This window comes from Streptomyces pinistramenti (assembly GCF_020564935.1).
In the GTDB taxonomy this organism is placed as follows: Bacteria; Actinomycetota; Actinomycetes; order Streptomycetales; family Streptomycetaceae; genus Streptomyces; species Streptomyces pinistramenti.
Genome location: NZ_JAJCXB010000002.1, coordinates 1 through 56723 on the forward strand (window position 1 = coordinate 1; position 56723 = coordinate 56723).

The window sequence follows — 56723 nt, forward strand, 5'->3', positions numbered from 1 at the left end:
AGACACACGCCCGGCATCGCCAACACGACCTCTCAAACACCCCGACAGCCCCGGCGGAAATCCCACTCCTACCTGTCACACCCCAGGTCAGCAGCCTGCCTTCTGCAAGATCTAATGAGAAGGGACAATTTCCACCGCAGGGCGCTGCGGGGTGTAGGGAGCCCAGCCAGGGTTCCCGGTGTTGGCGAACGCGACCCAGGCGCCGTGTACCTGGGCGGCGAGCCCTGCTGGTGCGGGGTCGGGGCCGAGTAGGCAGGTGTCCCCGTGCAGCCAGGGTTTGTCGGCGATGTCGAACACGAAGGGCAGTTCGACGGTGTGGGCAGCGCCGAGTCGCCCGTCCAGGGCCGTCGAGCGGTACCCGAAGGAGTAGACGTGCGTGCGGCCGCCCGAGATCCGCGCGTGGGCCTGCGCCATGCGCGTCGTACCGGCCTCGAACAGGGCTTGCCCGAGCACGGCGGAGCGCAGCTCGCCCGGTGTTTCGTTCGGCCGTGCCGCGCGGTACGCGGCGAGGGTGGTCTCCGGGTCTGCATGTACCCGGGTGGCGACGGCGAGTACGTCAGCTTCCGTGGTGGACTCCAGGGCGCCCTGCGGTGCGAGGTAGAGGTGCCCCTCTTCGGTGTTGGTGCCGATGAGCAGGTCGACGTCGCCGGCCGGGCCGTCGACGAGACCGTCGGCGGGCTGGACCGGCAGGACCAGGCTGAACGGGCTGAGCCCGGCCAGCGGGTCCGTGGCGGTGCTGGTGCGGAGGTCGAGGCCGGTCAGTGCGGGCAGGATCGTCAGGAAGCGCTCGTCCGGGATCAGGGCGAACGCCTCGGCGGTCGGCGCGACGCCCAGTGCGGCGGCCGCCGTGGCGGTGACCCGTTGTGCTTGTTCTGGGGTGAACGCCCCGGTGCCGTTGCCGCTCTGGACGATCGCTCGCCGGAACAGACCGCCTGCCTCCGGTGTCGCGAGCAGCGCGCCGGTGAGCGTGGCGCCCGCGGACTGGCCGAAGACCGTGACGTTCTCGGGGTCGCCGCCGAATGTTGCGACGGTGTCGTGTACCCAGCTGAGCGCGGCGAGCACGTCCAGCAGTCCGCGGTTGGCCGGAGCACCCGCCAGATCGAGGAACCCGGGGATGCCGAGGCGGTAGTTCACCGTCACGAGGACGACGTCGTCCCGGGCGAACGCGCTGCCGTCGTAGAGCGCGGCACGGTTCGAGCCGGTGACGAACCCGCCACCGTGCACGAAGACCATGACGGGACGCCTGCCGCTGTCGGCGGCAGGCGTGTGGACATCGACGGTCAGGTACTCCTCGCCGGGCACCCAGCCAGGCCCGAAGTAGGGGACCATGTCGAGTCGGCCGAAGTCGCGGGCCGGCTGGGGAGCCGTGGGCGAGGGGCGCGTGCCGTCGCGGACGCCGGACCAGCCCGGGTGCGGTGCGGGTGGGGCGAAACGGCCGGCGCCGGTCGGGGCCGCCGCGTAGGGGAGGGCGCGGTAGCGCTCGCCGGATCCGTCGCGGAGGCCGCGCACGGCGCCCGCCGGGGTTTCGACGACCGGATCTGCCTGTCGGGGCACGGGACACGCATCCTTTCCGGAGGGGGACATCAGGAGATACGGGAGAAGCCCGCCCACTCCTTGATCGCGAACTTCGAGCCGCTGCGCGCGACCTCCGCGGCGCCGTGGCCGCCGAAGTGCGCCGGGAAGACGAGCGCATTGTTCTCGGCGGCGCGGCCGAGCAGCTTGTGCCGGGTGGCGCGGGACTCCGCCGGGTCCTCGCAGAAGCAGGAATTGGTGTCCGGCTCCGCGATCTGCAGCGCGGTGTGCACCAGGTCCCCGACGAACAATGCCTGATCGCCGCCGGATTCCAGGGTGAGTACGGACGACCCGGGAGTGTGCCCAGGAGCGAGATCGAGACGCAGGTTCTTGTCGATCCGGTACGTCCCCTCCCACAGATGGGTGAGTCCCGCCTGGTGGACCGGCCTGACGCTGTCCTCGAAGACGTTCTGGTTCCCGCGGCCCAGCACGGTCTTGTTCTCGTTGGCCGGATCCCAGAAGTCGAAGTCCCGACGGGTCATCAGGTACGTGGCGTTCGGGAAGGTCGGTACCCAGGTCCGGCCGTCGAGGCGGGTGTTCCAGCCGACGTGATCGATGTGCAGGTGGGTGTTGACCACGATGTCGACGTCCTCGGGCCGCACCCCGGCGGCGGCGAGGTGGTCGAGGTAGTTCGTGTCCAGGCGGCTCCACACCGGCGCGTAGGGCCGGTCCTTGTGGTTGCCCACGCCGGTGTCGACGAGGATCGTGCGCCCCTCGCTGCGCAGCAGCCAGGACTGGATCGCCGTACGGCACTCGTCCGTCTGCGGGTTCCAGAAGTCGGGTGCCAGCCAGTCGCGGTGCTCGTCCCACGAGCCGTCGGGGCTGTCCGGGAAGAACTGGCCCGGAGACATCTCCGACGAGCCGGAGAACTCTTTGACACGGCTGACGGTGATGTCGCCAAGAATGATCTGCTCCGCGCTCTGATCCATGTGTCCGTCCTCGGGTCTGGGGTACGCCGCCGAATGAGACCGAGCCTGGACACGCGGGCGGGCACGCACCACTCCCGGGTTGTCCCACCCCCACAGGGTGTGGCTGGGATCGGCCGCGCACCGAATACTGGGGCGATGAACGGACCCGGCCCGCTCGGCGCCTTCCTCCAAGCCCGACGCGCGCGTTTGCGACCCGAGGACGTCGGCCTGCGCGACCTCGGGCCCCGCAGGCGGGTGGCCGGGCTCCGGCGCGAGGAACTGGCCGAGCTGGCAGGCGTCAGCGTTTCGTACTACGCACGGCTCGAACAGGGCCAGTCCCGCGGGGCCTCGGCCGAGGTGCTCGACGCGATCGGCCGCGCACTCCTGCTCGACGACCACGAGCGCGAGCACCTCGACCGGCTCGCCGGCGCCGCCCGCCACGCGCCCCGGCTGCGCCGCCCTCGGCCCGAGAAGCTCGCCGACGAAACACGCGACCTCCTCCGCGCCGTCGACGCCGTCCCGGCGATAGTGCTCGGCCGCCGTACGGACGTGCTGGCCTGGAACACCCTCGGGCACGCCCTGCTGGCCGGTCACCTGGACTTCCTTGGCCCGGACGCCCCGGCACGACGCCCGAACATGAGCCGGATGCTGTTCCTGGACCCGCACTGCCAGGAGCTGTACGCGGACTGGAAGCGCAAGGCGCGCGCGGTGGTCGGCAACCTGCGCATCGCCGTCGGCAGGCACCCGGAGGACCCGCTGCTCGCGGAGCTGATCGGCGAGCTGACGATGAAGAGCCCGGAGTTCGTCGCACTGTGGGGGGACCACCGTGTGGCGCCGTGCGACGCCGCGGCCTACGAGCTGCACCATCCCGTCGTCGGCACGGTGACGGTGACACAGCAGACCCTGTCGATCGCCCGTTCACCGGAGCAGGCGCTCATCGTGTGCACAACCCCCGCCGGCTCCTCGTCCGATGAGGCCCTCGCGCTCCTCCGGCAGGCGAGCGGCAGCAGGGCGCGGCACGCGGACAGCGTCGGCGTCCCCGAGAAGCCGCACCGACACGTGCAGGCAGCCCGGAAGGTCCCGGGCGAGGAAATGACACGACGGTGAGACGGAACACCTCGGTCAAGCCGTGAGACAACCAGCAATTCCCACGTCATCGGGCCGGGGCAGGAAGCGGATCGCGAGACACAGCAGAATCACCCCGGCCGGAGAACCACGAAGGTCACCTACTTCGCTGGGAAGCATCCGGGCGCTACCCTGCATCCCGCTGCGCGACGGTGAACTCGATACTTCGACGGCCCGACAGTCCTTCCCCATCGACTGCCCGTCGACCGGCCCCGCACGCCGATTCAGAGCGACGAGGCGGCACGCCGGTACACGCCGCCGCGAGCCGCACACCCGGCGGCAACAGGGAACTGGTGCGCGGGGCGACCTGAACACCCTCACGCACGGCCGCAGCGACACCGCCCGCCTCCGGCCACCCCTCTCCGGCCCAGCACCCGGCAGCAGCAGCCGCTGACGTGTGCGGCGTCCCCACCCACGCATGGGGCATGGGGCAAGGTGTACGACGAAGCGCTGCTGCGATGAACTCGCCCAGCACCACGGCAAACCCATCGAGATCCCCGGCGACGTCGCCGAGATGGTGGACACCGTCTACGCCGACCTGTACGAACTCTCCGGCCTGGCCCTCGACGACGACCGCGAACGGGCCCACCGGGAAGCCACCGGCCAAGCCGTAGCCGACGCCGTCGCCATCCCGGCGCCGCACAACCTCGCCGACCTGTACCACCTCACCGACCGCGACATCGACCCGGCACAGATCACCACACGCCTGGGCGCCGAACTCGGGCTCGTCCGCGAACCGGACAGCAAGGGCAGCTGAGCGCCTCGCCATCCGCACCATCGGCAGCCACCCGGCGGGCGCCCCAGGCACCCGGCGCGTGGATCAGCCCCTACAGCAATGGATCCCCGGTCAGCGAAACCGGGGATCCACCGGACCCTTAGGCCCTGTGCGGAGTTCGGATCACTGGATCGGTTGTTCCCGTCCGAGGAGGGCGTCGGCTCCGGTGTCAGGTCTGCCGGCAGGGTTGCGGAACAATTCGCCGAATCGGTGCGCGAGCGCGGCGGTCAACCGGTCTCGTGCCCGAGTCAATCGCTCGATGCGCTGGTTGAGCTCGGCCACCCGCTGGGTGGTGACATCAGCGACCGGGCAGTAGCCCGGCCCGTCTTCGCCGGCCGTCCCGGCATTCTCGTCATCGGACGGAGACCTCGTATCGAGGACATGGGCGAAGGCCCGTACGTCACCTATCGTCAGGCCCGCATCGAGCAACTCACGAATGGCACGCAACCGCTCAATGTCATGCTGCCCGTAGTCGCGATGGCCGGACGGCGTGCGCCGCGCCGTGATCAGCCCCCGCTGCTCGTAGTAGCGCAGTGCCCTCGGGGTGAGGCCCGAGGCCGCCGCCGCATCACCGATACGCATCGTTGACTCCTCCTCGGGGCCAGGGGTTCAGAGCTCTACCAGCACCGCTCCGACATGGCGTCCTTCAAGCAGCTCACACAACGCCCGCGGTGCTTGATCGATTCCCGACAGCCGGGTGTGGGGGAAGGTGAGGGTGCCGTCGTGCAGCCCACGGCTGAACTCATGAAACCACTGGGGGATCGCGTCCAGGTGATCGCTGCCGGACATGCCGCGCAACGTGATGCCCCGCAAGATAAGGGAGCCCGTGTCGATCTCGACCGGTGCGGTGAAGCCGCCCGATATCTGGCCGGACAGCGTGCCGACAAGACCGACGCGGGCACCGCGGCGGGCGAGGGCCAGCGCAGCCAGCAGCTGTTCCCCGCCGACGTTGTCGAAGACAGCGTCGATGCCGGCGGGGGCCACCTCGCGCAGTTGGTCTTCGATCGGGCCCGCATCTCGGGTGACGACGGCGTCGTAGCCGAGTTCCTCGACCAAGTACTTGCCCTTGCGCCGGGAGCTGGTACTGCCGATCACCCGCGTCGCTCCACGCAGGCGGGCAAACTGCCCGGCCAGGGAGCCGACGCCACCCGCCGCAGCGGTGACCAATACCGTGTCCCCGGGCCGCACCTCGGCTCCCCGCGCGATGCCCAACCACGCAGTCAGCCCCTGTGACAGGTGGGCAGCCACATCCGGCAGTGCCCCGGGGTCGAGACGCTGCGCGTCGGTTTCGTCGATGAGCGCGTACTCGCGCCAGCCACCGTTGTGGGCAATGAGATCGCCGGGTTTCAGGCCAGTGCCCGGCGCGGCGATCACCACGCCGATTGCCGGTCCGCCCAGGACCTCTCCCGGCTCATAGGGCGGCATGGGCAGATCGGCATTGCCCCGCACAAGGGTGTCCATCACCGCAGCGACACTCATCAGCCGGTTGCGCACTAGCACCTGGCCGGAGCCCGCCTCGGGCACCGGGGCCTCGACAGTGCGGAAATGGCCGGTGCCGAGGGGGCCTTGCGGGCGTGCGGCCAGACGCACCTCCCGATGGGTGGCAGGGACGGCAGTGGTCATCAAGACTCCTCGGCAAGAAGGCGGGCGGAACCCGCAGGGCGCGGCCGCCCCTTACAGGGCTGCCGCACGAATTCTGGCGACGTTAGAACTTGACGCCTACGTCAAGTGCAAGTTCCCACCCGGGGCGTCGGGCCGGGTTTCGGCGCACAGGCCGTATCACCAGTGGAGTCCCGTTGCCAGGTGCATCACGGCACACTGACGTGCTCCACGTCGCGGGCCTTAAGAGGAGCTAACAGAAAGAGCTGGGGAGGCCATGTCTGGTACCTGGGTGGGTCGTTGGGCCGGGTATGGGGAAGGGCAATGGTCCGCCGTGGGTGGTGTCGGACGATCTTTGGGCGCGTATTGAGCCGCTGTTGCCGGTCAGGCGGCGCCGGTCGTGCAACCCGGGGCGGTTGCCTCTGGACGACCGCGGCTGTCTGCAGGGCATCCTGTTCGTGTTGCATACCGGGATCCAATGGCAATGGCTGCCGCAGGAACTCGGGTTCGGCTCCGGCATGACGTGCTGGCGTCGGCTTCGGGACTGGCATGAGGCCGGTGTCTGGGACCGGCTTCACCAGGTGCTGCTGACCGAGCTGCACCGCGCGGGGAAGCTGGACTGGTCCCGGGCGGTGATCGACGGCTCGCACCGGCAGGCCCGTCGGGGTGGCCCAAAACCGGGCCGAGCCCGGTCGACCGTGCCCGGCCCGGCTCGAAGCACCACATCGTCACCGACGCCGACGGCACCCCACCAGCCATCACTCTGACCGGCGGGAACCGCCACGACGTCACCCAATTGCTGCCCCTGCTCGACGCGATCCCCCGAATCCGAGGAGCCACCGGCCGACCGCGCCACCGCCCCCGGCAGCTGTTCGCTGACCGCGGCTACGACTACGACAAGTACCGCCGCCTGCTGCGGAAACGCGGCATCAAGCCGGTCATCGCCCGCCGGGGAGTGCCCCACGGATCCGGCCTGGGCGCCGTCCGGTGGGTCGTCGAACGCACGAACGCCTGGATCCACGGCTTCAGACGACTACGGATCCGCTGGGACATCCGAGACGACATCCACGAGGCATTCCTCAAACTCGCCTGCTGCGTCATCACCTACAGACGAGCCCAAGCATTGTGTTAGCTCCTCTAAGCCGCCGGACGCCTGTCCGCACCACTGAAGGGCACCGCCCACTGCGTCCGGAACCTCGCGCGGCTCGTGCGCGCCCTCTACACGCGGCTGGACCGCCTCACAAAAGCACTCCCGCCGCCACATAACAGCGAGCCCGCAGCCGTACTGCGACGTCATCTCGGTGTCGGCCTCAGCAGCGCACTCCGCGCTCTTGAGCACAGCGGAGTGGCAGCCGCCCCCTGAGAAAAGGGGTGTACATCCCTTCCGTGGGATCGTGTTCCGCGGGCCCGGATATGGTTTTGCGGGGTGGGGCCGTCTCCGGACGGCGCAGCCAGCGAGGAGTAGGAAATGGGAGAAGGACACCGCGGCGCGCAGTCCGCTGCCCAGCGCGCGTATGTGGAGATCGCCGAACGTATGGCCGCCGGCGACCTGGAGCCGGGCGCCTGGCTGCGGGAGGAGTCCTTGGCCGCTTCGATCGGGATCAGCCGGACTCCGGTGCGGGAGGCGTTGCGCAGGCTTGCCTCAGAAGGTCTGGTCCGTTTCGAGGCGAACCGCGGTGCCCAGGTGGTGGCGTGGGACCGCAGCAAGATCGCCGAGATCTACGGTCTTCGCGCAGCGGTCGAAGGGTACGTGGCCGCGGTGGCCGCACAGAACATCAGCGACGAGGCCCTGGGGAGGCTTGAGGCCAACCTCGACGAGTACATCCGTGTCATCGCCGATGCACGGCCGGACGCCAGGCAGCACGCGGCCGAGCTGAACAACGAGTTCCACGCATTGGTACTGGCCTCGACCGCGAACGAGAGCCTCGTCTCTCTGCTCCATGGCGTGCTCGGGCTGCCGCTCGTGCGCCGTACCTTCCTGCGGTACTCCGAACGTGATCTCGCGCGCAGCGTCGAACATCACCGTGAACTCATCGAGGCCCTGCGCCGCCGGGACGCCCCCCTCGCGGAAATGATGATGAAGGTGCACATCCGGGCCGCCGAGCACTCCGTGCTGGAGGCGCAGGACCTCGACAGGGTCAACGACGACGGGTGAGCAGCCAGACGAACAGAGCGCCCGCCGCGAACGCTCCGGCCACGGGCGCGCCCCGCCGGACCACGGGTGTCACCAGAGCCAGCGCATTCAGCTCGGGCTCCACCTGCGGGGCGGGGGGCCGGGCGTCGGCCGCACCGCTCGCGGACGGGGCCGCAGCGTCCGGGGAGGCGCCCACCACAGCCTCCAGGTTGGCGGCGAACTGACCGATCAGACGGGCGCCGACGTCCGCCATGGCGCTGCGGCCGAACTGGGCGATCTTGCCGGTGATCTGCAGTTCGGTGCCCACCACCACGCGTGTCTTGTCGGGGCCCTCACCGGCCAGTTGCACGGTGATCAGTGCCTTGGCGGAGCCTTTGCCGCTGCGCTCCTGACCGCCGGCGTCCAGCACCATGCGGTGAGCCGGCGCGTCGAGTTCGGTGAAGGTCGCCGTTCCCGAGTAACTGACCTTGATGGGGCCGACCTTGACCGTGACCGCACCTTCGTAGGTGCCGTCTCCCGCGGGAGTGACCGACGCACCCGGCAGGCACGGTGCGATACGCGGCACATCCGTCAGCAGCTTCCAGGCGTCGTCCGGTGCCGTTGGCACGAGGAACTCGTGGGTGAACTCCATGTCTCATCTCCTCCGTTGAGTCTGCACTGTCACCGCTACGACGCGGAACCCGCCCACCGCAGTCCCGTGTGCGGATGACATCACGGGCCTTCAGCGCAGATCCGTGCGTCGACGGTCTTCTCGATGGCGCGGACGATGCCGTTGTAGCCGGTGCAGCGGCAGATGTTTCCGGCCATCGCCTCCTGTATCTCCTCGCGGGCCAGCGGCTCACGCCGCCGGACGAGGTCGCAGGCGGTGATCAGCATTCCCGGCGTGCAGAAGCCACACTGCAAAGCGCCTTCGCGGGAGAAATCGGCGCGGAGGGCTTCCACATCCGGCCCCTCCAGCGCCTCCACAGTGACGACCTCCGCACCCTCGCAGGCGGCGGCCAGGGTGAGGCAGGCGCGCACCGGCAGGTCGTCGACGAACACCGTGCAGGCTCCGCAGACGCCCTGCTCGCAGCCGAGATGAGTCCCGGTGAGGCCGAGCCGGTCCCGCAACAGATCGGCGAGAGTGGTCCGAGCGGGGAACGTGGCTTCGGTCTTCCGGCCGTTGACACGCAATGCGATGGTCAGGTCATGCGGCATGTGGTGCCTTCCCCACTGCCATCAGCGCGCGGTGCACCGTGACGGCGTGCAGTTGCAGAGCGTGGCGGTCGTGCGGTGAAGCGGTGGCCGTGTCCGCCCCGATGTCAGCCGCGAGCGGCCCGCTCAGGTCGGCCGGGAGCAGGCTGCGGTCCGGCCGATCGGCGAGGGCCTTCTCGACATGCTTCAGGCGCAGCGGGACGTCCTTGGCGGCCCCCAGCCACACGGAGACCGCGGGCGTCGAGGCGCCGGTGTCGCGCACCTGGACGACGGCGAGGGAATCGGCGAACTCCCCCGGCTTGCGGGCCATCTTGTACATGCCCCACTGTGTGCCGGGGGCGATCCGGGGCACCGACACCGCGGTGATCAGCTCGTCGTCCGCCAGCGCCGTGCTGAAGAAACCGAGCAGGAACTCCGTTACGGGGATGCGCCGTTCGCCCCGAACCGACAAGGCATGGACTGTGGCACCGAGCGCCGACATCACGGTGGGCCATTCCGCCGACGAGTCGCTGTGCGCGAGGCTTCCGCCGACCGTGCCGCGGTTGCGGATGGCACGGTAGCCGATGCCGCGGGCCGCGTGGCTCAGCAGCCCGTCCGCCACATCGGGCACCAGCTGGTGCTCGAACATCATGTGCGTGGTCGCCGCCCCGTACGTCGCGCCTTCGGCGGTCAGGTCCGTGCGCCGCAGTTCCGGTACGGCGGAGACGTCGACGAGGTGCGCGGGCTCGGCGAGACGCATGTTCATGAGGGGCAACAGGCTCTGGCCGCCGGCGATCACCTTGACGTCGTCGCGCAGCCGGTACAGCAGATCGGCTGCCTCGGTACACGTCCCCGGCCTGTGGTACGCGAAGTTCGCCGGCTTCACCGGTCCGTTCCCGTCATGGCGGCGCCGCGCACCGGAGATGCCTGGGCGTCCTGCAGTGCCGTCCAGATCCGGACCGGCGTCATCGGGGTTTCGTTCGCCTCGGCGCCGAAAGCCCGCAGGGCGTCGGTGACCGCGTTGGCGATGGCCGCCGGAGGGGCGATGGCGCCGCCTTCGCCCGCGCCCTTCACCCCGAACACCGTGTGCGGGGACGGGGTCTGCATATGGCCGATCTTGATCATCGGCACCTCGGTCGCTCCGGGGAGCAGATAGTCCAGGAAGGACGTCGACTTGGGCTGTCCATCGGGGTCGTACACGAGTTCCTCCAGCAGCGCGGTGCCGATGCCCTGGGCGATACCGCCGGTGATCTGCCCGTCGACGATCAGCGGGTTCACCACCGTCCCGCAGTCCTCCACGACTGCGTAGTCGAGAAGCGACACCGCTCCGGTGTCCAGGTCGACACTGACCACCGCGGCGTGGCTGGCGTAGGTGAAGGCGCCGGTCTGGGTGTCGGGCCGGTAGTAGAAGGAGACCTCAAGGCCGGCCTCGACCCCGGGCACGTGGTCCGGGGTGAACAGGAACTCCTTGGCCAGCTCGCGGTAGGTGACAGAGCCTGTGCGCCCCACGACGGCCCCGTCCTTGAACCGGAGCTTCTTCGGGTCCTCACCGAGCAGCACGCCGCCGATCCGCAGCACCTTCCCGGCGAGTTGCTGTGCCGCGCCATACGTGGCCCCGCCGGCCATCACCATGGAGCGGGAGGCAAAAGTGCCGTCACCACGAGGGGTGAGGGCCGTGTCGCCGTGCACGACCGTGACCAGCGCAGGGTCAACGTCGAAGACCTCGCTGACCACTTGGGCCAGTGTGGTTTCCGCACCCTGGCCGTGACTTTTGATCCCGACACTCAGGGTGAGGCCCCCGGAGGAGTCCATCTCCAGGCGTGCCCCTTCGGTGCCGATGGTGATGGCGAGTCCGCGAGAGGCCCATTCGATGCATCCGTGCGCAGTCTGCTCGGTGAACGAGCCGTACCCGATGCCGATGCGGTGCCGGGCGCCGTCGGAAACGTCCTGCTGCTGCTTGCGCCAGGCGTCGTGTCCGATGAGTGCCGACACGCGACGCACGGCTTCGGGGTAATCACCGCTGTCGTAGACCTTCTTGGCGACAGAGGTGTACGGCATGTCCTCCGGCCGCACCATGTTGCGGATACGCATCTCATTCGGCTCGATGCCCAGTGCGTGGGCGAGCTCGTCGAGGGTGCGCTCGATCGCCAGGCAGGCGCCCGGCCGCGCCACACCGCGATACGGCCCCAGCGGTGTCTTGTTGGTGGCCACGCTACGGGTGCGGAAGCGGTAGTTGCTGAGCCGGTAGGGGCCGGGGATCATCGCCGCCGACATGGTGGCGTCCATCGTGGCCGTCCACGGGTGTACCGAGTAGGCCCCTGCGTTGACCAGGATGTCGGCCTCGACCCCCAACAGGGTGCCGTCCGCGGCTGCGTGCGCGGTGATCCGGTAGTGGTGATCGCGAGCCTGGGTGGAGGAGACCATCGCCTCCCAGCGGTCCTCGACCCAGCGGATCGGGTAGGGAAGCCGCATGGCGACCGCGGCGAGGGCGATCTCCTCCGGGTAGACGGAGCACTTGGTCCCGAATCCACCGCCCATGTCGGGCGCGATCACCCGCACTTGACGCGCCTCGACGCCCAGCAGGATCGCGATCATGTCGCGGATCATGTGCGGTGTCTGGGTGGAGGAGTGGACAACGAGCTGTCCACTGGTCTGGTCGTGCTGGGCCATGACGCCACGGGTCTCCAGCGGAACGACCGCCTGGCGGTTCATGGTGTACTCACGGGTCACGGTCACAGCGGCGTCGTGCGCGACGGCGTCCACGTCCCCGATGTCGCCCGAGGTGGTGGCGTACACGTTGTCCGGCCAGTCGTCGTGGACCAGTGGCGCGTCCTGAGCCAGGGCCCCGGTGAAGTCCACGGCTGCGGGCAACGGCTCGATGTCCACGATGATCCGAGCTGCCAGGTCCTCCGCCTCCGCGCGCGCGGAGGCGATCACCATGGCGATGGGCTCGCCGACGTATCGCACCTTCTCCACGGCGAGATGGGGTAACGGGGCCGCGCGGAAACCCTCCAGCGTCGAGGTCGCGGTCAGCGGCTCAGCGATCGGAGCGAGATCCGTACCGGTCCAGACCGACCCGGGTTCGGCGTCCGCGGGTACCGTGATGCCGCGGATACGCCCGTGCGGCACCTGACTGCGCACGAAGGCGACCTCCCGAAGGCCCGGAAGCTTCATGTCCGCCACGAATCGCCCCCGGCCGGACAAGTGCCGGGCGTCCTCGCGGCGCGGTGTCCGTGCTCCGATCCCGTTACGCCGTGCGGGATTGCTGCCTGCAGCGTTCATGCATCGCCTCCTTGGTGGGCACGGTGCCTTCCGAAACCGGAGAGCGTGCGCCTCGGCGGGGCCGGTGACACCGGTACAGCGATCGGATCACCAGGACCGTAATTGTATGCAACTTACGTCGAGGGTTGCGCTTGCACACTCCGCGCGGACATCAGCGTGCGGCCGCGACCGCTGATCAATTCTTCCGCTCGGGTCAATCTGCACCAACCGGTAGACCCACCGCAACACCATGTCAGGGCAATATCACGCCAGAAGGCGTTCACACAGAGAATCCTGTCACTCTTCGGTGACGCTGAGTATCCGGTTGAGCGTCAGCAGCAAACCGGTCAGCGCCCATCTACCGAGCGTCGCGCTTCAAGGATGGTTGTATACAATTTTCGACGTCGGTGCGGAAGCCCCCGAGGAACCTCCGCACCGACGATGCGGACTGCACCAGCGGCTGCCTTCCGCTGCCCTGACCGACCGTCACCAGCAGCTGACGCCACCCATCCGCGAAGCGGGCCGGGCGCACCGGCGCCGCACCGCTCAAGCTGCGGGGTCCGATGCCCGGCGTCCGGGCGTGGACTGCCGTCCGGGGAACCGGCTCGGCGACCGCCTGCGCCGCGTCGCCGACCAGAGAGTCGCGGCCTTCGCGGGCCAGGAGCAGAGACCATCCGCCCGACAGGGCCGAAGCCGACGACGGCCACGTCGTACGTGCGCTGTGTGACTTGTTCCATCGGGTTGCCGTCCCGCACGGTGACTGTCGGCCATGAGGGCAGCGAGGCCCTCGGAGTGCAGGAAGGAAGGGGCGACGGCCCCCGGTTGAAGAGCGCCTTGGCGCCCTCCAGGACCTCCGGCGTCCACAGTTGGTCGCCGACGGCGCAGTCCATGTCGCCGTAGCGCTCGGAGAAGTTGCCGACCGGGTCCTTGAGGTACAGCGCGCCCCGACACACGGCTGGGCATCAACCGCTGCGACGCGCCTCCGTGCCGGCCGCAGTGCCGAACTCCTCCGGTCCACTCCGAGATCCGGACCATGCGCGGACCAACTCGACGCCCCTCGGCGCACTTTCCCCCGTCTCGACTGGTCAGCGAGGCCGTGAGCCGTGTAGCACCAGCAGACGAAGAACCTGCTGGTGTCGCACTCGGCGAAGAGGCCGGGGTTCTTCCAGACACCGGAAACGGGCGCCTGGCCACAATGGACTCCGCCCGCCCGTACCTGATGCCCCGGTGGCGGGCGCGGCCGAAGGCGGCCCGCTACGCGGCATACCCTCAGCAAATTTCGAATTGCGGAAATTTACTCTCGCATTACGGGTGCTTGATGTTAACTTGGCCGCAGGACTTCATGACGGGCGCCGCCCGGAGGGGCGATCACGTCGCTCCGTTTTCTGAGGAGGAAACAGTGTCGGGTCGTCGGGCGGCTGCCCAGGAGCTCCGTGGTGCCATACCTGAGATCACCGAGGCCTACCGGGATGCGCTGGAAGACATCGGAAGCCCGCTGGCGTACCGCGACGACATCTGGGAACAGTGCCGCCATCAGGCGCAGAGCATCGTGGACGAGTGTGCACAGGCGCTGGAGGGCGGCAAGCGCCCCGAGTCGCCGGGAGCCGGCGAGTACACACGGCTGCTCGGGGCGCTCCGCGTCGTCCAGCAGGTCCCCGTGTCCGAGTCGGTGCGGGCGGCGGACGTGCTCTGGCAGGCCATGCAGACCGTGATGATGACAGTGCTCGACCGGGTGGAGGTCGAGCAACGGGCCGCAGCGGTGCAGACCGTGAGCACCGCTTTCCGAGTCGCCGCCGGGTACCGCCTGTACCAAGGGATCCGGGCGTACGAGGAGGCCCAGCGGTCGGGCACCTCCGCGGAGCCGGAGAGAGGGCCCGCACCGTCATCGGACGGCGCGAACGCGCAGGCCCTCGGCCTGCTGACGCTGCGGGAGCGGGAGATCCTCGAAGCGGTACGCGCGGGACTGACGAACCGGCTGATCAGCCGCCGGTTCGACATCAGCGAGGCGACGGTCAAACGGCATCTGCACAACGTGTACCGCAAGCTGGGGGTCGGCTCCCGGGTGCAGGCCCTCAACACCGCTTTCCCCTCAAGCAAAGCGGGCGTCGAACCCCTCCGGTACGCGCGGCCCGTCCGCGCCCTGGATCACAGGGCGCCGAGGGCGATCAGCACGAGCAGGTTCGAGGCGTACTGCGTGACCATGAACGCCCGGTAGGCGCCGCGCCGTTGGCCGCGTACGGCATGTTCCCGCCGGGCGTCCCGCACCACTTGGGCAATGACCCACAGTGCCCCGATCGCCATCGGCAGCGTTCCCGCCAGCGCGATCGGGGCCCACCGGGCGGCCACCGCCGTCCCGGCCAGGCCGACCAGCGCGGCGCACGTCACAGCCAGGGCCCGCGCCGCCGCCAGGCCGTGGACGACCGCGATGGTGCGCCGTCCGCCGACCGCGTCCCCGTCGGCATCTCCCAGGTCCTTGACCACGGAGCCGACCAGGGCCATCCAGGCCGCCATCACGCAGCCGAACACCACGCCCGTAGCGGTCCATCCGTGGCCCGCCGTCGAGATTCCGGCCGCGTACGAGGTCGCGCCCAGGCCGAACACCACCACCGCGCAGCGCACGCTCGACCGCTTCGCCTGCACCGGGCGGGCGGAGTAGGCCCAGCCGAACAGCAGGAAGGCGGCCACCCACCCGAACGTCCCGACGCCCGCCGTCGCGCCGAGCGCCAGCGCGGCGCCGGCCAGCAGGGCCGTGACGGCCGCGGCGGTGCGAACCGGGAGGGCTCCCCGGGCGATCGGGCGCCGGGATCCGTTCGCCCGGTCCTCCCGGATGTCCGTCACGCCGTTGAGCAGGTAGGCGCACGCCACGGCGCACCACCAGGAGGCGAGGCCCAGCACGGTCCGCCCCGGAGCCTGCGGCAGCTGCCCGGCGGACGCCGCGCCCACCGCGAACCGCAGGAGGAACACCAGCTGTACTGACGGTCGCGCCTCTGACCAGCAGAGATGCGCTGTCTTCAGCGCGGTACGCCATCGGGGATCCGCCGTGCCGACCAGGCCGGCGACATTCAGAGAAGAAGCGGCAGGAGCAGCGGAATTGGTCACGGCCGCAGTCTAGGAACGGCCCCGGCGCCCTTGCCATACAACCATCGGCGTAAAAGGCGTACATCCCCACTGGACCCTTGGTTGCACTTCCTTGTCATGCCCGACATGCGCGAGGAAGGGTGAGTGGAGCGCGGCCCGGTCGACCTGAATCCGGACGCCGTGGCGAGGGCGTGCACGGCACCCGTACCGGAAACTCTGCAACTGCGGTGAACCGGGTGCGTGGAAAATCCTGGGAAGTTTCAGGCAAGGAGAGACGACCTCCTCGCGCCCGTACAGGAAGAGCACAACGAGTAAGGAACAGCAGAAAAGGATGCCCAGTTGGAAAGGTCTCAGCAGACCGCAACGCTGATCTCCCAGGCGCAGGTTCTCGAAGGCGCGAAAGGGTGGCAGCGAGCAGCCTTCGAGGAGCTCGCAGCGCCCCTCGCCCATTCGGATTTCCCCTGCGTCTTCTCCCGGAACGCCTTCCGCAAGCAGTTGTTGAAGTTCGCCTTCGTCGAGAGTGCAGGGAGCGACGGCATCAGGCACCTGGCAACGGCCCTCACCGAGTACGTTGAGCTGTCCAGCGCCTGGGACGGCCGCCTGGACACCGCCTATCCACTGGTCGTGCTGTTCTCGGCGGACGCCGTGAACGCGCGTACGGTCGCGGAATACCACTCCTTCGGCTGGCGCGTGCTGCAGGAACTGCACCACGTCGATCCCGAACCCTGGCCCAAGGACGTCGGAAAGGACCCGGATTCCGAGACCTGGTCCATGTGCTTCAACGGCATGCCGCTGTTCTGCAACATGAGCAGTCCCGCGCACCGAAACCGCCGCAGCCGTAACCTCGGCGCCCATTTCACGCTCGTCATCAATCCCCGCGAACGCTTCGACTTTTTCGCCGGAGAGACCCCGAGCGGCCGCAAGGTCCGCGCGAACATCCGCAAGCGCATACGCACTTACGACGGCATGCCGCATTCACTGCAGCTGGGCTCGTACGGTGTCGGCGCCCTCGAATGGCGCCAGTACGGGCTCACCGAAGAGAACGCCGAGCGGAGCGATATGTGCCCGTTCCATCCCCGAATATCCGTGGAAAAAGAGGAGTTGCCGACCGAATGATCGAACTCATCGTGTCCCAGGGCCGCGTGGCCGACCGGGAGCCCCGGATGATCGAGGGCGCCGCCCGCCTCGCACGGGCCCTGGAGAAGCGCTACGGACTCACCGGCCGCTTCATCGGGGAACCCGCGCCGCCCGCCGACGACGACTGGACCGTCAGCCTCCCGCAGGCCCGGGAGACGCTGAACGGACTGGGCCGGGCCGTCACCGAGAGCATCGCGAGCGGCAGCCGGACGGTCCTGATCTCCAACACCTGCTCGGCGAGCCTCGCCACCCTGCCGGTGGTGGCCCGCGAGCACCCGGACGCCGTGGTCCTCTACATCGACGGGCACGGCGACTTCAACACACCGGAGACGACCGGCACCGGCTACCTGGGCGGGATGGTCCTCGCCGGCGCATGCGGACTCTGGGACAGCGGCCACGGCGCCGGGCTCCGCCCCGCACAGGCCGTCCTGGTCGGGGCGCGCGACATCGACAACGCCGAGGGCGAGCTGATCGCGCACCACGGTGTCCGGCTCATCCCCCCGGCGCAGACGACGGCCGAGAACATCCTGGACGCCGTCGGCGACTCCCCGGTGTGGGTGCACATCGACTGGGACGTCCTCGAACCCGGACACGTACCGGCCGACTACACCGTGCCGGATGGCCTGCTCCCCGAGCAGATCCGGGCGATCTTCGACGCCATCCCGGCGCAGCAGCTCCTAGGCGTCGAACTGGCGGAATTCAACGCCCCGTTGGACGACGACCTCGGCGAGAGCGCGATCGAGACGATCCTGGGCATGGTCGCGCCCGCCTTCGAGGGCATCCCGGTGGGCTAGGGCGGGTCTGACGTCAGCTCCCTCCGCCCGGGTCATGCCCGCGCGCCGCCACATCTTCGGCTCGCCGATCGGATGGCAGGAGCCGGCGGCAGAACCCCGGGGCAGCCGCCTTCCCTCCCGCACGCACCCGACAGACACGGCCGGCCGCCGGCCACTCCGGCCGTCGGCCCCTGTCGGCCTCTTTCCCGTGGCCGGCACCACGGGCCCCGCTCGCAAGGAGTACTTCCGATGCCTCTCCACGACAGCATCCTCGACACCATCGGCCGCACCCCGATCGTCAGGCTGCACCGCATGGCCCCCGCCCGCACCACGGTCTATGTGAAGGTCGAGTCGTTCAACCCCGGCGGCTCCGTCAAGGACCGCCTCGCGCTCTCCGTCGTCCTCGATGCCGAGGCGAAGGGGCTGCTCAAGCCCGGTGACACTATCGTCGAGTGCACTTCCGGGAACGTCGGGATCGCCCTGGCCATGGTGGCCGCGGCCCGGGGCTACCGGTTCGTGGCGGTGATGGGCGACACCTACTCGGCGGAACGCCGCAAGCTGATCCGGGCCTACGGCGGCAAGGTACTCCTCTTCCCCGGCCGCCTCGGCAGCAGCGGAGGCAACCGGATCGCGGACGAACTCGCCGAGAGGCACGGCTGGTTCCGGGCCCGCCAGTTCGAGAACCCGGCCAACCCCGCGTACCACCGCGAGACCACCGCCTCGGAGATCCTCGGCGACTTCGCGGGAAAGCGGCTCGACTACTTCGTCACCGGCTTCGGGACCAGCGGCACCCTCACCGGTGTGGGGCAGATGCTCAAGCGCGCCCGTCCCGACGTGCGGATCGTCGCCACCGAACCGGAGAACGCCGCCGTGCTCGCCGGACAGGAGTGGAACGTCCACCGGATCCAGGGCTGGGCCCCCGACTTCGTGCCGGGCGTGATGGACCGCAGCGTCATCGACGACCTGGTGACCGTCAACGAGGTGGAAGGGCGCGACACCGCACGCAGGCTGGCCGCCGAGGAAGGCATCTTCACCGGCATCTCGGCCGGAGCCACCCTGGCGACCGCGCTGCGCGTCGCCGAGACCGCGCCCGCGGGCTCGGTGCTCCTTGCCATGCTCCCGGACACCGGAGAACGCTACCTCTCCACCTTCCTCATGGAGGGGGTGTCCGAAGGCTCCGACGACGAGTGGCTGGCCTTGCTGGAGAGCGGTGACAGCACGGCCTGACCCCGGCACCCGACTCCACCGCCCCGCGGCGCATCCACATCCGTCAGGAGACAGACATGAGGGAATTCGTCCCGCCCGCGGCCCGCTTCGTCGGCCTCCCCGCAGGCTTCGCCATGCGGCGGGGCGGACGGCTGAACGGCGCGCGCATCGCGTACGAGACAGTGGGACGGCTGAGCCCTGGACGCGACAACGCCATCCTGGTCCTCACCGGTCTCTCGCCCGACGCCCACGCGGCCTCCCACCCGGCGGACACCGGACCCGGCTGGTGGGAGGCGATGGTGGGCCCCGGAAAACACGTCGACACCGATCGCTGGTACGTGATCTGCCTGAATTCGCTGGGCAGTTGCAAAGGGTCCACCGGGCCCGCCTCGGTCGACCCCGGCACCGGCGAGCCCTACGGTCCCGACTTCCCTGACCTGTCGATGGAGGACATCGCCGACGCCGCCGCCCACACGGTGCGCGCCCTGGGCGTGGACCGGCTCGCGTGTGTGATCGGCACCTCCATGGGGGGCATGAGCGCGCTGTCGCTGCTGGCCCGGCACCCCGGCCTGGCCCGCGGCCATATCAACATCTGCGGCGCGGCGCGCGCCCTGCCGTTCTCGATAGCGGTCCGCTCCCTGCAGCGCGAGGCGATCCGGTACGACCCGCACTGGAACCAGGGCCGCTACGACGACGCCGCCTATCCCGAGCGCGGCATGTTCACCGCGCGCAAGCTCGGCTTGATGACCTACCGGTCGGCCCGGGAGTGGGAAGGCCGCTTCGACCGGGCACGCATCGCACCTGAGGTCCGCGCCGGCGACGATCCCTTCGGCCACGAATTCCAGGTGGAGGGTTACCTGGAGGGGCACGCCCGACGCTTCGCGCGTCGTTTCGACCCCAACAGCTACCTCAGCCTCAGCCGCTGCATGGACCGGTTCGACCTCGGCGAATCGAGCGGCACCACAACCGACGAGGCGCTCTCCCGCATCCAGTTGGAGAAAGCCCTGGTCATCGGGGTCGAGAGCGACATCCTGTTCCCCCTGCGCCAACAGCGGCAAATCGCCGACGGCCTCACCGCGGGCGGCACGGACGTCACCTTCCTGGCACTGGATTCGCTGGAAGGGCACGACGCCTTCCTGATCGACACCGCACGCTTCGGCACCCCCGTGGCGAAATTCCTGACCGTGCTCTGAGCGCCCTTTCCCGCTTTCCCCACCTTGGAGAACCGCATGCCCAGACTCGCCCTCGTCACCGGAGCCAACCGGGGCATCGGCTTCGGGACCACGCGCCAGCTCGCCACCGCCGGCGTCCACGTACTGCTCGCCGGCCGCGACCGCGAAGCCGTCACCGAAGCCGCGAAGACGCTGCAGGACGACGGCCTCGCCGTCACCCCCCTCGTCCTCGACGTCACGGACCCGGCCGGCATCCACAGTGCCGCCGCGGAGGTCGAGGACAGCCATGGCCGCCTCGACATTCTGGTCAACAACGCCGGGATCCGCATCGAAGAGTACGGAAGGCGGCCGTCCGAGCAGCCGGTGGCGCAGTGGCGCGAGACCTTCGACACCAATCTGTTCGGGCTCGTCGAGGTGACCACGGCCTTCCTCCCGCTGCTCCGCAGGTCTCCGGCCGGTCGCATCGTCAACGTGTCCAGCCTGCTCGGCTCGCTCACCACACACACCGATCCGGAGTCGTACGCGTACAGCCCCATGTTCAAGTCGCTCCCGGCCTACAGCGCCTCCAAGAGCGCACTCAACTCCTGGACGGTGCACCTGGCCTACGAACTGCGCGAGACGCCGATCAAGGTGAACGCCGTGCACCCGGGCTACACCAGGACCGGCATGAACGACGGCGAGGGCGACCTCGACGTCACGGACGGAGCGCGGTCGAGCGTCGCGATGGCGCTGCTCGGCGACGACGGCCCGACCGGCACCTACACCCACAGGGCAGAGACCGTCCCCTGGTAGCCGTCCCGGAAGCCGCCGACCAGGAAAGGGCCACTCCGCTGCCGACCCGCCCTCCTCCCTTCCCACCGTCCCCACCCGTTTCCGCATTGGAGTTGCTCGATGGGCAACCATCTGGCTTTGGTCACCGATAGGGCCAGCCTTGAGATCGATTACGACATGCCCTTGCTGCTCGACGCCTGCAAGGCGGTCGGCATCAGGGCCGAGATACGTTCCTGGCAGGATCCCGGCATCGCATGGGACCGTTTCGACGCCGTCCTGCTGCGCTCCCCGTGGAGCTATGTGGAAAACCTTCCGCAGTTCCTGGAGTGGTGCGAACGCGTCAGCGACGTGACGTCCCTGTTCAACCCGCTGCCGGTGGTGCGGTGGAACCTCGACAAGCATTACCTCGCGGATCTGGCCGGTGCGGGCGTGCCGGTCGTGCCGAGCGGCTTCGTACCCCCGGGCGCGGACCCCGTAGCGGCTCTTCGGACGTTCCTCGCCGAACACGACGGAGCCGCGGAGATCGTGGTGAAGCCGGCCATCGGCGCGTACTCCCGGGACGTACAGCGCTTTTCCCGGTCAGCCGAAGACGGAGCGGCCGCGCACCTCCGCAAGCTGCTCGACCAGGGCCGACACGTCATCGTGCAGCCCTACCTGGACTCGATCGACCGCGACGGCGAGACCGACCTCATCTACTTCGACGGCGTCTACAGCCACGCCATCCGCAAGCGCGCACTGCTCCTGCCGGACGGCACCGTCGATGAGCCGACGCAGGAGGCCCGCGCGGCGCGGGCGGCCACCGAGGACGAGCGGGCCGTTGCCGCGGCCGCACTGGATGCCGCCGCCGCACACCTGAAGCTGCGGGAGCCGCTGCTCTACGGCCGCGTCGACCTCGTCCGCGGCGCGGACGGCAATCCTCTGGTCCTCGAACTCGAACTCGGCGAACCGTCGTTGAGCATTCCGTTCGCGGAATCCTCCGCCGCGCGGTTCGCGCGGGCCATCTCCGTACGGCTGGAAGAAACCTCTCGGAAGCGGAAGAGCCGATAACAGTGACATCGCAGCAGAATTCCCTCACACCCCTCGCCACCACCACGACGGCCCCGCCCACCGGCGGAACCCTGTACGCGGCGCTCGGCGTCATCAGCTTCTCCTTCAGCTTCCCCGGGACGGTGTGGGCGCTCGACGGGTTCGGGCCCTGGAGTGCCATCGGGGTCCGCGGTGTCCTCGCCGCCGTCATCGCGCTGGCCGCACTCCTTCTGACCCGGGCACCGCTGCCGGCGCGCGCGGACTGGCCCGCGCTCGCCGTCGTGGCGGGCGGCTGCGCGGTCGGATTCCCGCTGCTCACCACGCTTGCGCTGCAGACCTCGTCCACCGCGAACTCGGCGATCGTGATCGGCGCGCTGCCGATGGCCACGGCAGCGATCTCCGCGGTGCTGACGCGGCGCAGTCCGTCGAAAGTCTTCTGGGCCGCGGCCGGTATCGGTGCGGCCACCGTCGTCGTCTACACGCTGTCGCAGAACCACGGCCGGCCGACCGTCGCGGACCTCTACCTCTTCGGCGCCCTGCTGGTCTGCGCGGCGGGATACGCGCAGGGCGGGCGGCTCACCGCACGCATGCCGGGCTGGCGCGTCATCGCCTGGGGCGTGGTGCTGGCGGCCCCGGTCAACTTGGTCGTGTCCTTGTTCGCGCTCTCGAACGAAACCGTGCACCTCACCACCAAGGCGATGGTCGGCATGGCCTACATCGCGGCCGTCTCACAGTTCGGCGGGTTCGTCGTCTGGTACAAGGGCATGGGCCTCATCGGCGTGGCGAAGGCAAGTCAACTCCAGCTGGCCCAGCCACTGTTGACGCTGGTGTGGGCTGTTCTGCTGCTCGGCGAGAACTTCACCGCGGCGGTTCCGCTGACCGCGGCCATCGTGCTCACCTGCATCGTGGTCACGCAGAGGGCCAGAACGTCCTGAGACCGGAGCGGGAGGGGGTGGCGCACGCCTTTGGGCCTGCCGTCGGCCCCAAGATCCGGACCAATCACGAACCAACTCGACACTCTCCGGTGCGAGCTGGTCCTGTCCCGCTGCTCAGCGGGGTCGTGAGCCGTGTACCACCAGCAGACGAAGAACCTGCTCGTGTCCTACTCGGCGAAGAAGCTCGGGTTCTTCTAGAGGGTTGTGGAAAGGTGCCTGACCTGGGGTTTTGCTGGTCAGGCACCTTCCGGCCGACCCATTCAGAGCAGAGCCCGTTTTGCGCTTTACCCCCCAGTTTCCACCACCGCTGTCCCGCTCCTGACCAACGCTTCCGGACCAGTCACGGACCAAAACCCCAACTCACCCCGCAGGCGCTGGGCCCTGGCTGACGCGGTCCCGCTCCTGCATGGACCGCTCGATGAGGCGGTTGGCCTGTTCCCGGACGCCGTCCAGGAACTTGGCGTAGTGAAGGGGAGGGCGCGGGACGCTACAGGGGGCGGGAGGTCGCCAGAACGCGGGCGACGGCGGCGATCTCGGCCGGGGCCTCGGTGTCGAACGTGACGCTGCAGCCGGGGCCCAGCTTCCAGGAGTGCAGCCGCAGGGCCTCGAACGGTCGTGGAGAAGCCGGAGGTGGAAACCTCCACGTTCACCGGCATCACCTATCTGACCTGGTGTTTCATCAGAAGGAGCCTGCGCTGACCTGCCCCTGCAATCGTTCGTCAGTACCTTCGGGATCTTTCCCGTCTGCCCCCGGCCCACTGCTGCCCGTTGCCATCCAAGCCAGTCGCCATGTCATCGAACTGAGAATCCGTCCACGACAGTCCGGCGAGCGGTGCCGTCGTCCCCGGCCTCGACGGTGCCGCCGGCGAGCACGGTGGTGTCGAGGTACTGGATCGGCCGGGCCATGCCGCGGACGCCCCAGGACTTGCCGCAGGGTGGGGAGTTCCGATCAGGCTCCCGCACCAGGGGCCTATGCGTCGGCCCCGTAGGTCCCGAACTCCGGAAGCCCCGTCGATTCGAAGATGTGCACCGACAGGCCACCTGGTGTCGTCTGATGGCTGACGAGCCGCAGGCCGGCCGGTGCGCCGCCGTCCGGGAACAGGCGTCGGCCCTGACCCACCACGACCGGGGCGATCACGAGCCGCAGCGTGTCGATCAGCCCAGCGGCCAGTAGGGACTGGGCCAGTTGGGCGCTGCCGTGGATCTGCAGTTCCCGGCCGGGCTGCCGCTTCAGTTCGGCGACCTGGGCGGGGACGTCGCCGGACAGGATCGTGGTCGGGTTCCACTCGGCCTTGGTCAGGCTGTGGGAGGCCACGTACTTCGGCAGACCGTTCAAGATGCCGGCGGAGGGATGGTCGGTCATCTTCGGCCAGTCCCGCGCAAAGTTCTGGTAGGTACGGCGGCCGAACAGGAACGCGTCCGCCTCGCCGAGCCAGGTGCCGGCCAGCCGGTCGAACTCCTCGTCCAGGTGCGGCACGAACCAGCCACCCCGCTTGAATCCGTCACTGGTGTCCTCGTCCGGGGATCCCGGCCCCTGGGAGACACCGTCGAGCGTCAGGAACTCCTGCACAACCAGCTTCATCGCGCACCACTTCTCTTCGACCTCGATTGGCCGACTCAGCTTATTCGGGAGGGGACGCGACCGTACCCACTCCTTAACTGGGCGTTTCGTCCCCGGATTTGGGGGTCAGGTTCCGCGCCAGGTGGGGGGTGGCTTCGCGGGTCAGCTCTGTCCGGGTGGCCGTCAATACCGATGTCATGCTGCGTACCGGCGGCCACGCCGTCCGTATGCCCGGCCGCCGGCTTCCGTTCGTGCCCGGCATGGACGCCGCCGGTGTGATCGACCAACTCGGGCCCGGGACCGGCGACCGGCTTGCCATCGGCCAGCGGGTGGTCGCCATGGTGCTGTTCACCAGCCCGCGCGGCGGGGCGTATGCCGAGCAGGTCGTGGTGCCCGCCGCGTCGGTGGTGTCGGCCCGGGAGGGAGCCGACTTTCCCGCGGCGTCCACCCTGCTCATGAATGCTCTGACCGCACGCCTTGCCCTGGACGCGCTGACCGTGCCGCACGGCGGGACCGTCGCCGTGACCGGTGCGGCCGGTGCCGTTGGCGGGTACGCGGTCGAGCTGGCCAAGGCCGTCGGGCTGACCGTGATCCCAGACGCCGCCCAACGCGATACCGAGCTGGTCCGCGGCTTCGGCGCCGACCACGTCGTCGAGCGCGGCTCCGGTGTCGCCGCTCGCATTCGCGCGCTGGCACCCGACGGTGTCCCCGGCCTCGTGGACGGCTCGGTGCAGACCACCGGGATAGTGCCTGCCGTCGCCGACGGCGGGACGCCGGCCGAGCTGCGGGGCTGGTCCGGACCGGCCGAGCGCGGCATCCGGGTGTGCCCGGTGATGGCGCCGGACGGCATGACCGACACCAAGGGCCTGGACCGGCTCCGCCGCCAGGCCGAGGACGGCACGTTGACGCTGCGCGTCGCCGAGGTGCTGCCCGCCGACGAGGCGGCAAGGGCCCACCGCATGCTGGAGTCCGGCGGCCTGCACGGTCGGTTGGTGCTCGACTTCTCCTGAGGACGCCGCCGCGGCCGGCTGACCTCCCCCTCGTCCTGCTTCAACTCGCATGCAGCGCCGTCTGCTGAGCGCTCGGAACACGATCTTGTTGAGGTGTTCTGGTGGGGCGTGACCAGCAGGACGATCACCCCGTTCGGGGTGGTGTGGACGGGCGATGAACTGCGGTCATCGCCCGCGCGAACCCCTGCTGGGAGCACCACGCGCACCGGCGCAGGGTCGCCGTGACGGTGACCACCAAGTCGACAAGGTTCTGATGAGTAGTAGCCCTCGTCCAGGTCCTCGACGGAGGCACTGGTGCGTCGGATGGGCAGGTCGAGGGCCTCGCACAGGCCCCGGGTCCGCATCGACCGGCCGGTGTCGGCGAAGACTTGAGAGGTACCGGCAACGCATCCCGGTCGGCCCCCGCCGGGCCGGGCATCGTGCCTTTGCCCGTCGCGCAACACTGCTGACGCGGCAGCGGTGGAAAAGAAGGTGCTCCTGCCGCGCGACATCCTGCCGTCTCACGTAGTCAAGAGGGGTATGCACGGGGATCACGGAACAAGAGAACAGGCGGGGGCCGAGTGAAATCAGCACAGGAGGATCAGTACCTGGAGTTCGTGGCCGCGAGGGCGAAGGCGCTGTACCGCTCGGCGTACGTACTCGCCGCCGGCGACACACATCTTGCCGAGGACCTGGTCCAGGAAACCCTCAGCCGCGTGTACGTGCACTGGAAGCGGGTGGCCAGAGCGGACAGCCCGGCGGCCTACGCCCAGACGGTTCTGGTCCGCACCTCCCTCACCCAGCGGCGTCGGCGAAGCACCGGCGAGCGCCCCACCGGGAACATGCCCGACAGCGCGGCGGCCGGCCCGGACGCCGCACTGCGGCTCACCCTGCTGGACGCGCTCGGCCAACTGCCGCCCCGCGACCGGGCGGTGCTGCTGCTGCGCTACTGGGAGGACCGCAGCATCGAGGAGACCGCCCAGATGCTCAAGCTGAGCAGCAGCGCGGTCCGCTCCCAGGGCACCCGCGCACTCAACAGGGTGCGCGCGTTGCTCGGCGACAGCCTGGCCGACCTGGTTCCGCACTGAGCGCCGGTGCACACAGGTCGAAGCCACCGCAAAGCCCCTATCAGCGACAGAAAAGGTGACGCCAGCATGCCGTTCGAAGCAGACCTCGCACACGCCCTGAACCGCGCGACCGACTCCATCGAACCCGATCTCACCACGCTCCTGAGCGGAGCCGTCGAGCGCGGGCGGAGCCGCAGTCGGCGCCGGCGCAGCGCCGGCGTCATCGCCGGGGTCGGCGCCTGCGCCGCGGTCGCGGCAGCCGGCCTGGTGCTCCCCGGCGCGCTCGCCGGGACTCGCTCCGCAGGATCCGACATGGAAACGGTGGCGCTGGCGATGCCCCGTTCCGCGATCAGCGGCACCCAGATGATCGACGCTGTGAAGAAGACGTTCCCCGGAAGCCGGTTCGGCAAGGAGGACGGGCAGAGCAACGACCCCTCGAATCCGTCCGGCGGATGGGTCGCCAACGGCGGAGTGGACGTCAACGACGGGCACGGCGCCGCCAACGTCGGTGTCTCGGCCCTGCGGCTCAAGCTGCCGCTCAGGGACGGCGAAGGGCTGAGCTGCGACCATACGGCCGGACGTGCTGAGGTCGGCGACACCTGTGAGCTGAGCGAGCTGCCGAGCAGCGCCGCGCTTCCCGGCGGAGCCCTGGTGATGTCGGAGGCGATCGCGGAAAGGCAGCCGATCGGTGCCGACCCCGTCCCCGACTCCGACATCGCTCACCGCTGGACGACGACGGTGACCCTGAAGTCGACCGGCGCCCAGCTTCAGATGGTGCAGTGGAACACCGCCGGCGACTTCGGTAGCGGAAACAGGCCGAAGCCGACCCGTGACGCTCCCCCGCTCTCCCAGAAGCAGGCGGTGGCCGCACTCACCGGTCCCACCTGGGCGCCGATCCTCGGTGCCGTCGGCTGACCCGTTGCATTGCCGAAAGTGGGGCGGAACCTCCATGACCTGTTGCGCTGGCAGGACATGGAGGTTCTGGTCGGTGCCGTCGTCCCGCCACAGGCCGTAGTAGTGGTACACCGCGCCGCTGGGCGGTGGCGAACTTCGACCAACAGCGCGTCAGTTAGTAATGCAAGAGGTTTCCAAGAATAGGGCCAGATTCAGGGACGCGTGACCGCCACCGCTTTCGCCCCACTGCGTCGACTTCGGCGATTCTCCGCATGCGCCGCTCTGCATCATCCACGGTGTACGAGATACGAGCGGAAATGGCCGTCAGCTTCGGCAACATATCGCTCCATTCCCGCCCGCAGTGATGGGGTGAGTTGCTCCAAGGCCCTCTCTGGCGTTTGAAGCAGCAGAGGGCGGCTGCCAGGCCGAGGAACCAGGTAGTTGCGGGGTTGCGCCCGTAGCGGTGGTTGAGTCGGCGGCGGCCGGTCGGCCAAGGGTTCTCCATTGCGTCACCGCCTTCCTCATGCCGGCGGCGACCACTGCTCCAGCGGTCACGGCCTGCGGTCGATACCGCCGTGCCGGCTTGCTCATGAGGAATGGGGGTGATGTCACCTGCACAGAGGTCCTGGGCTGGCAGATCAGCTTCACTTCACTTCACGATGTGAACCGGCGATGCCCAGGAGTCCGCATCGGAGAAATCCCTGCCGCGCCAAAGCAGGATGTCAGTGGGTGGCTCCCGCCAGAGGAGAACAGCATGCGAACCACCGATGGGCCACCGGCACGGGCGTTGCGCACACCACGCGCCGCAGGGGTGGCGGGAATCATCTGCGCAGTGCTGCTGGGCAGCATTATCGTCCTGATCCGCAACGCGGTCCCCACCGCATCGGCCGAGAACACCCGCTGGCTCGCCAGCCTCTCCAACCGGGACACCTTGCAACTGGTGCTGAACCTGGTGCCGTTCACCGGGATCTTCTTCCTGTGGGTCATGGCCTTCCTACGCGACTATGTCGGCGCAGCGGAGGACCGGTTCTTCGCCACGCTCTTCCTGGGCAGCGGGCTGCTGTTCGTGGCGATGCTCTTCGTCCTCGCCTCCGCGGCCGACAGTCTGCTGGCCGCGACCGACGTTTCCCAGGCGGGCTCCCCGTCCCGGTCCTGGCGATACGGGCGTCATCTCACCCTCACCATGCTCATGAGCTACGCCACGCGCATGGGCGCCGTGTTCACCCTCTCCACCACCACGATCGGGCAGCGACTCGGTATCTTCCCCCGCTGGCTGGCCTGGCTGGGATACCTCGTCGCGCTCTACCTGATGTTCGCCGCCAGTAGCGTCCCTTGGTCCGAGCTGGTGTTCCCGGTCTGGATCCTGGCCATCAGCATCTTCGTCCTCCGGGCCAACTTCCGCCGCCGGGGCGTGCAGAGCTCTGCGTGATCCCGCCCGCACGAACCGAGAGCGACGGAGGGCGCAGCCGGCCTCCAACGCCCGTTCCCGCACCGCACTGTTCGGTGGCCTGCGCCGGGGAAAGGCGGTCAGTGGTGCAGGGCGGTCTTGGCAGCAACGAAGACCAGCCCGAAGACGAGGTTGACGGCGCCACTGATCACTACCAGACGACGAGACGCGCCGGCCCGGATCAGCGCGGCGCTGGTCCAGCCGATCAGCTCCGCCACGGCGGCAGCGAGGGCGAACCAGACGGTTCCTTCTACTCCGAGCCCGAATACCGGACTGATCGTCACGGCGGCGGCCGGAGGAACGGCGGCCACGACGATCGGCCACTCGCGGATGCCCGCCCGGCGGATCTCCTCCCAGGTCAGGGACCGGTGGGCCATCCGGTCTCCCACGACGAAGGTGTAGACGTCCGTGGCCCAGAACACCAGCGCGGTGATGAACAGGAGCAGCACGAGCTGGAGCCGCGGAAACGGGCCGAGTCCGGCCCCGGCCACAACCGAGGCGGCAAGGATGGAGCCGTAGGCGGCACTGACGTAGTCGGTACGAACCGTGTGCCGCCGCTTGCGAGCGAACGCATCTGCGGGGGTGTCGTCAGAGCATTCCCGACTGCTCACGTCCGGCTCCGTTCTCGGTTCAGCAGCGCGTACTGGAGTCAGGGGGACCGTGTTCGATCCGGTGGATGGCACCGTAGCCGCGCGGCCGAGAATGGCGGCGAAGGCGAGGAAGGAGAGCAGGATGCGCGCCGTCATCCCCGGCGCTTTCCTTCCTCTCAGGCAGGCGTGCTTCCTTCGACACGATAGATCTGCGGGCAGCTCTCGAACGGTCAACCACAACAAGGCGGCGATGGATGTTCCGTCTGCCGGTCCAACCTCGCTGTCGTGCCCATGGGCCTCCTCGATCCGGTGCGCGAGATGATTGCCGTTCTCCCAGACCGGCACCGTCACGCGAGAGCGGGGACCGCCACGTACCCGCAGGTGGCGGACCGGGTCCACACCGTATGGCGGCCGCCTCGGGTCGGTCCCCTCTCCCTCTCGCGAACCTGTCCGGCAGGGCGGACAGGGGAAGCAGGGTGCGGGAGGCGGGAGGATCATGGATCGGTATCCGCCCATCGCCGATCATGGACTCGTCGGCGACCTGCAGACGGCCGCTCCGGCCTCGTCCCGGGGAGTGGTCGACTGGCCCGCGGGGTGCGGGCCGTGCGCGGCACGGTGCGCTTCGTGCTGGAGTGCCGGTCACGGTTCGACTACGGCCGGGCCACCCATGAACTCGGCCTGCACGACGGCACCGCCACGTTCCGAGCACCTGGGGTCACCACGGATCCGCAGAGCATATTTCCCCTGCGGCCGTACGGCAGGGACGCCCGGGACGTACAGGGTGCGGTCCCCTGCACGCGGGAGAGGTAGCCGCTGCTGTCTTCACTGTCCGCGCCCGGACGAGGACACACCGCCGCCCCTGACGCCGGACGGCGTGGTCGAGCGGTTGTGGGAGGTCGTGGACTTCTGGCAGCGCTGGGTGCGCACCGCCCGTTACCGCGATGTCCTCGATGCCGCGCTGCTGCTCATCCCACGCGTCGGTTTCCCGGCTCCTCGGACCGAGAGCTGACTGTCGACGCTCGATGCCATCGAGCGCACCCTCGTGTCCGACGGCCTCGTCCACCGCTACGACCCGGTGGCTTCTCCCGACGGCCTGCGCGGCTCCGAAGGCGCCTTCAGCCTCTGCACCTTCCTCTACGTGGACGCCCTCGACCGTGCCGGCCGCCTCCGCCCGGCACGCTATGCCTTCGAGAAGATGCAGACCTACGCCAACCACGTCGGGCTGTTCGCCGAGGAGATCGGGCCCGGCGGCGAGCAACCGGGCAACTTCCCGCAGGCGTTCCCCCATCTGTCGCTGATCATGGCCGCCACCACTCTCGACGATGCCCTCGACCGGCAGCGCGGCTGACGCCCGGTCCGGCCGGTGCGGCGGACCGTCTCCGGCGCCGGCGTACGGCGGGCGGCACCACGGTGAGTGCTACGGCTTCAGGCCGTCGAAGGCGATGGGCAGGTGCCGGGGCCCCCTGAGGACCGCGTTGCGGCGGTACGGGGGCGGGTCCTCGACCAGGCGGGGGTTGTCGAGCCGGCGGACGAGTTCGGTCAGCGCGATCTGTGCCTCCAGCCGGGCCAGGGGGGCGCCGAAGCAGTTGTGGATGCCGCTGCCGAGGCCCAGGTGCTGGTTGTCGGGGCGTTCGGGGATGAAGCGGTCGGGGTCGTGGAAGCGCTGGGGATCCCGGTTGCCGGAGGCGAGCAGCAGCCAGAGCGATGCGCCTTGGGGGATGAGGGTTCCGGCGATGTCGATGTCTGCCAACGTGGTGCGCTGCGGCAGCAGTTGTACGGGGGGCTCGAACCGCAGCAGTTCTTCCACGAGCGGGACCGCCAGGCCGGGGTTGTCGCGGATCCGCTGGAGGACGTCGGGGTTGCGCAGCAGGGTGAGCATCCCGTTGGTGATGAGGTTGACCGTGGTCTCGTGGCCGGCGATCAGCAGCAGAGCCGAGGTGCTGATCACTTCCAGCGGCGACATCTGGCCGTCCGGTCCATGGCCGTCGGCCATGGCGGAGAGCATGTCGTCGCGGGGTGCGCGGCGGCGCTCCTCGATCAGGCCGGCGAGATAGGTGGCGAGATCGGCGCGCGCCTGCCGGACGGTTTGCAGCTGTGCCTCACGTTCCTCGGACGTGCCCTGGACGGGGTCGAGGCTTGCGGCGAGGGTGTCGGCCCAGCCATGGAAGTGTGCCTCGTCCTCGCGGGGGATGCCGAGGAGCCGGCAGATCACCGTGACGGGGAAGGGGTAGGAGAAGTCGTCGACGAGGTCGATCCGGTCCTGGTCCCGGAAGCCGTCGATGAGGCCGGAGACGATCTCGCCGAGCTCTCCGCGCATGTCGAATACCCGTCGGGGGCTGTGCGGAGGGCCGAAAGGCCGCATCGCCAGCCTGCGCAGTCTGTCGTGCTCGGGAGGGTCGAGCTTGAGGAACGTCGGCGGCAGGTTCGGGTCCTCCTCCTGGCCTCGGAACTCGGCAGCCTCGGCACCCAGATTGCGGGCGTCGGAGCTGACCCGCGGATCGTGGAGCAGGCCATGGATCTCCCAGTACGTGCTGACCAGATAGGGGCCCGCCTCGTCCCGCACCACCGGCGTCTTCCGGAGCTCGGCGTAGAGGGGATACGGGTCGGCGCGGTTGGCGTAGTCGGTGATCTGGCGCAGGAGTGCGACCGACGTCATGGCGGATTCCTTCCGAGTACTGCGGCCGAGAGCTGTCCGTGACGGCGCGGCGGAATCAGGCGCGCAGGGGGGTGAACGAGATGCGCCGGTCGGCCGGTGAGTGGCCGCTGAGGGTGACGGTGGGGCCGTGGCTGGGGAGCGAGGGGTCGGGGAAGCCGGCCGATTGGGGTTGCATCCCTTCGGGCCGTCGGTCGACGGTGGGGAAATCGGTCGGGAACGGCGCGGCCTGCTCGATCTGCCGCTCGTAGAAGTCCAGCCATTTCGCCTGGTCGAAGGTGACGGCGGCGATGACGCGGCCTTGGTGGCCGTAGGCCGCGGTGAAGCGGTGCTCGGCGAGTGACCCCTGGGTGATGAGGATCTGATCGGCCATGGGCGGGACGCCGACCGACTTGATGTTGACGCCGAACTGCGCGGACCAGAAGGACGGCATCCACACGTGCGGGCGCCGGTCCGAGCTGGCGCTGATCATGTTGTGGGCCGCGACCTCGGCCTGCGCGACCGCGTTGCCCCAGTGCTCCAGGGAGAGGAACTGGTAGCCGAAGAGCGGATGCGGGGAGCGGGCGACGTCCCCGGCGACGAAGATGTCGTCGGTGACGATGCCCCGTACGTCGAAGGCGCGGCATCCGGCATCGCAGGCGATCCCTCGCGGACCGGCACCAAGGCCGGATGCCGCGAGCCATTCGGTGTTGCGGGTCGCACCCAGAGAGGCGACCACCACGTCCACCTCGATTGCCGTGCCGTCCGAGAAATGGGCACGCCGCACTCGCCCTGCGGGATCCCCTTCCAAACCGGTGACCTGCACTCCACACCGCAGATCGACACCGTGCTCGCGCTGCAGAGCCGCGGCCACCCCACCGATCACGCCGCCGAGCGCACCCACCAATGGAGCCGGGCCGCGTTCCGCGACGGTGACAGGCAGCTCACGCTCACGGCAGGCAGAGGCGATCTCGGAGCCGGTGAATCCGGCCCCGATGACCAGCACCCGGCGCGGGCCGGCCTTCAGCCGATGATGCAGCTGGGCTGCGTCGTCCTTGGTGCGCAGGACGAACACCCCGTCCAGGTCTGCTTCCAGATCGTTCGGCCAGGGGCGGGCACGGACGCCGGTCGTGATCAGCAGCCGGTCGTACTCGACCGATTCGCCGTCGGCGAGATGCACCTGCCTGTCCGCCGGGTTCAGACCCGTGGCCGCGACGCCGAGCCGCCACTGTGCGTCGATCGCCCGGCGCCGCGGCAGTGCCGTGTGGTCGTAGGGCACCTTGCCGAGCAGGACCTGCTTCGACAACGGCGGTCGGTCATACGGCTCATGGGGTTCGTCACCGACCATGGTGAGCGTGCCGGTGAAGCCTTCCTCGCGGAGCGTCTCGGCGGCTCGCAGACCTGCCAGGGAGGCACCGACGATGACGATGCGTCCTTCGCGCCTGAACTTCCCCAGGTATCCGTCAGCCGACACGGGAGGCACCCGCCCTTCCCGCAGCCGGTGCTCCGGCCTCGTCCTCGACGGTGATGGCCTTGACAGGGCAGGCGCTCGCCGCCCGGAGAACGTGCTCGCGTTGCGTGTCGTCGGCCTGCGGGTCGTACATCAGTGCCTCATCACCGTGCATGGCGAACACCTCCGGGGCGAGGAAGGCGCATTGCGCGTACCCCTGGCATCGGTTGAGATCAACGACAAGCCTCATCAGGTCTCCGCTTCTTCGCGACGTCGCCGTGTGCGCTGCCGCTCTGCCACGCCGGCGTGCAACCCGGCGACAGGCCGTCCCCGCACCAGCATGGAAGGGCCCCTGGTGAGGCGCACTTCCACCGATCCGACGGGGTGACCCGACAGCGCTGCGACATCCCCCACAGGGCACACGCGAAGAAACCATCGAAGCCGCGGCAGGCCAGGACGGCCGTCCGGTGACCGGCCATGCCCGTCCGGGCACCAAGGGGAGGTCTCCACAAGGTTGACGCACCCGGCAGTCCCGGCCCGGCCACAGCAGCGGCGAGCCGCGTGGCTCGGCTCTCCCCCGCGCCAGCGGACAACCGATTACTCCCGGTTGACGCGTCGATATGCCAGTTTCGGTTCATCAGTCTCCGCGGCGCTGGTGACGCCGACGGACTCACGGTGCCGATGGGGGCCACTGGGGCAGCGGGGGCTGGCGTCCTGGTGCGTTTGTTGATCAGCAGGCGGCCGGGCGGGCGCCGACGTCGCGGTGCCGCTGCGGGTGGACCAGGCAGGCCAGGCCGAGCTCGACGTCAACCTCGGGCACGAGGCGGCACAGTGACGCTCCGCCGCCTCGTGCGGCGCCGCGTGGGAAGGGCCCGGGGAACCGGGTCCTTCCCGCTCACGGGGGTTCAGCAGATTCGTGGCAGTTGCTCCCCGATCGGCAGGTCGACCACCCGCGTGCCTCCGAGACCGGTACGGGCAACGACCATGCCGGGGTGGTCGGTGACGCACTCGCCGATGACCGTGGCCTCGGCGCCCAGCGGGTGGCAGCGCATCGCCTCCAGTACGGCGTCTGCCTGCGCACGGGGTACAAAGGCGACCAGCTTGCCCTCGTTCGCCACGTACATCGGGTCCAGGCCCAGCACCGCGCAGGCGTTGGCCACCGTCTCCGGCACCGGCAGGCTCCGCTCCTGGACGACCACACCGACCGACGCCGCGGCCGCGATCTCTCCGAGGGCCGTGGCCAGGCCGCCCCGGGTGGGGTCACGGAGTACGTGCAGGTCGGGGGTGACGGCGAGCATCGCCTCGACGAGCCCGCCCAGTGCCGCGCAGTCGCTCTCGATGCCGACGCCGAATTCGAGCCCTTCCCGCACGCTCATGACGGCCACGCCGTGCACGCCGATGGGCCCGCTGACGATGACGACGTCGCCGGGGGCGGCGCGCTGCGGGCGGATGTCGACGCCGTCCGGGATCAGCCCGATGCCCGCGGTGTTGAGGTAGATGCCGTCACCGTGTCCGGCCTCGACGACCTTGGTGTCACCGGTGGCGACCTCCACTCCCGCGGTCCTGGCGGCGGCGCCCAGGGCCTCGGCCACCCGCGCCACCAGCGCCACCTCGACCCCCTCCTCCAGGATGAAGCCGCAGGAGAGGTACGCGGCGCGGGCACCGCTCATGGCGAGGTCGTTGACGGTGCCGTTGACCGCGAGGTCACCGATGCTGCCACCGGGGAAGAACAACGGCCGCACCACGTAGGAGTCGGTGGAGAAGGCCAGCCGCGCCCCGCCCAGCGTCACCACGGCGGAGTCGGCGAGTCCGGCGAGCACCGTGCCGCCGAAGGCGGGCGCGAAGACGTGCTCCACGAGTTCGGCGGAGAGTACCCCTCCCCCTCCGTGTCCCATGACGATCCGGGGCTGATCCCGCAGCGGCGCGGGGCAGGCCCAGCCGGAGAAGTCCGGGGCCGGCGATGCGACTTCTCGGACGGTGGTGTCAGACAACGGGGCTCGCCTCCAGTGGTGCGGTGGTGCCGCCGAGCCGGCGGTAGAGGTAGTAGGCGGCGCAGGCTCCCTCGCTGGAGACCATGGTGGCGCCGAGCGGGTTGCGCGGGGTGCAGGCGGTGCCGAACGCCGCGCACTCGTGGGGCTTGATCAGTCCCTGGAGTACGTCGCCGCTGCGGCAGTCTGCGGGCTCCTCGGTGGTGATGCCGGTGACCGAGAAGCGGTGCTCGGCGTCGTATGCGCGATAGCGCGCGGAGAGCCGCCACCCGCTGTCCGGAATGATGCCGATGCCGCGCCAGGCACGGTCGGTCACCTCGAAGATGTCGGCGAGCATCGCCTTGGCGGCGGGGTTTCCGCCGGGGCGGACGGCACGCGCGTAGGCGTTGTCGACACGGTGTTCGCCGCGCTCCAGTTGCTGCACGGTGCGGCGGACGCCTTCGAGGATGTCCAGCGGTTCGAAGTCGAGCGAGGACGGGCCGCGGTCACCGGCTGGACCGGGGTGGACGATCAGGCAGGTGTGCGTGGACCAGATGTCGTACGGAACAGGGGACTTGAGCATCGGAGCGATGATCAGATCCGGCCGGTTCCGGTGCACCGCATCGCGCAACGAAGCGTCATTCAGAGCGAGTTGAACAGATACATGGTGCCCGTGGTCACCCAGCTCGGCGAAGACGCGTTGGGTCAAACTGTTGAACGCGCCGGCCAGCAGCAGGATCTGCATGTCGCCTCCCGGCCGCCGGGTCGGGTGTCCCCGCTGCGGCCAGGGGTGAGCATGCCGACCCCACTCCCCCGATCCGGAGCGGCCGGGCCGTGAGGTCGCCCGATTGCCACTCCGGGTACCGGGCCGGTCCCGGCCCGGCTGCGCGAATCGCATCGGGAGATCGAGATGGACCTGAACGTACTGGAGGCGTCCCACGGCGTCGGCGCCACAGCGACGTGCAGGTGGTGATGCCGGTTGTGTTCGTTTCCGAGGGGCCCGGGATCAGCGGCGCAGGGCGGTCTCCCGCTGCATATATGACAGTTTCTGGGGATTGCGCACGGCGTAGAGCCTGGTGATGAGGCCGTCGTCGATGCGCACCGTCACGACGGTGTCGATTGCGCCGCCCAGCCGGAGAATCAGCGCCGGATGGGCATTGACCTGCGCCTGCCGGAGCGACGCTGCGCTGACCCTGCCCAGGCCGGCGGTCAGCAGGCGGGCCACCTTGTCGGCCCCCACGACGGGCCGCAGGACGGCCTGCTTGACTCCCCCGCCGTCACCCAGGAGGACGACGTCCGGCGCGAGGATGTCGAGCAGGCTCTGCAGATCGCCTGTTTCGGCCGCCCGTTGGAACGCGTCGAGCACGTCTCGGGTCTCGGTCGGGGAGACGATCCCGCGCGGCCGGCGCGCCGCGACGTGTCCCCGTGCCCGGTGCGCGATCTGGCGGACCGCGGCCGGGCTCTTGCCGACGGCTTCGGCGATCTCGTCGTACCCGAGGTCGAACACCTCGCGCAGCACGAACACCGCCCGCTCGGTCGGCGTGAGCGTCTCCATCACCAGCAGCATCGCCATCGAGACGCTGTCGGCCGGCTCCACGTCCTCGGCCACGTCGGGCGCGGTGAACAGCGGCTCGGGCAGCCAGGGGCCGACGTAGGACTCCTTGCGGCGACCGAGCGTACGCAGCCGGCTCAGCGCCTGGCGCGTGGTGATCCGGACCAGGTACGCACGCCGATCCCGCACCGTGGGGAGATCGGCCCCCGCCCACCGCAGCCAGGTCTCCTGCAGGACGTCCTCCGCGTCGGCGGCCGAGCCGAGCATCTCGTAGGCGACGGTGAACAGCAGGTTGCGATGGGCCACGAACACCTCGGTGGCGGGGTCCGCCCGACCGCCACCGGCGGGCCGCCCGGCCGTGTCCTCGGTGCGCGCGCTGTGCTCACTCTTCACCTGCTGCTCCTGCCTGTTCGCTCTCGACGCTCCACGCGCACAAGACGTCGGCCCCCGCAGCTTTGTGACGCTCATGAGCGGTGGGCCACGTCACATGGCCGCCCCGTCACAAGGAGCGGGCCGCCGGCATCTCATGTTCGTTCCGTGCAACACCACGAGTGAGGACGAAGCCATGAACGCCCGGTTCAACATGTTCGACAACGAGATCGCCGCCAAGTTCACCAAGCGGTTCGCAGGCGTCGGCCTGGTGATCCACCATTCGCCGCTGGCGAAGTCCACGCAGGAGCTGGTGTCGCTGCGCGCCAGCCAGATCAACGGCTGCGGCTGGTGCATCGACATGCACACCCAGCAGGCCGCAGCCGCCGGTGAAACCACGGTCCGGCTCCACCTGGTCGCCGCCTGGCGCGAGTCCACCGTGTTCACCGAGGCCGAACGGGCCGCGCTGGCACTCGCCGAAGAGGGCACCCGGCTCGCCGACGCCCACCACGGCGTGTCCGACGAGACCTGGGCCCAGGTACGCAAGCACTACGACGACGACCAGATCGCCGCGCTGGTCTCCTTGGTCGCCCTGATCAACGCGGCCAACCGGCTCGCCGTGATGGTGCACCAGCAGGGAGGTTCCTACGAGCCCGGCATGTTCGCCGCCGCAATCAGCTGATCGGCAGACGAATCCGGCCCGGCCCAGGATCATCCGATCCGGGCCGGGCCCGGGCAGGGCGTCTTTTCGTGGGCGGGCATGAGCGCCTCGACCAGGTGGTTGTCGAGGCTCATGTGATCGAAGGGGTTGCCCATGCCCGCCTGGAGGCCGCCACGCCGGGACGCTCGGGGGGCAGGCTGACCAACAAGCCCCAGCTGTCTGCCGACCGGCGTTGCTGTCCGCTCTCGTTCATGCTGCCCCGAGTCCGGGGCAGCCCCGGTTCATCGACGTCGTCCCGGGCCGAAGCAGCGGCGTTGCCTCCCCCGCTCCCGCAGACGAGGACGGGCACAACCGAGCTGAGCTCGGGGATCGTCGGGTGCTGCCGGAAGAGCCCTCTCCTGTGAGGTTCTGACCGCGGACACAGGTGAAGCCGGGCCGGTGGGGGCTGCCTTGTCGATCGTGACCAGGAACTTCTTGAACGCGATGGCCCGGTGGCGGCGGTGCAGGTCACCGATCGCAGCGCCATCGGTGATGTTGAAGGCGGCGAACGGGCTGGTGATGCCGTGCCGAAGGCAGTCATGGGTGCGGCGAACTCCACATCGGGCAGCCTGACTTCCACGGCACGAGGACGCGGTGGTGGCGAGTCCCGCCGGCCTCGCCGCGACGTCCCCTGTCTCGCCGCGGTCGTGCAATCGTCTGCCACCTGCGCAGCAGGCCCGGAGCAATGGCCCCGACACCGCCGTCAACAGCAGACGGAGCGTCATGGAGCGGGTACTGTCCGCGTTGTATTGATCCGTGCGGGCGGCGGGAAAGGCGGCTCGGTGGCTGAAGATCCTGGACATCCGCCACATCAGCCGGCTCCCAACACCGGCGCGGCGGAGGACGGTTCGTGGCTGACCGCGGGGGTGGGCAGCGTCGGCGCGACCAGCTTCCTCTCCGATGCCGGCCACGAGATCGCCACGGCCGCCCTCCCCAGCTTCATGACCAGCGTGCTGCACACCTCTGCCGCCGCACTCGGATTGATCGAAGGCATCAGCGACGCCCTCACCGGCCTCGCCAAACTCGTCGGCGGCCCGCTCGCCAACGACCCGCGCCGCCGAGGCCGGATCGCGAGCGGAGGCTACCTGGGTACGGCCCTTGCGACCGGCGCCATCGGTCTGGCCACCGCGGTGTGGCAGGTCGGTGTGCTCCGGGCCATCGCCTGGTCGTCCCGGGGGCTGCGCTCCCCTGCCAAGGACACGCTTCTCGCCTCCCTCGCCCCGCCGCACGCCTATGGACGCGCCTACGGCCTGGAGCGCGCCGGCGACAATCTCGGAGCCGTGGTCGGCCCGTTGGCCGCCGCTGCCCTGGTCGCGGGGCTGGGGATCCGCCCGGCAATCTGGTTCGCCTTCCTGCCCGGCGTCCTCGCCGCGCTCACCATCACCTTCGCCGCACGCGAGGCCCGCCGCCGGCACGGCGACGGCATCCGCGAACCGATCCGGCTGCACTTCGCCGGACTGCGCGGAGCCGGGCTGCTGCGCCCCATGCTGCCGATCGTACTGTTCGAGTTCGGCAACCTGGCCGTCACGCTGCTCATCCTGCGCGCCACCCAACTCCTGCAATCCCAGGGGCACTCGGCCGCCACGGCAGCCTCTCTGGCCATTCTCATCTACGCGGCGCACAACGCCGTCGGAGCCGTCATCGCCTACGTGGGCGGCCACTGGACCGACCGGGTCGGCCCTCGCGCCGTCTTCGCCGCGGGATCGGCCGTCTACGTCCTGGCCTACGCCGGATTCGCCGCCGGATTCGCCTCCTGGTGGGCGCTGTTGATCTCGTTCACCCTCGCCGGAGCAGGCATCGGCCTCGCCGAGACCGCTGAATCCGCCCTCGTCGCCCAGATGCTGCCCGACCACCTGCGTGGCAGCGGCTTCGGCCTCCTCGGAGCCGTACAGGCAGCCGGCGACCTCGTCGCCACCGTCACCGTCGGCATCCTCTACACCGCCCTCTCCCCGACCGCCGGGTTCCTCTACGCCGCCGGCTGGATGCTGCTCTCCGCCCTCACCGCAGGAGCCCTGGCACCCCGCCGGCAGACGGCCACGAGGTGACGAGCGGGCAGCCGACGGTGCACCGGTCGTGGAATCCTCCGGCAACGCCCCGGGACTCGGGCCCACCCTGGCCGGCATCACCTTCAGGTGCCCGGTCACGTGGTCACCGACCCCGGCCTGGGGCCCGGAATCCGCCGCCGAGCCGATCAGCCGGCTCACGGTGCGCGAGGAGATCTCCACCGCCCTCGTCACCGCCGCAGCTCCCGGGAGGGATACCGAGATGCGGACGCGGCACACCAACCTGCCATGAGTGCGCGCATCAGGCAGGCGAGAACCATGCGCCGGGACCGGGAAACCAGATGGCAGAGTGGAGGGACTCGTTCTGCTCTGTGGAGGTAGTTCCCGTATGCGATTGCTGCTCATACGCCACGGCCAGACTCCGTCCAATCTCAAGCACCTGCTGGACACCGCGTTGCCCGGCCCGGGGCTGACACCGCTGGGCCAGGAGCAGGCGGCTGCGCTGGCGACGGCCCTGTCGACGGAGAAGTTCGATGCCCTGTATGCCTCCACCCTCGTACGCACCCAGCTGACCGCCGCACCGCTGGCCGCCGCGACGGGCCTGGAGGTCCAGGTCCGGGACGGCATCAGGGAGTTGGCCGCCGGGGATCTGGAGTTGCGCGGTGACGACGAAGCTGCCGCCGCCTACCTCGCCACAGCATTCGCCTGGTCTGCGGGAGACACCGGACGCCGTATGCCCGGCGCAGAGAACGGTGTGGAGGCGCTCGGCCGCTTCGACGCTGTCGTCGCCGAAGCGGCCGGGACGGGGGCGAAGTCGGTGGCGATGGTCAGTCACGGTGCAGCGATCCGGATGTGGGTGGCGGCCCGCGCGACCAATGTGGATGTGGCGTACGCGTCCAGCCACCCGTTGGGCAACACCGGCGTCATCGCCCTCTCCGGCTCGCCCGGCCAGGGCTGGCGCGCCCACTTGTGGGAGGGCCGCCCGCTGGGACCGGAAGGCACGTCGCTCGATGACAGTGGCCCGGCGGGAGCTGCGTTTTCGTAGTCGACGGTGACGGAGCCGTAGCGGTTCACGGCCGGGCTGTGGGCCGGGGAGACGTGCGCGAGCACCTCGGCGTCCGCCTCGCGGCCGGCGGCACGCAGCACATGGGTGATCAGCGGAGACCGCCGCGGCGAAGTAGGCGCGGTTCGCCGGCTCGAAGGCGCCGACGATTCCCGCGGCGAGCACCAGCGCGCCCTCACCGTGCAGGGACGGGACCATTCCCGCGCCGAGTTCGCCGGGGCCCGGGGGACGGACGACCAGGCAGAGCGTGAATGCCCCCGCGATGACGGCCGGTGAGGCCACCGCCACCGCCTGCAGGAACCGCTCGCCGAACCGGTCCCCCGCCGCCAGCAGCCATGCACCCGCTACTGCGGCGACCAGACCGCCCACCGGCAGTGGGACGCCGAAGAGTGCAGCGCAATCGCCGCGCCGACGACCTCGGCCAGATCGGTGGCGAGGGAGACGACTTCCGCCTGCGCCCAGTAGGCCAGGCGCCGCGGGCGGCGGCACCGTGCGGCGATCAACGCGGGCAGGCTCTGCCCCGTGGTCGCGCCGAGCTTCGCGGCCAGGTACTGCACCGGCCCGGCGACCAGGGTCGCCGGCACCACCACCCACAGCAGTGTGGTGCCGTAGCCGGCACCGGCGGTCACGTTGGCGACCACGTTGCCGGATCCACGTACACGACAGCGGCGACGAAGGTAGGGCCCAGGCGCCGTATTCCCAGCATGCGGGGATGGCGTTCGGTCAGCTCCGGGAAGGTGCGGACCGGGTCACCGGGGCCGCCCCTCGCGCCCGGCGGCCTCCTGCCACCCACGGGCCGCCCCACAAGGGGTCACTCGGCCGCACCGATGGGGTTGCGGCGGGAGACGATGAGCGGGTCCTGCGGGGTGAAGGGGAACTGCGGCAGCTCGCGCTCCGGAAGGTCGAAGGTGGCGGCAAGCACCTCGCTGGAGAAGGCGGTGGCGGTGGCGCGGTACCCGACGTCGCCCGGGGTGGGCTGGTCGAAGAAGATCAGGAAATGGAAGCCTTCGTCACCGAGCACCTCGATGTGGTGCGGATAGGCCCGCGGCACGAAGTACACGTCCCCGGGGCCGAGTTCGTACTCGCCGAGGCTGACGTCCGGGGAGAGCACGCGCATTCGGGCCCTGCCCTTGGCGACGTAGCCCATCTCGGCGGTCACCGGGTGCCAGTGCGGGGAGCGCATCCCGTTCTCCTTGACACGCAGCGAGTACATCGAGATGTCGTCAAGGGCGGCCCAGTACTGCCGCCGTGCCAGGCGTGCCGAGCCGTACGCGTACGACAGCGGCGCGTGCTGACCCTCCACGTCGAAAAGGTGGGCGTTCGGGAGCTTCTGCGTGAGGTCGCTCGTGACACTGCCGCGACGGGCGAAGATCTGCTCCGCCGGTGCCCGTTCGAAGGCGGCGAAGGCGGAACCGGGCAGATCGTGTTGCCGAGCACCGGGTTCGTCATCGCGGCAAGGCTGTCGCGCAGGGAGAAGTGCAGTGGGCTCTCGTGACGCAGCGCGATGATGATCTCCGCATCGACCGCGCTCACGTTCTCGATGTGGTACACCGCGCCGGACTCCACGTGGTACATCTGCCCCTCGCCGGCCACGAACGAGGCGAACTCGTTCCCGTCGGCCGGCATGGACACCAGCACCTCGCCACTGGTCACGTAGGCGATCTGGTTGGCGTTGACGTTCCACTGCGGCTCCCGGATCGCGCCCGGCGCGAGCACCACGCGCTTGATGGAGAGCCTGCTCAGGATGGGCAGATGAGCGGTTTCCACGACCTGGATGCTGCCGAGATCGCTCTGGAATATGGGCTGGGTCTCGGACAGCGAAACCCAGTAGGACGAATTCATGGATATGTCGCTCCTCACGAGCCTGAACGTGCCGCTCCAGACGTCCCCTTCGGACGCTGTCACGGACGTGGCCGGGCCGACAGCCGTGCGTGGGGTTCGAGTGATGACGTGCCGACCGACCGGCAGTCGCGACGCGGGCCACTGCCCAAGTGGCCGATTCGTGTTGAGGAATCGGACAAGATCCCGCTGCGGCCGCGGGACGCATTGCGCCGGTCGGAGGAGGTCCACGATCGCTGTTGGGCACATCTCGGCAGTTCTCCCGTCGGGTCGTCTGAACGAGATCCGCGGGCAGCGCAGGACGTCCGGCGCGAGGCGGCCCTTGAACGGCAGGAGAGATGCGATGGCGATCGATCTGACGGCGGCCTCGATCACCGAGGCGGTGCGGAAGGCTTTCGAAGGCGCGGAGGATGAGCGCGTCAAAGAGCTGTTCGTCCGCCCGGTGCAGCACCTGCACGACTTCACGCGGGAGGTGCGGCTGACCGGTGAGGAGTGGTGCAAGGTGATGGATTTCCTTGAGCGTGTGGGCAAGACCTGTACTCCGACCCGGCAGGAGTTCGTCCTGCTGTCCGACCTTCTGGGCCTGAGTGTGCTGGTGGATCTGATCCACCATCCCGGCGGTGGGTCGGCGACGGATTCGACGCTGCTGGGCCCCTTCTACGTGGAAGGCCGGCCGACGGCGGAGAACGGATCCCTCTGCCGAGCGCCTCCGGCGGGTCAGCCCCCACTTCGAGCGCGGCCGGTTCAGGCCGCTTCCCCTCGCGCAGACCTTCGACCTCGATCATGGCCCGGACGCCTATCGCGCAGTGGCGGAGAAGAAAGTGCGCGGCCGGGTCGTCATCCAGCCCTGAGACGGAGGAAGGCCGTACCCACCCGCGGCTGCCTCGGTCTTCGCGGGCCGGCAGCAGCCCGGAACCCTGCTGGAGCACCCCCAGAGCAATCCGGTCCGGCAGACGCTCACCCGGCAGATCCACCTGACCAGGTCGCGGCAGACCACATCCAACGCCCCACCCCGCACAAAGTTGCCGACATCACCTCTGCCCGGGATGAACGCCACGGAGCCCGCGACAGTCAGGAAGAGTTCAGGTAGCCCCTGGCAGCGTCCTGGGCCATGACAAGCGACACGCAGCGCGCCGATACGCCGGCGCGGCACCGGCAGATGCTGAACAAGGTCCCCGAAGTCACCGTCTACTTCTGGGTGATCAAGGTCTTGTGCACCACGGTCGGCGAGACCGCGGCGGACCTGCTCAACGCCAACCTCGGCATGGGCCTGACCAACACCTCGTACCTGATGAGTGCCCTCCTGGTCATCACGCTGGTCTTCCAGTTCCGGGCGCGCGCTTACGTACCGGCCCTGTACTGGCTCTCGGTGGTCCTGATCAGCGTGGTCGGCACGCTGATCAGCGACAACCTCACCGACAACCTCGGAGTGCCGCTGGAGACGACGACGGTGGTGTTCGCCGTGGCCCTCGCCCTGACCTTCGGTGCCTGGTACCTGAGCGAGCGGACCCTGTCGATCCACAGCATCACCACGCGCCGCAGGGAAGCGTTCTACTGGTCGGCGATCCTGTTCACCTTCGCCCTGGGCACCGCCGCGGGCGACCTGGCCGCCGAGCGCCTGGACCTCGGCTACTGGTTCTCCGCCGTGGTCTTCGCCGTCCTGATCGCGGCCGTGGCCCTCGCGCGCTTCACCCTGGACTTCGACGCCATCTGGGCGTTCTGGATCGCCTACGTCCTGACCCGGCCGCTCGGCGCCTCGCTGGGCGACTATCTCTCCCAGCCGCACACCGACGGCGGCCTGGCACTGGGCACCGTCGGCACCAGCGCCCTCTTCCTCGCGGTCATCCTCGGGCTGGTGATCCATCTCACCCGTACGCGGCGGGACGTGCTGCCGGCGAAGGAGGTCACCCCGCGGGAAGAGTGACGGCGAACCGCGCGCCCTGCCCCGTACCGGCCCAGGTGAGATCGCCGCCGGCCGCGCGGGCCAGGCGCCGCGCCAGTGCCAGGCCGAGCCCCGCGCCGTCGTGCCCGTCCTCGGGATGGGCACGGCGGCCGGGCTCGAAGAGCGACGGGACGAAGGGCTCGGGCACACCCGGCCCGTCGTCGCCGACGTACACCGTGACCGCACCGGCTTCCGCCAGGCAGGAGAGGGAGATCGCGTGCACGGCGTAGCGGCGGGCGTTGTCCAGCAGCGGCATCAAGATCCGCTCGGCGACCGCCGCCGAGACACCGGCGTCCACCGCATCGCCCTCGACCCGTACGGGCGGGGCGGCGGGGTGCTCGGCGGCGACACGCCGCGACAACTGGTGCGCGAGATCCGGGAACCGGCAACGTCCCGGCGTCTGCGCACCGCGGGTGCGGGCCTCGGACAGGAGGGAATCGCAGATCTGCTGCATCGTGGCGGCGGCACCAGCGATGGCCCGGTGGGAGTTCTCCTGTGCGCACGCATCGCGCGGCCGCCCGGACAGCCATTCGGTCTCCGCGGTGATCCGGGCGAGCGGAGTACGCAACTCGTGGGACAGCTCCGCTGCCTGCTGCTGTTCGTGGCGCAGCACCGCGGCCAGCCGGTCGAGCAGCGCGTCGAGGCCGGCGGCGAGCGAGGACAGCTCGGCCGGCCGGTCCGCCGGGCCGAACCGTTCCGGGGCACCCGTCGCCGCCCACCGGGTGGCCTGGGCGCTCATGGCCGCGACCGGCCGCAGCGCCCGCCGCACCACGAGCCGGGTCAGCAGATAGACGGTGGCCAGCAGCAGCACCGCCAGCGCGAGGGAACCGGCCAGCGCGGCGTCCGCCGTACTGCGGTAGGGATCGAGGCTCACGGACGTGACCACGGTGCCCACCTGCCGACGGCCGGTGACCGAACCGACCGGGAAGGCGTAGAGCCGGGTCGGGCCGGGCGGCCCCGCGGTCTCGGCGAACCCCTCGCCGTGCCCGGCCAGCCGGTCCGCCTGCCTGCGCAGACGGGCGGGCGCGCCGGGTGGCATGTCGACGGCGCGGTGGCCTTGGAAGATCCACACACCGGCATCCAACGCCTGGTCCTGGGCGGGTTCGTGGACGACCAGCCGCCCGTCGGGCCGGGCCGCCACCGTGGCCGCCACCGCCTCCGCCCGGGTGCGCAGGACATCGTCCGCCTGCTCGTGCAGCCGCTTGTCCAGGGCCAGATTGAACGCGGTCGTGAGCACGGCGATCCACAACGCGCTGGTGACCAGGGCCAGCAGCGCGAGACGGCCACGCAGGGTGCGGGGGCCGGGGAGGCGCGTCATACGCAGCGGTAGCCGACGCCGCGGACGGTGGCGATGCCGCGCGGGGCACCGGCTTCGCGCAGCTTCCGCCGCAGCCGTGCCAGGTACTGGTCCAAGGTGTTGTCGCTGACCTGTGCGCCCTCGGGCCAGCCCACCCGTACCAACGCCCTGCGCCGCACCACGGCTCCCGGATCCGCCATGAGGCAGGCCAGGAGGCGGAACTCGGTGGGGGTCAACGCCACCGCCAGGCCGTGCACCGTCAGCTCGTACCGCACCGGGTCCAGAAGCAGCGCGCCCGCCCCGGCGACGAGCGGACTGTCGCCGCCGCGCCGCAGGACCGCCCGGATACGGGCCGCCAGCTCACTCAGGTGAAAGGGCTTGGCAAGGTAGTCGTCGCCCCCGGAGGCGAAGCCGGCGAGCCGGTCGGTGAGATTGCCCCGGGCCGTCAGGAAGATCACCGGTGCCGTGATCCCCGCGCCCCGCATCGCCTGGCACACATCCCGCCCGTCGGAGTCCGGCAGCCCGACGTCGAGCACCACGGCATCCACCGCCGCATCGACGCTGCGCAGGGCGGCGGCGCCGTCGGCGGCGGTGACGACGTCGAATTCCTCGTCGCGCAGGGCGCGCGCGAGGACATCGCGCAGGCCGTGGTCGTCCTCGACGATCAAGATGCGGGCAGTCACCCCGCCAGTATCACCCGGCCCGCCCCGCCGCCCCCGGCGAGGACGGGATGCGCCCGCAGACGTTCAGGTTCCGTTCAGGCGGGGCACGGCACCCTACGGCGGTGACCTGGACCGATCGGCACGGAGGCGCGCGCCTGCCCGGCCCGTGCGCGGGAGCGTGCGGGCACGGCACGCACCGTGGTCATCGAGGACGACGCGACGACCGGCAGTCGGCTCGCCGCCACCATGCGCGTGCTCGGGCACGACAGCCACCGGTGCCATTTCAGGCCGCGCGAGTTCGACCTGCTCGTACGGCCGGCGGAGCACCCCGGGCAGGCCGTCAGCCGCGAGGATCTGATGAGTTCCGACGCGTGGGGTCTGGGACGCGCACTGGTTCCGGGCCCACCAAGTCCCTTGACGTGCACGTGACCGCCCTGCGCCGCAAGGGGGCAGTCTGGTGCGGATCACCACGCTCCGGCAGTTCGGCACACGCTTGCCCGCTGCCGCCCTTGGACCGCCGGGCCGGCTCCGCGTAGCCGAGGCGTCGGGACGCCCTGGTCTTTCCGACGGCCCGGCAGCGGCGGCTCGTCCGTACCACGGCGTGGGGTACGGCTGATCTTGCTGCGGGCACCAACTCCCGCCAGTGCGGCCGGAGTCCGCGATTCCGCGGGCCGGGGCGCCTACAGTTACCCGCGCCCGACTCCGCGCCTCGAAGGAGGCATTCCTGCAGGAGGCATGCATGACGCTCGCGCGCAGATCCGTACTCCGGGGTTCAACGGTGGCCGCCGGCGTCGTGGCGGGCGCCGCGGCACCGGCCCCGGCGACGGCGGAGCCCGCCGACGGCACCGGCCCGGATGAGCGCACACTCACGCCCCTGCTCCAACGGCAGCCGCACCGGCTCGGCACACCGGCGGTGAGCGGGGTGCATCTCCAGTTCGGTACGGACCCCGCCACGGAGATGACCGTGTCCTGGCTCAGCCCGCAGTCCGTACGCAGACCGCAGGTCCGGTTCGGCCCGCCCGACGGCGGTGCGGGTTCGGCCGTCGACGCGGAGACCGTGACCTACCGCGACGCGCTGTCGAAGGAGGAGGTGTACGTCCACCACGCCCGGCTCACCGGCCTGCGTCCGGACACGACCTACCTCTACTCGGCCGGCCATGCCGGGGCCGCCCCCGACACCGGGTCCTTCACCACCGCCCCGCGCGGGCGCACCGCGTTCACCTTCACCAGCTTCGGCGACCAGGGCGCCCCCAACCTGCGCCGCGACGTCCACTGGCCCGAGGGCAGCGGCACCCCTTCGCCGTCGGGCCGCTTCCCGCTGTACACGAGCAGCCAGGCGGGCACCGCCGCCTCCGCCGACATCGTGGCCGCGGTCGAGCGCGTGGGCCCGCTGTTCAATCTGGTCAACGGCGACCTGTGCTACGCGTCGGCCGCCGGTGTGTTCCACGAGAACCGCGTCGCCACGTGGGCCGACTGGTTCATCAGCAACAGCCGTTCGACCCGGCTGCGCCCGTGGATGCCCTGCGTGGGCAACGCCGAGAACGAGGCCGGCAACGGTCCCGTCGGCGCCGCCGCCTACCAGGCGTACTACGCGCTGCCCGCATCGAGCGCGTCATCGGATCCGGAGACCCGCGGGCTCTGGTACGCGTTCACCGTGGGCGCGGTCCGCTTCCTCTCTCTCGCCAACGACGACGTGGCGATCCAGGACACCGGCGACACCTACGTGCGCGGCTATTCCGGAGGCGCCCAACGCCGGTGGCTGGAGCGCGAGTTGAAGGCGGCACGGCACAGCCGGGAGATCGACTGGATCGTGATCTGCATGCACCATCCGATGATCTCCAGCAGCCGGAGCGGTTCCGGCAGCGACCTCGGGGTGCGCAGCGCCTGGGGCCCGCTCTTCGACGCCTACGGAGTCGACCTGGTGCTCGGCGGCCACGAGCACTACTACGAACGGTCCCTGCCCGTACGCGGCACCCTGCCCAATGACGCCCGCACGCCCGTGCCGACGCAGACCCGCACCGATGTGGCCGACACGGGCCGGGGCACGGTGCACCTGACCATCGGAGGCGGCGGGAACTTCGCCACCACGCAGGACGACCTGTTCCAGGAGGCGAAGGGCCGGGTGGTGGTGGAGCTGACGAAGGAACAGGAGGGCCGCCACCGCAAGCCCTTGTGGTTCATCGAGGACACGCCCTGGCGCGCGTTCCAGGACCGCCAACACACCCACGGCTTCGCCGCGTTCGATGTCGACCCCGGAGACGCGCGCGAGGGCCGGACCCGGATGCGGGTCACGTACTACACCTTCGACGGCCCCCACGGCGACCTGACCCCGGTGGACAGCGTCACCCTCGAACGCCCACGGGGCGACGCACACCGGTGACACAACCGCCTCGGCCCGGCAGGGCTTCGCCGGCAACCCGTCTCCCGGCTTCCAGGCGGGGCGCTGTGCGGCCTGGGTGCGCGCCGCGGCTCGGAGTAGCGCGTTCGGCGATCTGGCCTCAGCCGCCGCAGATGTCCTGGGACGGCGTACTTGAGGACGATTCCCGGGTCGATGACCGATGTAGTCGGTCGACGCTTCCGTCATCGTGGCCGACCGTCCTTCCGTACCGCCGACGGCGCGGCTGTGGTCGCCCCGCCCCTTCCACGCCACGGGATGTCACCTGCGAACGTTGGCCGATGCCAGCGGAGTTGGGCCGGCACCCGGACTGTGGACACCGCGGGCTCCCTTCCCCGTGCGGCATCGATCGGCCTGGTCACTCCCCCGGCAGCCGGCGTGCGATGTTTGCCGCGAGGTGCCGTGCCGCGCGGGCTCCCGACCCTTTGCCCTCGGCCAGCAGTTGCAGGAGTTCGACCGCGGCGCGGGCCTCCCGGCGGGTCAGCAGCGGCAGCCGTTCGTCGTCGCCATCCACCACGCCGTCGACCAGGCTCAGGAGGCGGTAGTCCATGTTGCTCATGTTCGGGGCAACGGCCGATGGCCTGCGAGGTCACGGCTTTGCCGTCGTCCGGCCGACTCGGGGCGTGATGACGCCGGGATGCGTGACAGTCGGCTCGTCGAGCAGTCGCTTCCCGCCGGTCGAGTCGTGGACCGAGGCAGCACTCCCACGGGATGCCGGTGCGGTGGACACAGAGGATCGCGTTCACGGTCTCCGGAGGTCATGCCCCGTGCCGCCACACCGGGCCCGGTCCGCCCGGCTCGCCACGCGGTGAACACCGGCTCGCTCAACGCCCACCAGGCATCGGACCCGCGGGCCGGGGGCGACCGGTCAACGGATGTGACAGGGGCATCAGTGCCTCCGCGTGGCGATCAGTGCCTCGGCACAGATGGTCTGTCCGAAGTGGCCGCTCGGGTTGAAGTCGCCCAACGCCGTGCGCAGGTCCTGTTCGAAGGCGTCCTTTCGGTCGCCGAGTCGGGCGGGGGTGAATGAGGAGTGCGAGAACTGGAGCCCGACGAGTTCGTCGAGGGTGTGGTCGACGTGGTACGTCCAACGCTCAGCCGTGACGCATGGGAAAGGAGAGCGGAGGAGGATTTCGCGGTGTGACTCTTCCTGCTCCCGGTAGGTGCCGTTGTCTCCACAGCAGGAGGGAATGAGGTACCGGTCCCGTACATCGGCAACGATCCGTGCCCACTCCGTGTCGGGTGGTTGCATGGAGGTGGTGGCCACGCCGCCCTGGTGGTTGACGAGCGGGTCAAGGTCGGCGAGGACCTGCTCGCGGGACATCCAGTGAAACGCTCTACCCATGATGCAGAGATCCAGCGGAGGCAGGTTCAGCGCGCGCAAATGGGAGGAATCCCCTTGCCGCCACTGGATGTTGCCGAAGTTCTGGCGTTGGGCGATCAGCTGCCCTTGTTCGAGCATGCCTGGTTCCGGATCCACGGCGATGACCCGGTCGACCAGCCGGGAGAGCGGCAGGGCGATGGTGCCCGGCCCACATCCGAGATCGAGGGCTGTCTGGGTTCCGTCCAGCGCAAATCTCTGCGTGAGCGAGTCGTACAGCTCCTGCGGGTACAGCGGCTGGCAACGGGCGTAGTACGGCGCTGCCGAGGCGAAAAGCTCACTCGGAGTGGAAGGCATGGAGATCCTCAACATGGCTGCTGTTGGGGGTGGATCGGGTCAGGTCGCGGGCAAGCCGAGCGGCGCCGTCCGCCTCGGGAGACGCTGCCCCGCCCGCTCCCCGGACAGTGGGCGGGAGGCTGCGCACGACGTCGGTCAGGGCGCGGGCGATGGCCTGACCATCGGCGTCGGTCACCGCCACGTTGATCCGTGTGGCCGCGGCCCGCAGGTGTACGCGCTGGTCGTCGAAGTCGCGGATGCCGGGGACGGCCACGGTGGGCACCCGAGAACGGGCAAGTTCCTGCACGGTGTTGTAGCCGGCATGGGTGATGGCGGCGGTCGCGTGCCGGTAGATGTCGTACGTGGGGCCCAGATAGGGGGTGACACGCACCGGGCCGGGGATGCCGGGCGGGATGCCGACTGCGCCGTCGAAGTGCGGACCGGTGAGTACCAGGACGTCGACGCCGTCCGGGGCGTGGTGGTGTGCGTACTCCCGGATGCCGTGGAGAGCGGCGGTGAGAAAGCCGGGTGCGTCGGCATGGCCGCCCCCGCCGGCCACCACTGCGATTTTCATCGCCGGGGTTTCGGCCGGCCAGGGTGAGCGGTGGCCGAGCAGATGGCGCACGACGTGTGGCACACCGACCAGGTGCACCCCGTGCGCGGACTCCGCCCGTCCCTCCTCGCCCAGCAGGTAGACCTTGCCGATGGCCGGTGTGTGGCGAGCGACCCAGGCCGCGGGATCGGGCCGGTTGCGCTGGAAGCGGTGGATGAGGAATTGCCGGCAATCGAGCCGGGTGGCCTGGTGATACAGCTCGCGCTGCACTGTCACATCGTGCAGCACCACATCGTCCGCCCGCAGCGCGCCGGCGACCAGTGTCCGGACGAAGCCGTGGTCGACGGCGGGGCCCGTGCCGTGCAAGGGCTCGCCGACCAGGCTGTCGGCGTCGGTGGGGACGATGGTCTGCGGGAATCCGTAATCCTCGATGAGTCGCTGGTGGCGCTCGGTCAGCAGCAGGGAATCCCACCCCAGAGCCCGCAGTTCGGTGTGGACGGCAACCAGGCGGGAGACGTGGCCCAGGCCCCGTCCCCAAGCGAAGGAGACCACGCGGCGTTTCACTGCGGACCTCCCACGAGGGCAGCCGGCGCTTGGTCGACAGCAGGGAGGTCAAGGGGCGCGTCGGTGTCCTCGGTGGGCGGTCTCAGCGGGGTCACGGTGGCGTATCCGGCGGCGAGAAGGGCCGCTTCTCCCCCTCTGCGTTCCTGCTGCTCTTGATGGGAGGCGCGCAGCAGGCCGGGGCCGCAGCGTTGGATGGTGAAACGGGTGTCGCCGTACGGGCCGAGTCCGGTGCGCAGCACGCCGACGAACCGGGACAGGGGCACGTTCGGCACGTTGAGGTTGAGCAGGAGCGGCGGGTGCCCCGGCACGACGGGGAGAACGCCCGGCAGGAGGACCGCGAGGGCCCGCAGTGCCGTGTCCCAGTGGTAGGGCGCGCCGTGGCCGAGGGAGACGGCGATGGCGGGCCGCTGGTGGTGGGCGGCGGTGAGCGCGGCTCCCACGGTGCCGGAGTGCAGCACGGCCGGGCCCACGTTGGCGCCCGGGTTGATGCCGGCGAGTACCAGGTCGGGGGCGGGGCCGAAGGTCCCTTGGCAGGCGGCCGTGACGATCAGGCCCGGCGGGGCGCAGACCGTGTGTACGGGCACGCCCGCCAGTCCCTCCAGCGTGGTGCTGCGGGTGGGCACCAGCCCGTCCGGGGCGACCGCACGGCTGGTGCCGCAGCCACTTTCGTCCCCTTCCGGCGCCGCCACGACCACCTGATGGCCCAGGTCGCGTACGTGGGCCGCGAGGCGGAGCAGACCGGGGGCGGCCACGCCGTCGTCGTTGGTGACCAGCACCCTCGCGCACGCCGTCATGCGTCAGCCGCCGATCATGGACATGCTGCGGTCGGGGCGTACGAAATCGGGGTGGTTGATCTTGTGTCCGGGCCACTTGTGCCACAGTGCCTCGCGGATCAGCCGCTCCACCCCGGCGTCGTCCGTGCCGGATCGCAGTGCGGCGCGCAGGTCGGTTTCCTCCATGGCGAACAGGCAGACACGGAAGGCGCCTTCGGCGGTGATGCGCATCCGGTTGCAACTGTCGCAGAAGGGGTTGGTCACCGAGGGGATGAAGCCCAGTGCGCCGGGGGCGCCGTCGGCGAAGCGGAAGGCGGTGGCCGGCTGCGGGGTGTCCTGGGCGACGGGGGTCAGCTCGTAGACGGAGGAGATGGCCGCCAGCGTTTCCTCGGCGGGCATCACCTTCTCCCGCTCCCAGGTCCGCTCGGCGTCCAACGGCATGTACTCGATGAAGCGCACGTCGTAGCCGCCGTCGTGGGCGAGGCGCGCGAAGTCCACCGCCTCGTCGTCGTTGGTGCCGCGGATGACCACGCAGTTGATCTTGACCGGGTCGAGGCCCGCCTCCTTGGCGGCCGCCAGCCCCGCGGTCACCTTCTCGAAGGCATCCCTGCGCGTCATCTCGGCGTAGCGGTGACGGAGCAGGGAGTCGCAGGAGACGGTGATGCGGCGCAGCCCGGCCTCGCGCAAGGGACGGGCAAGTCGGTCCAGCAGCAGTCCGTTGGTGGTGATGGAGACGTCCACGTCGTCCAGCGCGCACACCCGCTCCACGATCTCGGGCAGCTCTCGACGTACGGTCGGCTCGCCGCCCGTGATCTTGAATTCGCGGACGCCCAGGGAGTGGAAGAGGCGGGCGAGTCGGTCGATCTCGTCGACGGTGAGGATGTCGTCCTTCTCCAGCCAGGGCAGCCCTTCGGCGGGCATGCAGTAGGTGCAGCGCAGGTTGCACTTGTCGATGACCGAGATGCGGAGGTCGCCTGCGATGCGGCCGAAGGTGTCGATGAGCGGGCCCTGGGCGGGGGCGGGGCCCGGATTGCGCCAGTCCGTCTTGCGTGCGGTCATCGCTGCTGCTCCTTTGTGAGGGTGGGGACGGGGTGTTCGGGAATCAGCTCCCGGAAACGTGCCAATACCTGATCGGGAGTCATCTCTGAGGCGTCGATGTGGTGGACGGGGAGGCGCGCGGACAGCTCTTCGGCCACGTCCTCGAAGCACTGCGCCACCAGGGAGACATAGGAACTGGTGAAGGAGCGCTCCAGGACGCGGTTGCGGCGCCGCATCCGTCGCATCAGCACGTCGGTGCGAGCGGTCAGGTGCACCACCGCGGCCGGCGGCAGCAACGCGGAGGCGAGCAAGTGGTGGTAGCGGTAGTAGGTCTCGTACTGCCGGCGGCTCAGAGCGCCGCTGAGTCGCAGCGCCTTGGCGTAGGCCAGTGAACTGTGCACGTCCTGGTCCAGTACGCCGCTGCCGGTCGTGCGCAGGTTCTGCAGCACCCGCAGCAGCAGGGTCTCCATCTGGCAGAAGAAGGCGGAGGCGTCATCACCGCGCAGGTAGCGGCTCAGGTAGTTGTCCCGGCCCGGCCCGCGGTTGACGGGGACGATGTCGCGCACATGGTCGGTGTGCGGGGCGTGGGCGGTGTGCCGTTTGAGCAGGGTGCTCTTGCCCACCGCGGGCGGACCGATGACCACCACACCGGCCGGTTCGGTCTTGCGCCACATCCCCGGGACCGGATCGATCAGCCGCCGCGCCTCGCGCTCGATATCGGACAGTGCCGCGGGCTCGGCAATCTCCTCGGCGGTCAGGCTCAGAAGCCGGTCGAGGTCTTTGCGGAGGCAGTGGGCGGCAGCCGGATCTAGTTCGTCCTCGACGATCGACTCCAGCGGCCTCCAGTGCAGGTGCGGTCCGGTCCGGGCGCGAGGGGCGGAGCCGCGCTGTTGGTGGGCGAACACCCGCAGGTCGTGGGCTGCTTCGCCGTCGGGACCAGGCGGCAGGTGCAGTTCGCTCAGGTAGTGCAGTTGGGTGGCCGGTACCCGGGTGCCCAAGGCACGGTTCGCCACACGAGCCGCGGCCTGCCGTGCGGTGCTCCCCGCGGGGACGACGGTCCACGGAAGACCGGGGCGTACGGAAGCGGAGTGCGCCCGGGAGAGCAGGACCCGGCCCCGGCCGTCGAGGACGAGACAGGCGGCGCGGTGGTGGTCGGGGCGATGGCGGGGCGGTACCTCGGTGAGCATCACAGTCCTCGCGGGTCGGTGGGCTGCAGCAGGGATTCGGGTGGGGCGGCGGCATCGGTGGCTGCCGGGGCCCGTTCATGAGCCAGGCGTGCCAGGGAGAGGAGGGCCACCCGCTCGGCGAAGGCGACCGGGTCCACCTCCCGCCCGGCCCGCACGTTGGTCTCGCCTGGCGGCAGCAGCCACGAGAAGCGCACATCGCCGCGGATCAGCACATCCCGCACCGCGGCTTCCGGGTCCGGCACGTGGTCCGGCAGCCCGGTCCACACGCGGAAGTCGGGCCTGCCGCCGGTGGCCGTCCACAACGGTGCGCCGTCGGCCCCCAGCCCTGGTTCGACCAGACCGCGCACCCGGCATCCGGGCGACTCCGCCACCCACAGCTCCCGGCCGCCCATGGCCGAGGCCGGCGCCGGAGGCACCCCGAGCCACCAGCACCGCTCCGCGGGCCGACCGGACTCGGGTGCGGAGGGGCGCGGCGGTGCCAGGATCTGCCCGCGCCATGCGCGGCGGGCCAGATCGGCGCTGAGCCGGTCGGCCGGGATGGGAAACAGGGAGGCCGCACGCCAAGCCGGCACGCTCAGCCCCTCGGGCAGCGCGGCCACCACGCGCCAGCGGCGGATGGGAGAGCTCTCGACGTTCTCCAGCAACCTGCGGTACGAAGCGGTCGGGAACCGTACGCCCCCGCCCAGGTGCGGTTGCGCTTCGATGAGGCCGGCCAGCAGGAGCAGGCCCACTCCGTCGTCCGGCTCGCACGCGGGTGCGGGCCACGGGGCGCGTCCCAGCACGCCGACATAGCGCTGCCGGCCCGCCACGGTGCGGGTGCCGGAGACGGTTGCCGGGTCCTCGCCGCGGGCGAGACACCGGCCCAGGCGTGCCCACACCGACTGGAACCCCGCTTCTTGAGGCGGGCGCCATGCGGCGGACGGGCCCAGGGAGCGGACGCGCGCGGCGGAGTGCGGCCGTACGGGGCGGCCTTCATGACAGGCGGCGATCTCGCAGTCCAGCTCGACCAGTGCCGAGCCGAGCCGGGCCCGCAACAGCAGTGCGAACAACCCGATGCCGGACAGCGCCGCCGCCCCCTCGGCGGGCAGGGCGTCGTGGCGGCTGGTGAGGACGGTCGGCCCGGTCTCGGGGTCGGGGTCGGGGTCGGTGGCCAGGCCCGGCCGTATCTCGCGCAGCCGACCCCCGTACTGTGCGGCGGAATACCCCAGGCGGCCGACGAGCAGATCATCCAAGTCGCTTGTGGTGACGGCTACTTCGATGTCCGGGACGCTCTCGGGCGGCTCCGCGGTGAGAGTTCCCTCCGGGTCCAGCCGCACCGTCCTTTCCGCTACGGGAAGGGCGTTGGACCCCACGGCAACGAAGCGGTAGCGGGTGTCACGCAGTCGGCCCGCGGCACTCGCGGCGATCTCGGCAAGGCCCGGCACGGGTATGCGCGAGGAGCCGTCCGCGACCTCGGGCGGCAGGGCGAGCAGTTGGTCCAAGCGGTGTCCGGCCTCGACGGGTGAGGCGCCCTCGGGGTGCTGCGCGGAGGGTGCAGCCGGCCGACGGTCTGCGACCAGCGGCCCGATCCAGGCACCGGGGCGGTAGCTGCGGTCGCACGGTTCGCCCGTGGCCTGCGCCCAGGCCAGTGCGCCCGCCTCGCGGCGTACCGCTCCGCGCGACACCGTGAGGCGGTCTCCCGGCGCGGTCCGCAGGACCGCGCGTTCCGGGTCGTCCGCACACAGTGCCTGGTCGACGAGGCCGGGCGGGACGGGGAACTTGTGCCCGTTGAGCCAGGCCGCGTCGCCCAGGCCGTACTGCCCCTCGGGCAGCGGGACCACGTGGGTGGGGCGGGCCAGAGCCAAGAGACCGGTCAGCGGCTCCGCCCAGTTGGCGTCCACGCCCGGC

50 protein-coding genes and 5 pseudogenes (1 of these 55 running past the window's edge) are annotated in these 56723 nt (G+C 70.1%); 25 read left to right on the top strand and 30 right to left on the bottom strand.

Features of this window, described 5'->3' with window-relative positions; genetic code table 11:
- Nucleotides 1-111: 111 nt before the first annotated feature.
- Entirely contained in the window at nt 112-1554 is a 1443-nt protein-coding gene (locus LIU39_RS01485; protein WP_227043685.1) for a carboxylesterase/lipase family protein, read from the bottom strand.
- Nucleotides 1555-1583: 29 nt separating this feature from the next.
- Nucleotides 1584-2501, bottom strand: a complete 918-nt coding sequence (locus LIU39_RS01490; RefSeq protein ID WP_227043687.1) for an MBL fold metallo-hydrolase — start codon at nt 2499-2501, stop codon at nt 1584-1586.
- 135 nt (nt 2502-2636) lie between these two features.
- On the opposite strand from LIU39_RS01490, the gene LIU39_RS01495 reads away from it, so the two are divergent.
- On the top strand, nt 2637-3587 hold the full coding sequence (locus tag LIU39_RS01495) for a helix-turn-helix domain-containing protein (RefSeq protein WP_227043690.1): 951 nt from the start codon (nt 2637-2639) through the stop codon (nt 3585-3587).
- Nucleotides 3588-4023: 436 nt separating this feature from the next.
- Nucleotides 4024-4362: a hypothetical protein gene (locus LIU39_RS01500; protein ID WP_227043691.1), complete on the top strand. Its 339-nt coding sequence runs from the start codon at nt 4024-4026 to the stop codon at nt 4360-4362.
- A 141-nt stretch (nt 4363-4503) separates the two neighbouring features.
- Here LIU39_RS01500 and LIU39_RS01505 read toward each other — a convergent pair whose 3' ends face one another.
- Both LIU39_RS01505 and LIU39_RS01510 read right to left on the bottom strand, forming a co-directional pair.
- Nucleotides 4504-4962, bottom strand: a complete 459-nt coding sequence (locus LIU39_RS01505) for a MerR family transcriptional regulator (protein ID WP_227043693.1) — start codon at nt 4960-4962, stop codon at nt 4504-4506.
- Nucleotides 4963-4989: 27 nt separating this feature from the next.
- Nucleotides 4990-6003: an MDR family NADP-dependent oxidoreductase gene (locus LIU39_RS01510; RefSeq protein WP_227043694.1), complete on the bottom strand. Its 1014-nt coding sequence runs from the start codon at nt 6001-6003 to the stop codon at nt 4990-4992.
- A gap of 287 nt (nt 6004-6290) precedes the next feature.
- Here LIU39_RS01510 and LIU39_RS01515 point away from each other — a divergent pair.
- The 3 genes and pseudogenes from LIU39_RS01515 to LIU39_RS01525 all read left to right on the top strand — a co-directional run bounded on the left by LIU39_RS01515 (nt 6291) and on the right by LIU39_RS01525 (nt 8134).
- Nucleotides 6291-7111, top strand: a protein-coding gene (locus LIU39_RS01515; RefSeq protein ID WP_227043696.1) for an IS5 family transposase whose coding sequence is annotated in 2 segments (ribosomal slippage) — nt 6291-6651 and nt 6651-7111 — 822 coding nt in all. Because the reading frame shifts where the segments join, the coding sequence is not laid out codon by codon here.
- Between the two features lie 9 nt (nt 7112-7120).
- Nucleotides 7121-7234 (top strand): annotated as a pseudogene (locus LIU39_RS35155) (restriction endonuclease); the annotation flags it as partial.
- Nucleotides 7235-7447: 213 nt separating this feature from the next.
- A complete protein-coding gene (locus LIU39_RS01525; protein ID WP_227043698.1) occupies nt 7448-8134 on the top strand; it encodes a GntR family transcriptional regulator in 687 nt (228 codons plus the stop codon).
- Here LIU39_RS01525 and LIU39_RS01530 read toward each other — a convergent pair.
- The 4 genes from LIU39_RS01530 to LIU39_RS01545 all read right to left on the bottom strand — a co-directional run bounded on the left by LIU39_RS01530 (nt 8118) and on the right by LIU39_RS01545 (nt 12568).
- A complete protein-coding gene (locus LIU39_RS01530; protein ID WP_227043700.1) occupies nt 8118-8744 on the bottom strand; it encodes an SRPBCC family protein in 627 nt (208 codons plus the stop codon). The genes LIU39_RS01525 and LIU39_RS01530 overlap by 17 nt on opposite strands.
- An 80-nt stretch (nt 8745-8824) precedes the next feature.
- Nucleotides 8825-9310 carry a (2Fe-2S)-binding protein gene (locus LIU39_RS01535; protein ID WP_227043703.1) on the bottom strand — a complete coding sequence of 162 codons (486 nt, stop codon included), beginning with the start codon at nt 9308-9310 and terminating at the stop codon, nt 8825-8827.
- A complete protein-coding gene (locus tag LIU39_RS01540) occupies nt 9300-10172 on the bottom strand; it encodes an FAD binding domain-containing protein (RefSeq protein ID WP_227043705.1) in 873 nt (290 codons plus the stop codon). Before LIU39_RS01540 ends, LIU39_RS01535 begins: the two co-directional genes overlap by 11 nt.
- Complete coding sequence (locus LIU39_RS01545) at nt 10169-12568, bottom strand: xanthine dehydrogenase family protein molybdopterin-binding subunit (protein ID WP_227043708.1); 2400 nt, start codon at nt 12566-12568, stop codon at nt 10169-10171. Before LIU39_RS01545 ends, LIU39_RS01540 begins: the two co-directional genes overlap by 4 nt.
- A 1378-nt stretch (nt 12569-13946) precedes the next feature.
- Here LIU39_RS01545 and LIU39_RS35160 point away from each other — a divergent pair.
- A complete protein-coding gene (locus LIU39_RS35160) occupies nt 13947-14762 on the top strand; it encodes a helix-turn-helix domain-containing protein (RefSeq protein WP_227043710.1) in 816 nt (271 codons plus the stop codon).
- On the opposite strand, the gene LIU39_RS01560 is transcribed toward LIU39_RS35160, so the two are convergent.
- Nucleotides 14693-15646, bottom strand: coding sequence for a UbiA family prenyltransferase (locus tag LIU39_RS01560; RefSeq protein WP_227043712.1), 954 nt, complete (start codon nt 15644-15646; stop codon nt 14693-14695). The genes LIU39_RS35160 and LIU39_RS01560 overlap by 70 nt on opposite strands.
- 318 nt (nt 15647-15964) lie before the next feature.
- On the opposite strand from LIU39_RS01560, the gene LIU39_RS01565 reads away from it, so the two are divergent.
- From LIU39_RS01565 to LIU39_RS01595, 7 genes are all read left to right on the top strand, one after another.
- A complete protein-coding gene (locus LIU39_RS01565) occupies nt 15965-16741 on the top strand; it encodes a YqcI/YcgG family protein (RefSeq protein ID WP_227043714.1) in 777 nt (258 codons plus the stop codon).
- Complete coding sequence (locus tag LIU39_RS01570) at nt 16738-17556, top strand: arginase family protein (protein WP_227043715.1); 819 nt, start codon at nt 16738-16740, stop codon at nt 17554-17556. The genes LIU39_RS01565 and LIU39_RS01570 overlap by 4 nt, the downstream gene beginning before the upstream one ends.
- A 228-nt stretch (nt 17557-17784) precedes the next feature.
- Nucleotides 17785-18762: a cysteine synthase A gene (gene cysK, locus LIU39_RS01575; protein ID WP_227043717.1), complete on the top strand. Its 978-nt coding sequence runs from the start codon at nt 17785-17787 to the stop codon at nt 18760-18762.
- A gap of 56 nt (nt 18763-18818) precedes the next feature.
- Entirely contained in the window at nt 18819-19934 is a 1116-nt protein-coding gene (gene metX, locus LIU39_RS01580; RefSeq protein WP_227043718.1) for a homoserine O-acetyltransferase MetX, read from the top strand.
- Nucleotides 19935-19970: 36 nt separating this feature from the next.
- Nucleotides 19971-20705, top strand: coding sequence for an SDR family oxidoreductase (locus LIU39_RS01585; RefSeq protein ID WP_227043720.1), 735 nt, complete (start codon nt 19971-19973; stop codon nt 20703-20705).
- A gap of 99 nt (nt 20706-20804) precedes the next feature.
- Complete coding sequence (dcsG, locus tag LIU39_RS01590) at nt 20805-21731, top strand: D-cycloserine synthetase (protein ID WP_227043723.1); 927 nt, start codon at nt 20805-20807, stop codon at nt 21729-21731.
- Nucleotides 21728-22645: a DMT family transporter gene (locus LIU39_RS01595; protein ID WP_372463786.1), complete on the top strand. Its 918-nt coding sequence runs from the start codon at nt 21728-21730 to the stop codon at nt 22643-22645. The genes dcsG and LIU39_RS01595 overlap by 4 nt, the downstream gene beginning before the upstream one ends.
- A gap of 970 nt (nt 22646-23615) precedes the next feature.
- Here the strand turns inward: LIU39_RS01595 and LIU39_RS01600 are convergent.
- Entirely contained in the window at nt 23616-24227 is a 612-nt protein-coding gene (locus LIU39_RS01600) for a dihydrofolate reductase family protein (RefSeq protein WP_227043727.1), read from the bottom strand.
- A gap of 176 nt (nt 24228-24403) precedes the next feature.
- On the opposite strand from LIU39_RS01600, the gene LIU39_RS01605 reads away from it, so the two are divergent.
- The 3 genes from LIU39_RS01605 (at nt 24404) to LIU39_RS01615 (ending at nt 27177) form a co-directional block, all read left to right on the top strand.
- The gene (locus LIU39_RS01605) at nt 24404-25216 is read left to right on the top strand and encodes a zinc-binding dehydrogenase (protein WP_227043729.1); all 813 of its coding nucleotides are present in this window, start codon (nt 24404-24406) and stop codon (nt 25214-25216) included.
- Between the two features lie 560 nt (nt 25217-25776).
- Nucleotides 25777-26283: a SigE family RNA polymerase sigma factor gene (locus LIU39_RS01610; protein ID WP_227043730.1), complete on the top strand. Its 507-nt coding sequence runs from the start codon at nt 25777-25779 to the stop codon at nt 26281-26283.
- A gap of 66 nt (nt 26284-26349) precedes the next feature.
- On the top strand, nt 26350-27177 hold the full coding sequence (locus tag LIU39_RS01615) for a hypothetical protein (protein WP_227043733.1): 828 nt from the start codon (nt 26350-26352) through the stop codon (nt 27175-27177).
- Nucleotides 27178-27550: 373 nt separating this feature from the next.
- On the opposite strand, the pseudogene LIU39_RS01620 reads toward LIU39_RS01615, so the two are convergent.
- Nucleotides 27551-27649, bottom strand: a pseudogene (locus LIU39_RS01620) (IS5/IS1182 family transposase); the annotation flags it as partial.
- A 261-nt stretch (nt 27650-27910) separates the two neighbouring features.
- Here LIU39_RS01620 and LIU39_RS01625 point away from each other — a divergent pair.
- The gene (locus tag LIU39_RS01625; protein ID WP_227043734.1) at nt 27911-28585 is read left to right on the top strand and encodes a hypothetical protein; all 675 of its coding nucleotides are present in this window, start codon (nt 27911-27913) and stop codon (nt 28583-28585) included.
- Nucleotides 28586-28683: 98 nt separating this feature from the next.
- Here LIU39_RS01625 and LIU39_RS34750 read toward each other — a convergent pair whose 3' ends face one another.
- The gene (locus tag LIU39_RS34750) at nt 28684-29349 is read right to left on the bottom strand and encodes a hypothetical protein (RefSeq protein ID WP_264482273.1); all 666 of its coding nucleotides are present in this window, start codon (nt 29347-29349) and stop codon (nt 28684-28686) included.
- A gap of 784 nt (nt 29350-30133) precedes the next feature.
- Between LIU39_RS34750 and LIU39_RS01635 the strand changes: the two are divergent.
- Nucleotides 30134-30541, top strand: a pseudogene (locus LIU39_RS01635) (glycoside hydrolase family 15 protein); the annotation flags it as partial.
- Nucleotides 30542-30610: 69 nt separating this feature from the next.
- Here the strand turns inward: LIU39_RS01635 and LIU39_RS01640 are convergent.
- The 6 genes and pseudogenes from LIU39_RS01640 to LIU39_RS01665 all read right to left on the bottom strand — a co-directional run bounded on the left by LIU39_RS01640 (nt 30611) and on the right by LIU39_RS01665 (nt 37187).
- Nucleotides 30611-31849 (bottom strand): cytochrome P450, encoded by a 1239-nt coding sequence (locus LIU39_RS01640; protein WP_227043736.1) that lies wholly within the window; start codon nt 31847-31849, stop codon nt 30611-30613.
- 55 nt (nt 31850-31904) lie between these two features.
- Nucleotides 31905-33299, bottom strand: coding sequence for an NAD(P)/FAD-dependent oxidoreductase (locus LIU39_RS01645; protein WP_227043737.1), 1395 nt, complete (start codon nt 33297-33299; stop codon nt 31905-31907).
- On the bottom strand, nt 33289-33525 hold the full coding sequence (locus tag LIU39_RS01650; protein ID WP_227043739.1) for a ferredoxin: 237 nt from the start codon (nt 33523-33525) through the stop codon (nt 33289-33291). The genes LIU39_RS01645 and LIU39_RS01650 overlap by 11 nt, the downstream gene beginning before the upstream one ends.
- Before the next feature lie 655 nt (nt 33526-34180).
- On the bottom strand, nt 34181-35266 hold the full coding sequence (hypE, locus tag LIU39_RS01655) for a hydrogenase expression/formation protein HypE (RefSeq protein ID WP_308409330.1): 1086 nt from the start codon (nt 35264-35266) through the stop codon (nt 34181-34183).
- A pseudogene (locus LIU39_RS35450) lies at nt 35259-35726 on the bottom strand (HypD family hydrogenase formation protein); the annotation flags it as partial. The pseudogene LIU39_RS35450 and the gene hypE, both read right to left, overlap by 8 nt.
- 522 nt (nt 35727-36248) lie before the next feature.
- Nucleotides 36249-37187, bottom strand: a complete 939-nt coding sequence (locus tag LIU39_RS01665) for an RNA polymerase sigma-70 factor (protein ID WP_227043744.1) — start codon at nt 37185-37187, stop codon at nt 36249-36251.
- 172 nt (nt 37188-37359) lie between these two features.
- On the opposite strand from LIU39_RS01665, the gene LIU39_RS01670 reads away from it, so the two are divergent.
- The 4 genes from LIU39_RS01670 (at nt 37360) to LIU39_RS01685 (ending at nt 40911) form a co-directional block, all read left to right on the top strand.
- Nucleotides 37360-37845, top strand: a complete 486-nt coding sequence (locus LIU39_RS01670) for a carboxymuconolactone decarboxylase family protein (protein WP_227043745.1) — start codon at nt 37360-37362, stop codon at nt 37843-37845.
- An 800-nt stretch (nt 37846-38645) separates the two neighbouring features.
- On the top strand, nt 38646-39908 hold the full coding sequence (locus LIU39_RS01675; RefSeq protein ID WP_227043747.1) for an MFS transporter: 1263 nt from the start codon (nt 38646-38648) through the stop codon (nt 39906-39908).
- Between the two features lie 28 nt (nt 39909-39936).
- Nucleotides 39937-40158, top strand: coding sequence for a hypothetical protein (locus tag LIU39_RS01680; protein WP_227043750.1), 222 nt, complete (start codon nt 39937-39939; stop codon nt 40156-40158).
- A 96-nt stretch (nt 40159-40254) separates the two neighbouring features.
- Nucleotides 40255-40911: a histidine phosphatase family protein gene (locus LIU39_RS01685; RefSeq protein ID WP_227043752.1), complete on the top strand. Its 657-nt coding sequence runs from the start codon at nt 40255-40257 to the stop codon at nt 40909-40911.
- A gap of 213 nt (nt 40912-41124) precedes the next feature.
- Here LIU39_RS01685 and LIU39_RS34755 read toward each other — a convergent pair.
- The 3 genes and pseudogenes from LIU39_RS34755 to LIU39_RS01700 all read right to left on the bottom strand — a co-directional run.
- Nucleotides 41125-41570 (bottom strand): annotated as a pseudogene (locus LIU39_RS34755) (Nramp family divalent metal transporter); the annotation flags it as partial.
- A 170-nt stretch (nt 41571-41740) separates the two neighbouring features.
- Complete coding sequence (locus LIU39_RS01695; protein ID WP_264482276.1) at nt 41741-42112, bottom strand: cupin domain-containing protein; 372 nt, start codon at nt 42110-42112, stop codon at nt 41741-41743.
- The gene (locus LIU39_RS01700) at nt 42085-42771 is read right to left on the bottom strand and encodes a cupin domain-containing protein (RefSeq protein WP_227043755.1); all 687 of its coding nucleotides are present in this window, start codon (nt 42769-42771) and stop codon (nt 42085-42087) included. Before LIU39_RS01700 ends, LIU39_RS01695 begins: the two co-directional genes overlap by 28 nt.
- Before the next feature lie 340 nt (nt 42772-43111).
- Between LIU39_RS01700 and LIU39_RS34760 the strand changes: the two genes are divergently transcribed.
- Both LIU39_RS34760 and LIU39_RS01715 read left to right on the top strand, forming a co-directional pair.
- Nucleotides 43112-43858, top strand: a complete 747-nt coding sequence (locus LIU39_RS34760) for a dioxygenase (RefSeq protein WP_264482277.1) — start codon at nt 43112-43114, stop codon at nt 43856-43858.
- Between the two features lie 21 nt (nt 43859-43879).
- Nucleotides 43880-44692 (top strand): COG4705 family protein, encoded by an 813-nt coding sequence (locus LIU39_RS01715; RefSeq protein WP_227043757.1) that lies wholly within the window; start codon nt 43880-43882, stop codon nt 44690-44692.
- On the opposite strand, the gene LIU39_RS01720 is transcribed toward LIU39_RS01715, so the two are convergent.
- The gene (locus LIU39_RS01720) at nt 44673-46028 is read right to left on the bottom strand and encodes an ATP-binding protein (RefSeq protein ID WP_227043758.1); all 1356 of its coding nucleotides are present in this window, start codon (nt 46026-46028) and stop codon (nt 44673-44675) included. The genes LIU39_RS01715 and LIU39_RS01720 overlap by 20 nt on opposite strands.
- Nucleotides 46025-46690, bottom strand: coding sequence for a response regulator transcription factor (locus LIU39_RS01725; RefSeq protein ID WP_227043760.1), 666 nt, complete (start codon nt 46688-46690; stop codon nt 46025-46027). The genes LIU39_RS01720 and LIU39_RS01725 overlap by 4 nt, the downstream gene beginning before the upstream one ends.
- A gap of 718 nt (nt 46691-47408) precedes the next feature.
- Between LIU39_RS01725 and LIU39_RS01730 the strand changes: the two genes are divergently transcribed.
- Nucleotides 47409-49049 carry a purple acid phosphatase family protein gene (locus tag LIU39_RS01730; protein ID WP_227043762.1) on the top strand — a complete coding sequence of 547 codons (1641 nt, stop codon included), beginning with the start codon at nt 47409-47411 and terminating at the stop codon, nt 49047-49049.
- A 373-nt stretch (nt 49050-49422) separates the two neighbouring features.
- On the opposite strand, the gene LIU39_RS01735 is transcribed toward LIU39_RS01730, so the two are convergent.
- From LIU39_RS01735 to LIU39_RS01765, 7 genes are all read right to left on the bottom strand, one after another.
- Nucleotides 49423-49614 carry a hypothetical protein gene (locus LIU39_RS01735; protein ID WP_227043763.1) on the bottom strand — a complete coding sequence of 64 codons (192 nt, stop codon included), beginning with the start codon at nt 49612-49614 and terminating at the stop codon, nt 49423-49425.
- Nucleotides 49615-49953: 339 nt separating this feature from the next.
- A complete protein-coding gene (locus LIU39_RS01740; protein ID WP_227043765.1) occupies nt 49954-50742 on the bottom strand; it encodes a class I SAM-dependent methyltransferase in 789 nt (262 codons plus the stop codon).
- Entirely contained in the window at nt 50723-51838 is a 1116-nt protein-coding gene (locus tag LIU39_RS35165; RefSeq protein ID WP_227043767.1) for a glycosyltransferase, read from the bottom strand. Before LIU39_RS35165 ends, LIU39_RS01740 begins: the two co-directional genes overlap by 20 nt.
- Entirely contained in the window at nt 51835-52632 is a 798-nt protein-coding gene (gene surE, locus LIU39_RS01750) for a 5'/3'-nucleotidase SurE (RefSeq protein ID WP_227043769.1), read from the bottom strand. The genes LIU39_RS35165 and surE overlap by 4 nt, the downstream gene beginning before the upstream one ends.
- A 3-nt stretch (nt 52633-52635) precedes the next feature.
- Complete coding sequence (moaA, locus tag LIU39_RS01755; protein WP_227043771.1) at nt 52636-53670, bottom strand: GTP 3',8-cyclase MoaA; 1035 nt, start codon at nt 53668-53670, stop codon at nt 52636-52638.
- Nucleotides 53667-54836 (bottom strand): deoxynucleoside kinase, encoded by a 1170-nt coding sequence (locus tag LIU39_RS01760; RefSeq protein ID WP_227043772.1) that lies wholly within the window; start codon nt 54834-54836, stop codon nt 53667-53669. Before LIU39_RS01760 ends, moaA begins: the two co-directional genes overlap by 4 nt.
- On the bottom strand, nt 54836-56723 hold the 3' portion of the coding sequence (locus tag LIU39_RS01765) for an MBL fold metallo-hydrolase (RefSeq protein ID WP_227043776.1). It continues 548 nt past the right edge of the window; 1888 of the gene's 2436 nt are visible here — the last part of the coding sequence; its start codon lies beyond the right edge, outside the window; it ends in the stop codon at nt 54836-54838. Before LIU39_RS01765 ends, LIU39_RS01760 begins: the two co-directional genes overlap by 1 nt.

What these genes read in the sequence shown, in the direction of transcription:
- LIU39_RS01490 (WP_227043687.1), bottom strand. Translation starts at nt 2,501, where the DNA reads ATGGATCAGAGCGCGGAGCAGATCATTCTTGGCGACATCACCGTCAGC.
- LIU39_RS01495 (WP_227043690.1), top strand. Translation starts at nt 2,637, where the DNA reads ATGAACGGACCCGGCCCGCTCGGCGCCTTCCTCCAAGCCCGACGCGCG.
- LIU39_RS01500 (WP_227043691.1), top strand. Translation starts at nt 4,024, where the DNA reads ATGGGGCATGGGGCAAGGTGTACGACGAAGCGCTGCTGCGATGAACTC.
- LIU39_RS01505 (WP_227043693.1), bottom strand. Translation starts at nt 4,962, where the DNA reads ATGCGTATCGGTGATGCGGCGGCGGCCTCGGGCCTCACCCCGAGGGCA.
- LIU39_RS01510 (WP_227043694.1), bottom strand. Translation starts at nt 6,003, where the DNA reads ATGACCACTGCCGTCCCTGCCACCCATCGGGAGGTGCGTCTGGCCGCA.
- LIU39_RS01525 (WP_227043698.1), top strand. Translation starts at nt 7,448, where the DNA reads ATGGGAGAAGGACACCGCGGCGCGCAGTCCGCTGCCCAGCGCGCGTAT.
- LIU39_RS01530 (WP_227043700.1), bottom strand. Translation starts at nt 8,744, where the DNA reads ATGGAGTTCACCCACGAGTTCCTCGTGCCAACGGCACCGGACGACGCC.
- LIU39_RS01535 (WP_227043703.1), bottom strand. Translation starts at nt 9,310, where the DNA reads ATGCCGCATGACCTGACCATCGCATTGCGTGTCAACGGCCGGAAGACC.
- LIU39_RS01545 (WP_227043708.1), bottom strand. Translation starts at nt 12,568, where the DNA reads ATGAACGCTGCAGGCAGCAATCCCGCACGGCGTAACGGGATCGGAGCA.
- LIU39_RS01570 (WP_227043715.1), top strand. Translation starts at nt 16,738, where the DNA reads ATGATCGAACTCATCGTGTCCCAGGGCCGCGTGGCCGACCGGGAGCCC.
- cysK (WP_227043717.1), top strand. Translation starts at nt 17,785, where the DNA reads ATGCCTCTCCACGACAGCATCCTCGACACCATCGGCCGCACCCCGATC.
- metX (WP_227043718.1), top strand. Translation starts at nt 18,819, where the DNA reads ATGAGGGAATTCGTCCCGCCCGCGGCCCGCTTCGTCGGCCTCCCCGCA.
- LIU39_RS01585 (WP_227043720.1), top strand. Translation starts at nt 19,971, where the DNA reads ATGCCCAGACTCGCCCTCGTCACCGGAGCCAACCGGGGCATCGGCTTC.
- dcsG (WP_227043723.1), top strand. Translation starts at nt 20,805, where the DNA reads ATGGGCAACCATCTGGCTTTGGTCACCGATAGGGCCAGCCTTGAGATC.
- LIU39_RS01600 (WP_227043727.1), bottom strand. Translation starts at nt 24,227, where the DNA reads ATGAAGCTGGTTGTGCAGGAGTTCCTGACGCTCGACGGTGTCTCCCAG.
- LIU39_RS01605 (WP_227043729.1), top strand. Translation starts at nt 24,404, where the DNA reads ATGCTGCGTACCGGCGGCCACGCCGTCCGTATGCCCGGCCGCCGGCTT.
- LIU39_RS01615 (WP_227043733.1), top strand. Translation starts at nt 26,350, where the DNA reads ATGCCGTTCGAAGCAGACCTCGCACACGCCCTGAACCGCGCGACCGAC.
- LIU39_RS01625 (WP_227043734.1), top strand. Translation starts at nt 27,911, where the DNA reads ATGCGAACCACCGATGGGCCACCGGCACGGGCGTTGCGCACACCACGC.
- LIU39_RS34750 (WP_264482273.1), bottom strand. Translation starts at nt 29,349, where the DNA reads ATGACGGCGCGCATCCTGCTCTCCTTCCTCGCCTTCGCCGCCATTCTC.
- LIU39_RS01640 (WP_227043736.1), bottom strand. Translation starts at nt 31,849, where the DNA reads ATGACGTCGGTCGCACTCCTGCGCCAGATCACCGACTACGCCAACCGC.
- LIU39_RS01650 (WP_227043739.1), bottom strand. Translation starts at nt 33,525, where the DNA reads ATGAGGCTTGTCGTTGATCTCAACCGATGCCAGGGGTACGCGCAATGC.
- LIU39_RS01670 (WP_227043745.1), top strand. Translation starts at nt 37,360, where the DNA reads ATGAACGCCCGGTTCAACATGTTCGACAACGAGATCGCCGCCAAGTTC.
- LIU39_RS01685 (WP_227043752.1), top strand. Translation starts at nt 40,255, where the DNA reads ATGCGATTGCTGCTCATACGCCACGGCCAGACTCCGTCCAATCTCAAG.
- LIU39_RS01695 (WP_264482276.1), bottom strand. Translation starts at nt 42,112, where the DNA reads ATGCGCTCCCCGCACTGGCACCCGGTGACCGCCGAGATGGGCTACGTC.
- LIU39_RS01700 (WP_227043755.1), bottom strand. Translation starts at nt 42,771, where the DNA reads ATGAATTCGTCCTACTGGGTTTCGCTGTCCGAGACCCAGCCCATATTC.
- LIU39_RS34760 (WP_264482277.1), top strand. Translation starts at nt 43,112, where the DNA reads ATGGCGATCGATCTGACGGCGGCCTCGATCACCGAGGCGGTGCGGAAG.
- LIU39_RS01715 (WP_227043757.1), top strand. Translation starts at nt 43,880, where the DNA reads ATGACAAGCGACACGCAGCGCGCCGATACGCCGGCGCGGCACCGGCAG.
- LIU39_RS01720 (WP_227043758.1), bottom strand. Translation starts at nt 46,028, where the DNA reads ATGACGCGCCTCCCCGGCCCCCGCACCCTGCGTGGCCGTCTCGCGCTG.
- LIU39_RS01730 (WP_227043762.1), top strand. Translation starts at nt 47,409, where the DNA reads ATGACGCTCGCGCGCAGATCCGTACTCCGGGGTTCAACGGTGGCCGCC.
- LIU39_RS01735 (WP_227043763.1), bottom strand. Translation starts at nt 49,614, where the DNA reads ATGGACTACCGCCTCCTGAGCCTGGTCGACGGCGTGGTGGATGGCGAC.
- LIU39_RS01740 (WP_227043765.1), bottom strand. Translation starts at nt 50,742, where the DNA reads ATGCCTTCCACTCCGAGTGAGCTTTTCGCCTCGGCAGCGCCGTACTAC.
- surE (WP_227043769.1), bottom strand. Translation starts at nt 52,632, where the DNA reads ATGACGGCGTGCGCGAGGGTGCTGGTCACCAACGACGACGGCGTGGCC.
- moaA (WP_227043771.1), bottom strand. Translation starts at nt 53,670, where the DNA reads ATGACCGCACGCAAGACGGACTGGCGCAATCCGGGCCCCGCCCCCGCC.
- LIU39_RS01760 (WP_227043772.1), bottom strand. Translation starts at nt 54,836, where the DNA reads ATGCTCACCGAGGTACCGCCCCGCCATCGCCCCGACCACCACCGCGCC.